55 protein-coding genes, 16 tRNA genes, 1 rRNA gene and 1 other annotated feature (2 of these 73 only partly in view) are annotated in these 56526 nt (G+C 54.9%); of the genes, 54 read left to right on the forward strand and 18 right to left on the reverse strand.

What is annotated here, in order from left to right; all coding sequences use genetic code 11:
• The 17 genes from NNL35_RS08855 to NNL35_RS08935 form a co-directional block, all read left to right on the forward strand.
• Window positions 1-2567: ribosomal RNA gene (locus NNL35_RS08855) — 23S ribosomal RNA — on the forward strand; it begins 361 nt to the left of the window's first position.
• 67 nt (window positions 2568-2634) lie between these two features.
• Window positions 2635-2710: transfer RNA gene (locus tag NNL35_RS08860), tRNA-Asn, on the forward strand.
• A gap of 1 nt (window position 2711) precedes the next feature.
• A tRNA-Ser gene (locus NNL35_RS08865) sits at window positions 2712-2804 on the forward strand.
• Window positions 2805-2809: 5 nt separating this feature from the next.
• Window positions 2810-2884, forward strand: a tRNA-Glu gene (locus NNL35_RS08870).
• A gap of 80 nt (window positions 2885-2964) precedes the next feature.
• A tRNA-Val gene (locus NNL35_RS08875) sits at window positions 2965-3040 on the forward strand.
• Window positions 3041-3045: 5 nt separating this feature from the next.
• Window positions 3046-3122 (forward strand) — tRNA-Met (locus NNL35_RS08880).
• Between the two features lie 4 nt (window positions 3123-3126).
• A tRNA-Asp gene (locus NNL35_RS08885) sits at window positions 3127-3203 on the forward strand.
• 17 nt (window positions 3204-3220) lie between these two features.
• A tRNA-Phe gene (locus NNL35_RS08890) sits at window positions 3221-3296 on the forward strand.
• A gap of 12 nt (window positions 3297-3308) precedes the next feature.
• Window positions 3309-3384, forward strand: a tRNA-Thr gene (locus NNL35_RS08895).
• A gap of 4 nt (window positions 3385-3388) precedes the next feature.
• Window positions 3389-3474, forward strand: a tRNA-Tyr gene (locus tag NNL35_RS08900).
• Between the two features lie 5 nt (window positions 3475-3479).
• Window positions 3480-3553: transfer RNA gene (locus NNL35_RS08905), tRNA-Trp, on the forward strand.
• Window positions 3554-3574: 21 nt separating this feature from the next.
• Window positions 3575-3650: transfer RNA gene (locus NNL35_RS08910), tRNA-His, on the forward strand.
• A 6-nt stretch (window positions 3651-3656) separates the two neighbouring features.
• A tRNA-Gln gene (locus NNL35_RS08915) sits at window positions 3657-3731 on the forward strand.
• A 5-nt stretch (window positions 3732-3736) separates the two neighbouring features.
• Window positions 3737-3811 (forward strand) — tRNA-Gly (locus tag NNL35_RS08920).
• Window positions 3812-3814: 3 nt separating this feature from the next.
• Window positions 3815-3889, forward strand: a tRNA-Cys gene (locus NNL35_RS08925).
• 23 nt (window positions 3890-3912) lie between these two features.
• Window positions 3913-3989 (forward strand) — tRNA-Arg (locus NNL35_RS08930).
• A 14-nt stretch (window positions 3990-4003) separates the two neighbouring features.
• Window positions 4004-4085, forward strand: a tRNA-Leu gene (locus NNL35_RS08935).
• Window positions 4086-4397: 312 nt separating this feature from the next.
• Here NNL35_RS08935 and NNL35_RS08940 read toward each other — a convergent pair.
• Both NNL35_RS08940 and NNL35_RS08945 read right to left on the reverse strand, forming a co-directional pair.
• Window positions 4398-5936 carry a flotillin lipid rafts scaffold protein FloT gene (locus tag NNL35_RS08940; RefSeq protein ID WP_006675758.1) on the reverse strand — a complete coding sequence of 513 codons (1539 nt, stop codon included), beginning with the start codon at window positions 5934-5936 and terminating at the stop codon, window positions 4398-4400.
• Window positions 5937-5997: 61 nt separating this feature from the next.
• Window positions 5998-6537 (reverse strand): NfeD family membrane protein, encoded by a 540-nt coding sequence (locus tag NNL35_RS08945; protein ID WP_006675757.1) that lies wholly within the window; start codon window positions 6535-6537, stop codon window positions 5998-6000.
• Window positions 6538-6788: 251 nt separating this feature from the next.
• Between NNL35_RS08945 and NNL35_RS08950 the strand changes: the two genes are divergently transcribed.
• From NNL35_RS08950 to NNL35_RS08980, 7 genes are all read left to right on the forward strand, one after another.
• The gene (locus NNL35_RS08950; protein ID WP_006675756.1) at window positions 6789-7094 is read left to right on the forward strand and encodes a LiaF transmembrane domain-containing protein; all 306 of its coding nucleotides are present in this window, start codon (window positions 6789-6791) and stop codon (window positions 7092-7094) included.
• A 44-nt stretch (window positions 7095-7138) separates the two neighbouring features.
• Complete coding sequence (locus tag NNL35_RS08955; RefSeq protein ID WP_006675755.1) at window positions 7139-7813, forward strand: PspA/IM30 family protein; 675 nt, start codon at window positions 7139-7141, stop codon at window positions 7811-7813.
• 8 nt (window positions 7814-7821) lie between these two features.
• Window positions 7822-8313: a PspC domain-containing protein gene (locus NNL35_RS08960; RefSeq protein ID WP_006675754.1), complete on the forward strand. Its 492-nt coding sequence runs from the start codon at window positions 7822-7824 to the stop codon at window positions 8311-8313.
• Between the two features lies 1 nt (window position 8314).
• Entirely contained in the window at window positions 8315-8995 is a 681-nt protein-coding gene (locus NNL35_RS08965; RefSeq protein WP_006675753.1) for a PspA/IM30 family protein, read from the forward strand.
• A gap of 133 nt (window positions 8996-9128) precedes the next feature.
• On the forward strand, window positions 9129-9782 hold the full coding sequence (gene liaF, locus NNL35_RS08970; RefSeq protein ID WP_006675752.1) for a cell wall-active antibiotics response protein LiaF: 654 nt from the start codon (window positions 9129-9131) through the stop codon (window positions 9780-9782).
• A 39-nt stretch (window positions 9783-9821) separates the two neighbouring features.
• On the forward strand, window positions 9822-10916 hold the full coding sequence (locus NNL35_RS08975) for a HAMP domain-containing sensor histidine kinase (RefSeq protein WP_006675751.1): 1095 nt from the start codon (window positions 9822-9824) through the stop codon (window positions 10914-10916).
• 1 nt (window position 10917) lies between these two features.
• Window positions 10918-11562 carry a response regulator transcription factor gene (locus NNL35_RS08980; protein WP_040730384.1) on the forward strand — a complete coding sequence of 215 codons (645 nt, stop codon included), beginning with the start codon at window positions 10918-10920 and terminating at the stop codon, window positions 11560-11562.
• Between the two features lie 225 nt (window positions 11563-11787).
• Here the strand turns inward: NNL35_RS08980 and NNL35_RS08985 are convergent, their stop codons facing one another.
• Entirely contained in the window at window positions 11788-12198 is a 411-nt protein-coding gene (locus NNL35_RS08985; RefSeq protein ID WP_006675749.1) for a hypothetical protein, read from the reverse strand.
• 161 nt (window positions 12199-12359) lie between these two features.
• Between NNL35_RS08985 and NNL35_RS08990 the strand changes: the two genes are divergently transcribed.
• From NNL35_RS08990 to NNL35_RS09025, 8 genes are all read left to right on the forward strand, one after another.
• Window positions 12360-13133 (forward strand): YwmB family TATA-box binding protein, encoded by a 774-nt coding sequence (locus NNL35_RS08990; protein WP_006675748.1) that lies wholly within the window; start codon window positions 12360-12362, stop codon window positions 13131-13133.
• 113 nt (window positions 13134-13246) lie between these two features.
• Window positions 13247-14791, forward strand: coding sequence for a glucose-6-phosphate dehydrogenase (gene zwf, locus NNL35_RS08995; protein WP_006675747.1), 1545 nt, complete (start codon window positions 13247-13249; stop codon window positions 14789-14791).
• A 205-nt stretch (window positions 14792-14996) separates the two neighbouring features.
• Window positions 14997-16589, forward strand: a complete 1593-nt coding sequence (locus NNL35_RS09000; RefSeq protein WP_006675746.1) for an ABC transporter substrate-binding protein — start codon at window positions 14997-14999, stop codon at window positions 16587-16589.
• Window positions 16590-16689: 100 nt separating this feature from the next.
• Complete coding sequence (locus NNL35_RS09005; protein ID WP_006675745.1) at window positions 16690-17640, forward strand: ABC transporter permease; 951 nt, start codon at window positions 16690-16692, stop codon at window positions 17638-17640.
• Between the two features lie 5 nt (window positions 17641-17645).
• Window positions 17646-18491, forward strand: a complete 846-nt coding sequence (locus NNL35_RS09010) for an ABC transporter permease (RefSeq protein ID WP_006675744.1) — start codon at window positions 17646-17648, stop codon at window positions 18489-18491.
• Window positions 18492-18548: 57 nt separating this feature from the next.
• Window positions 18549-19568, forward strand: a complete 1020-nt coding sequence (locus tag NNL35_RS09015) for an ABC transporter ATP-binding protein (protein ID WP_006675743.1) — start codon at window positions 18549-18551, stop codon at window positions 19566-19568.
• Complete coding sequence (locus NNL35_RS09020) at window positions 19561-20547, forward strand: ABC transporter ATP-binding protein (RefSeq protein ID WP_006675742.1); 987 nt, start codon at window positions 19561-19563, stop codon at window positions 20545-20547. Before NNL35_RS09015 ends, NNL35_RS09020 begins: the two co-directional genes overlap by 8 nt.
• Window positions 20548-20645: 98 nt before the next feature.
• The gene (locus NNL35_RS09025) at window positions 20646-21104 is read left to right on the forward strand and encodes a hypothetical protein (RefSeq protein ID WP_006675741.1); all 459 of its coding nucleotides are present in this window, start codon (window positions 20646-20648) and stop codon (window positions 21102-21104) included.
• A gap of 144 nt (window positions 21105-21248) precedes the next feature.
• Here NNL35_RS09025 and NNL35_RS09030 read toward each other — a convergent pair whose 3' ends face one another.
• Window positions 21249-22349, reverse strand: coding sequence for a flavin-containing monooxygenase (locus NNL35_RS09030; protein WP_006675740.1), 1101 nt, complete (start codon window positions 22347-22349; stop codon window positions 21249-21251).
• A 217-nt stretch (window positions 22350-22566) separates the two neighbouring features.
• Here NNL35_RS09030 and NNL35_RS09035 point away from each other — a divergent pair, with 217 nt between their 5' ends.
• Window positions 22567-24153: a peptide chain release factor 3 gene (locus NNL35_RS09035; RefSeq protein ID WP_006675739.1), complete on the forward strand. Its 1587-nt coding sequence runs from the start codon at window positions 22567-22569 to the stop codon at window positions 24151-24153.
• A gap of 96 nt (window positions 24154-24249) precedes the next feature.
• Here NNL35_RS09035 and NNL35_RS09040 read toward each other — a convergent pair whose 3' ends face one another.
• Window positions 24250-25308 carry a MerR family transcriptional regulator gene (locus NNL35_RS09040; protein ID WP_006675738.1) on the reverse strand — a complete coding sequence of 353 codons (1059 nt, stop codon included), beginning with the start codon at window positions 25306-25308 and terminating at the stop codon, window positions 24250-24252.
• A gap of 171 nt (window positions 25309-25479) precedes the next feature.
• Entirely contained in the window at window positions 25480-25710 is a 231-nt protein-coding gene (gene sspI / locus NNL35_RS09045) for a small acid-soluble spore protein SspI (protein WP_006675737.1), read from the reverse strand.
• A 266-nt stretch (window positions 25711-25976) separates the two neighbouring features.
• Between sspI and NNL35_RS09050 the strand changes: the two genes are divergently transcribed.
• The 5 genes from NNL35_RS09050 (at window position 25977) to yunB (ending at window position 30819) form a co-directional block, all read left to right on the forward strand.
• Window positions 25977-26645 carry a potassium channel family protein gene (locus NNL35_RS09050; protein ID WP_006675736.1) on the forward strand — a complete coding sequence of 223 codons (669 nt, stop codon included), beginning with the start codon at window positions 25977-25979 and terminating at the stop codon, window positions 26643-26645.
• Window positions 26642-27499 carry a TrmH family RNA methyltransferase gene (locus NNL35_RS09055; protein WP_006675735.1) on the forward strand — a complete coding sequence of 286 codons (858 nt, stop codon included), beginning with the start codon at window positions 26642-26644 and terminating at the stop codon, window positions 27497-27499. The genes NNL35_RS09050 and NNL35_RS09055 overlap by 4 nt, the downstream gene beginning before the upstream one ends.
• A gap of 237 nt (window positions 27500-27736) precedes the next feature.
• On the forward strand, window positions 27737-28162 hold the full coding sequence (locus NNL35_RS09060; RefSeq protein ID WP_040730363.1) for a hypothetical protein: 426 nt from the start codon (window positions 27737-27739) through the stop codon (window positions 28160-28162).
• Window positions 28163-28692: 530 nt separating this feature from the next.
• Window positions 28693-29691 (forward strand): globin-coupled sensor protein, encoded by a 999-nt coding sequence (locus NNL35_RS30340; protein ID WP_006675733.1) that lies wholly within the window; start codon window positions 28693-28695, stop codon window positions 29689-29691.
• A 153-nt stretch (window positions 29692-29844) separates the two neighbouring features.
• Window positions 29845-30819 (forward strand): sporulation protein YunB, encoded by a 975-nt coding sequence (gene yunB, locus NNL35_RS09075; protein ID WP_006675732.1) that lies wholly within the window; start codon window positions 29845-29847, stop codon window positions 30817-30819.
• A gap of 586 nt (window positions 30820-31405) precedes the next feature.
• Here the strand turns inward: yunB and NNL35_RS09080 are convergent.
• Complete coding sequence (locus tag NNL35_RS09080; RefSeq protein WP_006675731.1) at window positions 31406-32545, reverse strand: M23 family metallopeptidase; 1140 nt, start codon at window positions 32543-32545, stop codon at window positions 31406-31408.
• Window positions 32546-32671: 126 nt separating this feature from the next.
• Between NNL35_RS09080 and lipA the strand changes: the two genes are divergently transcribed.
• Together lipA and NNL35_RS09090 are read left to right on the forward strand one after the other, a co-directional pair.
• A complete protein-coding gene (gene lipA / locus NNL35_RS09085) occupies window positions 32672-33613 on the forward strand; it encodes a lipoyl synthase (RefSeq protein WP_085982244.1) in 942 nt (313 codons plus the stop codon).
• 69 nt (window positions 33614-33682) lie between these two features.
• Complete coding sequence (locus NNL35_RS09090; protein WP_006675729.1) at window positions 33683-34249, forward strand: YutD family protein; 567 nt, start codon at window positions 33683-33685, stop codon at window positions 34247-34249.
• Between the two features lie 74 nt (window positions 34250-34323).
• Here NNL35_RS09090 and NNL35_RS09095 read toward each other — a convergent pair whose 3' ends face one another.
• Entirely contained in the window at window positions 34324-35160 is an 837-nt protein-coding gene (locus NNL35_RS09095; RefSeq protein ID WP_006675728.1) for an NAD kinase, read from the reverse strand.
• Window positions 35161-35265: 105 nt separating this feature from the next.
• Window positions 35266-36504: a sporulation integral membrane protein YlbJ gene (gene ylbJ, locus NNL35_RS09100; RefSeq protein ID WP_006675727.1), complete on the reverse strand. Its 1239-nt coding sequence runs from the start codon at window positions 36502-36504 to the stop codon at window positions 35266-35268.
• A 518-nt stretch (window positions 36505-37022) separates the two neighbouring features.
• Between ylbJ and NNL35_RS09105 the strand changes: the two genes are divergently transcribed.
• Both NNL35_RS09105 and NNL35_RS09110 read left to right on the forward strand, forming a co-directional pair.
• Window positions 37023-37427 carry a globin domain-containing protein gene (locus tag NNL35_RS09105; protein WP_006675726.1) on the forward strand — a complete coding sequence of 135 codons (405 nt, stop codon included), beginning with the start codon at window positions 37023-37025 and terminating at the stop codon, window positions 37425-37427.
• A gap of 64 nt (window positions 37428-37491) precedes the next feature.
• Entirely contained in the window at window positions 37492-38196 is a 705-nt protein-coding gene (locus NNL35_RS09110) for a DUF2225 domain-containing protein (protein WP_006675725.1), read from the forward strand.
• Window positions 38197-38217: 21 nt separating this feature from the next.
• Here NNL35_RS09110 and NNL35_RS09115 read toward each other — a convergent pair whose 3' ends face one another.
• Window positions 38218-38448 (reverse strand): hypothetical protein, encoded by a 231-nt coding sequence (locus NNL35_RS09115; protein ID WP_006675724.1) that lies wholly within the window; start codon window positions 38446-38448, stop codon window positions 38218-38220.
• A complete protein-coding gene (locus tag NNL35_RS09120) occupies window positions 38445-38633 on the reverse strand; it encodes a YycC family protein (RefSeq protein ID WP_006675723.1) in 189 nt (62 codons plus the stop codon). The genes NNL35_RS09115 and NNL35_RS09120 overlap by 4 nt, the downstream gene beginning before the upstream one ends.
• 130 nt (window positions 38634-38763) lie before the next feature.
• Between NNL35_RS09120 and NNL35_RS09125 the strand changes: the two genes are divergently transcribed.
• Together NNL35_RS09125 and NNL35_RS09130 are read left to right on the forward strand one after the other, a co-directional pair.
• Complete coding sequence (locus NNL35_RS09125) at window positions 38764-40554, forward strand: M3 family oligoendopeptidase (protein ID WP_006675722.1); 1791 nt, start codon at window positions 38764-38766, stop codon at window positions 40552-40554.
• Window positions 40555-40582: 28 nt separating this feature from the next.
• Window positions 40583-41776 carry an MFS transporter gene (locus tag NNL35_RS09130; RefSeq protein WP_006675721.1) on the forward strand — a complete coding sequence of 398 codons (1194 nt, stop codon included), beginning with the start codon at window positions 40583-40585 and terminating at the stop codon, window positions 41774-41776.
• Between the two features lie 122 nt (window positions 41777-41898).
• Here the strand turns inward: NNL35_RS09130 and NNL35_RS09135 are convergent, their stop codons facing one another.
• The gene (locus NNL35_RS09135; protein ID WP_006675720.1) at window positions 41899-43155 is read right to left on the reverse strand and encodes a methyl-accepting chemotaxis protein; all 1257 of its coding nucleotides are present in this window, start codon (window positions 43153-43155) and stop codon (window positions 41899-41901) included.
• 247 nt (window positions 43156-43402) lie between these two features.
• On the opposite strand from NNL35_RS09135, the gene NNL35_RS09140 reads away from it, so the two are divergent.
• Entirely contained in the window at window positions 43403-43795 is a 393-nt protein-coding gene (locus NNL35_RS09140; RefSeq protein WP_006675719.1) for a hypothetical protein, read from the forward strand.
• A gap of 135 nt (window positions 43796-43930) precedes the next feature.
• On the opposite strand, the gene NNL35_RS09145 is transcribed toward NNL35_RS09140, so the two are convergent.
• The gene (locus NNL35_RS09145; RefSeq protein WP_006675718.1) at window positions 43931-44158 is read right to left on the reverse strand and encodes an alpha/beta-type small acid-soluble spore protein; all 228 of its coding nucleotides are present in this window, start codon (window positions 44156-44158) and stop codon (window positions 43931-43933) included.
• Between the two features lie 114 nt (window positions 44159-44272).
• A complete protein-coding gene (locus tag NNL35_RS09150) occupies window positions 44273-45238 on the reverse strand; it encodes an aldose 1-epimerase (RefSeq protein WP_006675717.1) in 966 nt (321 codons plus the stop codon).
• 235 nt (window positions 45239-45473) lie between these two features.
• Window positions 45474-45747 (forward strand) — a binding site (T-box leader).
• 81 nt (window positions 45748-45828) lie between these two features.
• Here NNL35_RS09150 and trpS point away from each other — a divergent pair.
• Window positions 45829-46809 carry a tryptophan--tRNA ligase gene (gene trpS, locus NNL35_RS09155; protein ID WP_006675716.1) on the forward strand — a complete coding sequence of 327 codons (981 nt, stop codon included), beginning with the start codon at window positions 45829-45831 and terminating at the stop codon, window positions 46807-46809.
• Window positions 46810-46890: 81 nt separating this feature from the next.
• Here trpS and NNL35_RS09160 read toward each other — a convergent pair whose 3' ends face one another.
• Entirely contained in the window at window positions 46891-47064 is a 174-nt protein-coding gene (locus NNL35_RS09160; RefSeq protein WP_158000429.1) for a DUF5325 family protein, read from the reverse strand.
• Window positions 47065-47186: 122 nt separating this feature from the next.
• On the opposite strand from NNL35_RS09160, the gene NNL35_RS09165 reads away from it, so the two are divergent.
• Together NNL35_RS09165 and NNL35_RS09170 are read left to right on the forward strand one after the other, a co-directional pair.
• The gene (locus NNL35_RS09165) at window positions 47187-47408 is read left to right on the forward strand and encodes an alpha/beta-type small acid-soluble spore protein (RefSeq protein WP_006675714.1); all 222 of its coding nucleotides are present in this window, start codon (window positions 47187-47189) and stop codon (window positions 47406-47408) included.
• A 164-nt stretch (window positions 47409-47572) separates the two neighbouring features.
• The gene (locus NNL35_RS09170; protein WP_254553316.1) at window positions 47573-48064 is read left to right on the forward strand and encodes a YhfM domain-containing protein; all 492 of its coding nucleotides are present in this window, start codon (window positions 47573-47575) and stop codon (window positions 48062-48064) included.
• 11 nt (window positions 48065-48075) lie between these two features.
• Here NNL35_RS09170 and NNL35_RS09175 read toward each other — a convergent pair whose 3' ends face one another.
• Window positions 48076-49065 carry a metal-dependent hydrolase gene (locus NNL35_RS09175; RefSeq protein ID WP_040730352.1) on the reverse strand — a complete coding sequence of 330 codons (990 nt, stop codon included), beginning with the start codon at window positions 49063-49065 and terminating at the stop codon, window positions 48076-48078.
• A gap of 139 nt (window positions 49066-49204) precedes the next feature.
• On the opposite strand from NNL35_RS09175, the gene NNL35_RS09180 reads away from it, so the two are divergent.
• From NNL35_RS09180 to NNL35_RS09190, 3 genes are all read left to right on the forward strand, one after another.
• Complete coding sequence (locus NNL35_RS09180; protein WP_006675711.1) at window positions 49205-49513, forward strand: hypothetical protein; 309 nt, start codon at window positions 49205-49207, stop codon at window positions 49511-49513.
• 139 nt (window positions 49514-49652) lie between these two features.
• Window positions 49653-50585: a heme o synthase gene (gene cyoE, locus NNL35_RS09185; protein WP_006675710.1), complete on the forward strand. Its 933-nt coding sequence runs from the start codon at window positions 49653-49655 to the stop codon at window positions 50583-50585.
• 50 nt (window positions 50586-50635) lie between these two features.
• Window positions 50636-51250 carry an SCO family protein gene (locus tag NNL35_RS09190; protein WP_006675709.1) on the forward strand — a complete coding sequence of 205 codons (615 nt, stop codon included), beginning with the start codon at window positions 50636-50638 and terminating at the stop codon, window positions 51248-51250.
• A 15-nt stretch (window positions 51251-51265) separates the two neighbouring features.
• Here NNL35_RS09190 and NNL35_RS09195 read toward each other — a convergent pair whose 3' ends face one another.
• Window positions 51266-51616 carry a toprim domain-containing protein gene (locus NNL35_RS09195; RefSeq protein ID WP_006675708.1) on the reverse strand — a complete coding sequence of 117 codons (351 nt, stop codon included), beginning with the start codon at window positions 51614-51616 and terminating at the stop codon, window positions 51266-51268.
• 437 nt (window positions 51617-52053) lie between these two features.
• Entirely contained in the window at window positions 52054-53232 is a 1179-nt protein-coding gene (locus tag NNL35_RS09200; protein ID WP_006675707.1) for an MFS transporter, read from the reverse strand.
• A 152-nt stretch (window positions 53233-53384) separates the two neighbouring features.
• On the opposite strand from NNL35_RS09200, the gene NNL35_RS09205 reads away from it, so the two are divergent.
• The 3 genes from NNL35_RS09205 to NNL35_RS09215 all read left to right on the forward strand — a co-directional run.
• The gene (locus NNL35_RS09205; protein WP_006675706.1) at window positions 53385-53825 is read left to right on the forward strand and encodes a hypothetical protein; all 441 of its coding nucleotides are present in this window, start codon (window positions 53385-53387) and stop codon (window positions 53823-53825) included.
• Window positions 53822-54988 carry a transglutaminase domain-containing protein gene (locus NNL35_RS09210; RefSeq protein WP_006675705.1) on the forward strand — a complete coding sequence of 389 codons (1167 nt, stop codon included), beginning with the start codon at window positions 53822-53824 and terminating at the stop codon, window positions 54986-54988. The genes NNL35_RS09205 and NNL35_RS09210 overlap by 4 nt, the downstream gene beginning before the upstream one ends.
• 88 nt (window positions 54989-55076) lie before the next feature.
• Window positions 55077-56526, forward strand: the 5' portion of a protein-coding gene (locus NNL35_RS09215) for a peptidoglycan D,D-transpeptidase FtsI family protein (RefSeq protein WP_006675704.1). It continues 659 nt past the right edge of the window; only the first 1450 of its 2109 coding nucleotides appear in the window; it begins with the start codon at window positions 55077-55079; its stop codon lies off the right edge, out of view.

A 56526-nucleotide genomic window follows, 5' to 3' on the forward strand; every position in this document is an offset into this window, starting at 1 on the left:
GCCGTAGAAGGTAAAAGCCCTGTATTCGAAAGTAAAAGCCCTCCGAGACGGATCCCGAGTACCGCGGGACACGTGAAACCCCGTGGGAATCCGGCAGGACCATCTGCTAAGGCTAAATACTCCCTGGCGACCGATAGTGAAGCAGTACCGTGAGGGAAAGGTGAAAAGCACCCCGGAAGGGGAGTGAAATAGAACCTGAAACCGTGTGCTTACAAGAAGTCAGAGCCCGTTTAATGGGTGATGGCGTGCCTTTTGTAGAATGAACCGGCGAGTTACGTTTACGTGCAAGGTTAAGGTGAAAAGCCGTAGCCGCAGCGAAAGCGAGTCTGAATAGGGCGAATGAGTACGTAGGCGTAGACCCGAAACCGTGTGATCTACCCCTGTCCAGGGTGAAGGTGCGGTAACACGCACTGGAGGCCCGAACCCACGAATGTTGAAAAATTCGGGGATGAGGTGGGGGTAGCGGAGAAATTCCAATCGAACTCGGAGATAGCTGGTTCTCCCCGAAATAGCTTTAGGGCTAGCCTCGGAGGAAGAGTCGTGGAGGTAGAGCACTGATTGGGTGCGGGGCCCGCCAAGGGTTACCAAGCTCAGTCAAACTCCGAATGCCATGGACTTATTATCCGGGAGTCAGACAATGGGTGCTAAGGTCCGTTGTCAAGAGGGAAACAGCCCAGACCATCAGCTAAGGCCCCTAAGTGTACGTTAAGTGGGAAAGGATGTGGAGTTGCCCAGACAACCAGGATGTTGGCTTAGAAGCAGCCATCATTTAAAGAGTGCGTAATAGCTCACTGGTCGAGTGACTCTGCGCCGAAAATGTAACGGGGCTAAACGTACCGCCGAAGCTATGGATTGATGCTTGCATCAGTGGTAGGGGAGCGTTGTGTACCGGGTTGAAGGCAGACCGGAAGGACTGCTGGACTGTACACAAGTGAGAATGCCGGTATGAGTAACGAAAAGACATGTGAGAATCATGTCCGCCGAAAGCCTAAGGGTTCCTGGGGAAGGCTCGTCCGCCCAGGGTAAGTCGGGACCTAAGGCGAGGCCGAAAGGCGTAGTCGAAGGACAACAGGTTGAAATTCCTGTACCACCGTAGCCGTTATGAGCAATGGGGGGACGCAGAAGGATAGGGACGCGAGCTGATGGATGCTCGTCCAAGCAGTGAGGCTGGTCAGTAGGCAAATCCGCTGACCGTAAGGCTGGGCTGTGACGGGGAGGGAAAATTACAGTACCGAAGGTCTTGATTTCATGCTGCCAAGAAAAGCCTCTAGCCAGGTGAAGGTGCCCGTACCGCAAACCGACACAGGTAGGCGAGAAGAGAATTCTAAGGCGCGCGGAAGAACTCTCGTTAAGGAACTCGGCAAAATGACCCCGTAACTTTGGGAGAAGGGGTGCCCCGGTAGGGTTTATAGCCCGAGGGGGCCGCAGTGAATAGGCCCGAGCGACTGTTTAGCAAAAACACAGGTCTGTGCGAAGCCGTAAGGCGAAGTATACGGGCTGACGCCTGCCCGGTGCTGGAAGGTTAAGGGGAGTGGTTAGCCGCAAGGCGAAGCTATGAACCGAAGCCCCAGTAAACGGCGGCCGTAACTATAACGGTCCTAAGGTAGCGAAATTCCTTGTCAGGTAAATTCTGACCCGCACGAATGGCGTAACGACTTGGGCGCTGTCTCAACGAGAGATCCGGTGAAATTTTAATACCTGTGAAGATGCAGGTTACCCGCGACAAGACGGAAAGACCCCATGGAGCTTTACTGCAGCTTGATATTGGACTTTGGTACGGTCTGTACAGGATAGGTGGGAGCCTGGGAAGCCGGAGCGCCAGCTTCGGTGGAGGCGCCGTTGGGATACCACCCTGATCGTATCGGAGTTCTAACCTGGGACCGTGGAACCGGTTCGGGGACAGTGTCAGGCGGGCAGTTTGACTGGGGCGGTCGCCTCCTAAAGAGTAACGGAGGCGCCCCAAGGTTCCCTCAGAATGGTTGGAAATCATTCGAAGAGTGCAAAGGCAGAAGGGAGCTTGACTGCGAGACCTACAAGTCGAGCAGGGACGAAAGTCGGGCTTAGTGATCCGGTGGTACCGCATGGAAGGGCCATCGCTCAACGGATAAAAGCTACCCTGGGGATAACAGGCTTATCTCCCCCAAGAGTCCACATCGACGGGGAGGTTTGGCACCTCGATGTCGGCTCATCGCATCCTGGGGCTGAAGTAGGTCCCAAGGGTTGGGCTGTTCGCCCATTAAAGCGGTACGCGAGCTGGGTTCAGAACGTCGTGAGACAGTTCGGTCCCTATCTGTCGCGGGCGTAGGAAATTTGAGAGGAGCTGTCCTTAGTACGAGAGGACCGGGATGGACGTACCGCTGGTGTACCAGTTGTCTCGCCAGAGGCATAGCTGGGTAGCCAAGTACGGAAGGGATAAGCGCTGAAAGCATCTAAGCGTGAAGCCCCCCTCAAGATGAGATTTCCCGCATTGGTAAGACCCCTTGAAGACGACGAGGTAGATAGGTTGGAGGTGGAAGTGCAGCAATGCATGGAGCTGACCAATACTAATCGGTCGAGGGCTTATCCTAAGTAAGATGATTTGATGATTTGCTTTCGCATTCAGTTTTTAAGGTACAAACCTTATCTATTATATATTCCCTGATAGCTCAGTCGGTAGAGCACTCGGCTGTTAACCGAGTTGTCACAGGTTCGAGTCCTGTTCGGGGAGCCATGGAGAGATGTCCGAGTTTGGCCGAAGGAGCACGATTGGAAATCGTGTAGGCGTCACAAGCGTCTCGAGGGTTCGAATCCCTCTCTCTCCGCCAGTTATGGCCCGTTGGTCAAGCGGTTAAGACACCGCCCTTTCACGGCGGTAACACGGGTTCGAATCCCGTACGGGTCACCAATTATGTCTTGCGGCTGGTAAAAATTGAGGGTTGAAATTAACCCTAACAATCTGTTAAGATATATTAGTCGCTACATTATGGACGCTTAGCTCAGCTGGGAGAGCATCTGCCTTACAAGCAGAGGGTCGGCGGTTCGATCCCGTCAGCGTCCACCATATATCGCGGGGTGGAGCAGTTCGGTAGCTCGTCGGGCTCATAACCCGAAGGTCGCAGGTTCAAATCCTGTCCCCGCAACCAATCTGGAGCTGTGGTGTAGAGGCCTAACATGCCTGCCTGTCACGCAGGAGAACGCGGGTTCGAATCCCGTCAGCTCCGCCATTATACTTATATTATTAGGCTCGGTAGCTCAGTCGGTAGAGCAGAGGACTGAAAATCCTCGTGTCGGCGGTTCGATTCCGTCCCGAGCCACCATAGTAGGCTTATGCCGGTGTAGCTCAGTTGGTAGAGCGGCTGACTTGTAATCAGTAGGTCGTGGGTTCGACTCCTATCGCCGGCACCATCATGGAGGATTAGCGAAGTGGCCAAACGCAGCAGACTGTAAATCTGTTCCCGTACGGGTTCGGTGGTTCGAATCCATCATCCTCCACCATACATAGGGGCATAGTTTAAAGGTAGAACAGCGGTCTCCAAAACCGTTAGTGTGGGTTCAATTCCTGCTGCCCCTGCCAATGCAACAATTTCATAATGTGGCGGTCGTGGCGAAGTGGTTAACGCATCGGATTGTGGCTCCGACACTCGGGGGTTCGATTCCCCTCGATCGCCCCATAATTTTGGGGATTAGCCAAGCGGTAAGGCAACGGACTTTGACTCCGTCATGCATAGGTTCGAATCCTATATCCCCAGCCATTTACGCGGACATAGCTCAGTGGTAGAGTATCGCCTTGCCAAGGCGAGGGTCGCGGGTTCGAATCCCGTTGTCCGCTCCAGATGGCGCCATAGCCAAGTGGTAAGGCAAAGCTCTGCAAAAGCTTTATTCCCCAGTTCGAATCTGGGTGGCGCCTCCAACTCATTTCTTTCTGAATGATATGTGCCCTTAGCTCAGCCGGATAGAGCGTTTGACTACGAATCAAAAGGTCAGGAGTTCGAATCTCTTAGGGCACGCCAGATTAACTTCATATGCCGGTGTGGCGGAATGGCAGACGCGCGCGACTCAAAATCGTGAGGGAAACCGTGGAGGTTCGAGTCCTCTCACCGGCACCAGTTTTTACACCAAGACACCTGAAGGGTGTTTTTTTTGTATATCTTGAAAACCTGACTGTGCGTTTGTTACGGTAGGGGTGAAATTCCACGCATATAACTTCCTCCTCCCGTTCGTACAGGCGGTGAAGCATACTTCGGCGAATTACAGCCTCTCTTCTCTGGAGATATCACGGACTGTTAACAGCGCTGAAGGCGGTAGCATCGCTGTCCATGCACTGGGTAGCGCCTTCGGGTAGAGAGACAGCCTTTAGAAGAAGCCTTGCCTGAATTGTTCTGGCAAGGCTTCTTTATTATGCTGGATTTGAAACGGATTTATTCTGCCTTGGGACTCTCGGTGCCGCCGGATACTGCGGATGGAGATTCGGCCGGGACAGGAGAGCGCTTCGGCTGTGCAGAGCCTGGTCCATTCGTCAGGCGCTGAATCATTTTTTCGACATCAAGTCCGGATACATCCTTCAACATTTGCGGAGCCGTCGCCATCAGTTGGGTTACATAGTTGCTGACGCGGGCCGCTCCTTCTCCGTTGCCGGTATCCACGACCGTCAGCTTATCGATTTGCTGCAGCGGCTCGGCAATCTTGCCGGCCAACTCCGGCAGCATCTTCATAACGATATCGAGAACCGCGGCTTCGCCGAACTTCTCGAACGCTTCGGCGAGCTTCTGCTTCGCTTCGGCTTCCGCCAGACCGCGCAGCCGGATGACTTCGGCTTCCGCGGTTCCTCGTGCCCGTTCGGCGTCCGCTTCCGCCATACCGGCCAGGCGCTTTTGCTCCGCCATTGCCTTCGCTTCCGCCTCGATCCGATATTGCATCGCATCGGCTTCAAGCACTTTCTTGGATTTATCGGCTTCCGCGGACTGCACGACGGCGTAACGCTCGGCGTCTGCTTTCTTCTTCACTTCGGCGTCATACTGCTTCTCGCGGCGCAAAATTTCTTTGGCTTCGAGGTCGATTTCCCGTTCTTTCCGAACGAGCTCGACCCGCATTTGCTCCTCGACGACGCTTTGCTTGGAACGGGCTTCCTGCACGTAATACGCTTGGTCGGCTTCCGCCCGGGCCATATCCTGCTCCTTCTTAAAGGAAGCTACCTTCAATTCCTTTTCCTTGGACGCTTCGGCGATATTGGTATCGCGCAGCAGCTCGGCCTTCATTCCTTGCTCCTCGGCATTGGCCTTCTGAATCCGCGAGTCTCTCACCGCTTCGGCTTCCGCGATTTCAGCGTCGCGCTTCACGGCCGCTATCCGCGGCTTCCCGAGCGCATCCAAGTATCCGTGCTTGTCGCGCACGTCTTTGATGGTGAAGGAGACGATCTGAAGCCCCATTTTCTTCAGGTCTTTGGCGGCGACAGCCTGCACTTCCTGCGCGAAACGATCGCGGTTCCGGTATACTTCCTCGACGGTCATCGATCCGAGGATGGCCCGGAGATGGCCTTCCAATACTTCCTGCGCTTCGCTCTTGAGCGCATCCGTCGGCTTGCCGAGGAATTGCTCGGCTGCCGTGGCGATATCTTCTACCGAACCGCCGATCTTAATGATGGCGACCGCGTCGGTCATCACCGGAACGCCTTGCTCGGTATATACTTCCGGTGTCATCACATCGAGTTTATGAGATAATAAGGACAAGAATTGCGACTGTTGAAACACCGGCAAAATAAATGCGCCGCCACCGCGGACAATTTTCATCTTGCGCCCCGTTTCATCGGCGCTGACATTTTTGGAACCGAGATACGTCCCGGTCACGATCATCGCCTCATCCGGGCTGACCGTCTTGTAGCGGGCCCAGAATGCGAGGCCCAGCACGAGGATGACGCCGATTACAATAACCGGCACCATGATCGCTTCATTGAATTCCATGGCATACAGCTCCCTTTTCTATGTAAATTTGTAGTGAAACCGTGATTAGCGTATTCCTGAATCAGTTTTCTTGAAGGCTGAGCATTTCTTTGGTAAGAGGGGATACATACAGCGTGTCTTCGACGACGTTGATGACGACAACCGTCGTTCCGGCAGGAATGTTGTCTTTATCGAAAGAGGCGGCAATTTGATTCGTCAAGCCGGCTCCGATCCGCAAGGTCACTTCCCCGTATCCGACGGAAGGAATCGAAATGCTGACTTCTCCGACTTTGCCAATCAGGTCCTGAATGGAGAAGCCGGTAGAGCTCTCTGTGTTGTGCATCGGGCGAATATAGAGGAAATACATAAGAAGGCAGACAACAAGCGCGCCGGCGATAGCGACCACCAGGATGAGCGTGGACTGCCAAGCCGTATAACGGTTCAGCAGAATGCCAATGGCGCCAAAGGCCGTCAGCCCGCTCACGAGCACCGTCGGCTGCAGAAAAGGCAGCCCGTCTCCGAAAATGGAATCAAACGCATGGCTCAATATTTCCCCGAATATCAAGGTAACAACGGAATATAAAATACCGAAGATGAACAGACCCCAAAATAACGTTTCCATGGCATTGCTCCTCTCGCCTGCCGGATTCAGGCCCGATAGTTCGGAAAGCTTCTTATGATATATATACGCCGAATCACGCAGGGAGTTTCAATTTACCTTCCCTCCAGTCCAGTCCCGGTTGACCTTGGGACGGTCTGTCCCCCCGACCTGAGTCCAGTACGAAAAACCGCCCCCAGCCTGTTTTGAATAGAAGTGGAATCCCCTAAAATAAAGACATAAGCAAGGGACAATGAAAGGTGGTGACAAACCGAATGCAAATGAAAAAAGGCAACTCGTTCGCTATTATCTTGATAGCATTGGGAGCGTTCATCCTGCTCAGCAAGTTTGGAGTTCACTTGGGAAGCTGGTTTGGCTACTTGTTCCCGATTCTGCTGATTGTACTCGGTTATTATGGAGTCAAGGCAGGGAATTCGTTCTTCGGATGGATCTTCATCATATTGGGCTCCATCACATTAATCGGGAAGCTATCCTGGCTCATCGGGATTTTCATCGCCATCGGAATGATTGTGTTCGGTATCTCAATGCTGAATAACAAACGAAGTGGCCATCATTACTGAACAGGAGACAGCAACGTATTTGGATGAAGGAGGGACAGAGAGGCATGAGCAATATTTTGAAAAGGGTTCGCGACATTACACTGGCAACGCTCAATGAGCGGCTTGACAAAGCGGAAGACCCTGTCCGGTTAATCGACCAATTCCTTATGCGCACTCGGCAGGACATCGCGGAAGCGGACCGCTTGTATCAACAGTATGTCGTGCACGCCAATCAGATGAGACATCAGATGAATCAGGCCAATGAAATGAGAGAGCGCCGCGAGCAACAAGCGATGCTGGCCTTGAAGGCGGGAGAGGAATTCGCCGCTAAGATTGCACTTCAAGAAAAGATGATGCATGACGAGAAAGCGCGGCAGTACGAGGATCTCTACAATCGAAGCAAGGAAGCCATCCTGGAGCTGGAAGAACAGCTGAACATACTGAAGAGCGAATATCAGACCGTCTACGACAAGCGGCAGTATTACTTCGCTCGCATGCAGAACATACGGCTTCAGCAGCAAATGAATCAACGCTTCGGCCAATATGGCTATGGACAGGTGGACGGCATGTTCCGCCGGCTGGAGGATCGCGTATCCGACATGGAGTGGGAAAATACAAGCCTTCAAGAGGTGCGCCGCTCCAACGGAACATCGCCTTACGGCGGCAATCCCGAAAGAGACATTGCACTGCAGCGTGAGATGGAACGTCTGCGCAAGAAACTGGACACTGCGAAGGAGTGACATGAACCATGAACAAAAAATTGTACCGTTCGGTTCGTGACCGGAAGTTCTGCGGTGTACTCGGCGGAATCGCTGAATGGTTGAATATGGATGCGACGCTGCTGCGCGTACTGTTCGTCCTGGGCGTGTTCTTCACGGCATTCTCCCTGATACCCGTCTATTTCATCGTAGCGCTTGTGGTTCCGAAAGAGCCATTCACGACATACGGACCATATAATTACGGTGGAGGGCCGTATCAGAATTCGAACGGATATTATGGAAATGACGGCGGCTATTCCGGCGGTGGGTACAACGGCAACAACAGCTACAACAGCGGCTACAATAGCGGCCGGAACGATTACAGCAGCTGTGGATCCTACGGAACGAAGCCGAACGGAAGCAAGACTCAATATGATTCCTCCATCGATTCGATGATGGATGATATTGAAAGAAAAGCAATGCGCAAAGAACTTCAAGAACTTCGCGAGAAAATCGCGAAATACGAGAAAGGGGATAAGTAAAATGGGAGTATTCAAACGAATTAAAGATATGACGAAAGCGTCGCTTCATGAAATGTTGGACAAGGTGGAAGATCCGGTAGTTATGCTTAACCAATACCTGCGTGACATGGAGCAGGAGATTCGGGAAGCCGAAGTAACGGTAGCGAAGCAAATGGCAAGCGAGCGCCGCATCAAGCATCGATACGACGAAGCGATTCGGATGGTGGCTGACCGCGAAGCCCAGGCTGAGCGCGCTCTTGTATCGGGTCATGAAGAAGCAGCCCGCAAATACTTGGAAGAAAAATTGTACTTCGATCAAAAAGTTACGGAATATGCAGAATTGCATGCCCAAGCAAAAGCGCAAGCCGATGAGCTCATGCAGCAGCTGCATTCGATGAAGGATGAGTTCTACAAGCTGCGCAACAAGCGGAACGAACTGGCTGCTCGTGCTCAAATGGCTAAAGCCCGCAAGCAAATGGCTTCCATTACAAGCGTCCACAGCATCGAATCGGGCGAAGCTTCCCGCGGATTCCAGCGCATGGAAGAGAAGATTATGCAGCTTGAAGCGGAAGCGGAAGTCATCCGTGTACCGTACGGCGGATATGCCGCCACAACCTATCAACCGCCGGTAGATGTAGAAAAGCAAATGAAAGTCGATGAGCAATTGGAAGCATTGAAACAAAAATTAAACCGCAGCGAATAACCCCTTGGGACTTGGACGCGGTTATGATATGCTAACTAAGGAGCTTACGGCGATGCCCCCGCATCGCCGTTAAGTTTCGTTGTAAGGTTATTTGGCACAACGTCTATTAATTCTGAGCGACAGGAGGTGCGTCATGATAAAGGGGAACAATCGTTTACTTGCATATTTGCTCATAATCGCGGGACTGTTCATTCTGATAGGCAAATGGATTAGCTTCGGAACTTTTGTCGCCCTGTTCATGCTGTACCTCGGCATTAGCAAAGTAAGATCCGAGGAGCTTCGTCTCGGCTATACTTTGCTTGGTATCGGGGGAGCTATCCTGTTGTTGGAGCATCTGATGCTGTTTGTCGGCATCATTCTCATATCGCTCGGTATTTTTTATTCTCGGACCCGCCATGAACAAAAGCACGAGTGGATGCAAAAGCGTCCCGATCTGACAGCGAATCTCAAATGGGATCGGGAGCCGTTCCATTTGCACAGCCAGAGCTTGTGGCATGTCATCGGAGAAAGCGATATCGACTTGTCGCTCGCAATGATGGAGGAGCCGGAGACGATGCTCTTGTTCCAAGGCGTGCTCGGAGATATGGACATTTCGATTCCTGACGATATCGGAGTCAAAGTGGAGGCGACTGTCTTGTTCGGACAGATCAATGCGGGCCAGCACCGGGAGACCGGCTTGCTCAACAAATGGACCTATACTTCGCCGAATTATGAACGATCGGAGCAGCGGGTGAAACTCCGCATCTCTTACATCGTAGGAGATATTGATATCCGATTGCACGCGTAATACGGAGAAGATGCTGCAGAAAGGAGATGCAAGCCGGCAATGGAACCAAAGAAACAGACGAAAAATATGGTTGTGCGCTTGATGGGCGAGACGCTTCTCCTTTCCTTTGTCCTGTTTTTCGTCATTGTTTATTTAATGCAATCATATGGATATGTCAAACCGTTCGAAACCTGGCTGGCCGGCGTGAAATCGACGCTGTCTGTCTTAATCGTCGTAGCCATTATTGCGGCGATTTTCGGTTTTTTCCAAGGCTTTCGCATGAAACGGCGGATTGAGCTGCTGCGCGAATCGATGCTGCTCTTGGAGAAGGGCAATCTGTCCCGGCCGATGCCGGACCTGGGAGACGACGAGATCGGCCAACTGGCCGATCAATTGGGCAGGGTAAGCAAGCGCTGGGAGGAACAGGTGACCTCCTTGCAGCGGTTGTCCACGAATAACGCCCAATTAGCCGAACAGGCCCGGATATCGGCCATTATGGAAGAGCGTCAACGCTTGGCGCGGGAGCTGCATGACGCCGTGAGCCAACAATTATTCGCGATCTCGATGACGGCGACGGCGGTGAGGCGGACGCTGGACAAAGATTTTGAACGAGCGGAGAGACAGGTGGAGCTCATCGAGGAAATGGCCTCGGTAGCCCAATCGGAAATGAGAGCGCTGCTGCTCCATCTCCGTCCGGTACACCTGGAAGGCAAGGGCCTTACGCAAGGTGTCGCTGAACTGATTCGGGAGCTCGAAGCGAAGGTGCCCATTCAGATTCAATATGAGATGGACGAGCATATTACGCTGGTGAAGGGCGTCGAGAATCATTTATTCCGCATCGTGCAGGAAGCATTATCGAATACGCTCCGCCATTCCAAGGCGACCCGCATGGAAATCAAGCTCCAGGACCGGGGCGATTACGTGCGCTTATTCATTCGCGATAATGGCGTCGGCTTCGAATGGGATGACAAAAAGCAAGCGAGCTACGGCTTGCGTACAATGCAGGAGCGAATCAATGAGATCGGGGGCTCGGTGCAATTCATTACGGCGCCGAACAAAGGCACCCGCATTGAAATACGCGTCCCCGTTGTCAATGAAGAGAGCGGGCTGAAGGACGAAGAGGGCAGCGATGGCCCAGGAGGTGAAGATGCCTGATATGGAGACAGATATCAAAGTATTGCTCGTAGATGACCATGAGATGGTGCGCATCGGATTGGCAGCCGTATTGAGCACCGAGGATGGCATCGAAGTCGTTGGCGAGGCGAGCAACGGCGAGGAAGGAATCCGCTTGGCACAAGAGTACAAGCCGGATGTCGTGCTGATGGATCTGGTCATGGAGGGAATGGACGGCATTGAGACGACGCGCAAGCTGTTGAGCTTGTATCCCGACTGCAAGGTCATTGTGCTGACCAGTTACTTGGATGACGAGAAAATGTACCCTGTCATTGAGGCGGGTGCGTTCAGTTACTTGCTCAAGACGTCACGCGCATCGGAAATTGCCGAAGCTATCCGTGCGGCAGCGCGGGGACAGTCGGTTCTCGAATCGCAAGTCGCATCGAAAATGATGAACCGCTTCCGCCAGCCGAAGCCGACGCAGGCCGCCCATGAACAGCTGACCGACCGGGAAATGGATGTGCTGCGATTGCTTGCCCAAGGCAAGTCCAACCAAGATATCGCCGATGACCTGTTCATCGGAATCAAGACCGTGAAGTTCCACGTCACGAATATCCTTGCCAAGCTGGGCGTGGAGGATCGGACGCAAGCCGCCATTTACGCCTACAAGAACGGCCTGGCTGAATAACGGATGACCCGACCTTAGAGGCCGGGTTTTTTTGTGCGGTCCAGGGGCACGGGAGGACGACAATAAGGAAACGCCAATGTAGCGTGATAAGTAAACAGAACCGGGTGATGATACCCGGTTCTGTCCGCATGAGGGGCGTGCAAGGAAGCAGCGGTTAAACCGCTTTGTCTGGCAACAACTCGATGGAGAGCGGCAGGAATTCGGGGAGGAAAAGCAGAATGAGTGTTAGACGAGCAAAAGAAACAAGAACGCGACAAGCGCTAGGTCGAGTTCTATCCGGCCGCGCCCATGCAGGCCCGGGTGGGGGGCAGGATATGGAGCTGGAAAGGCTCCGTATTCCTGCAACGAAGTTACCCTGCCCTTCTTCCCGCTGCATGGCTTGCAAGGGCGCTTGACGGGCTTGCAAGGCCGCTTCACCCGTTTGACCGGCCGCTTGTGCGGCTTTTTCTTGGGTTCGCATTCTTCCTCAAAAATCGGATGCACCTCTTCGGGAATTTCTTCTTCGTTCAGTATGATTTTGCCGTCCCGGCATACGCTGAGACGCCCAATGAACCGGCGGCCATCATGGGTAACGGCGCACACGATTCGCCCGCGATGCGATCGGATGACTTCTTCATCCAATGGAATAGGAATCACGTTACATACCTCCTTCTATAGGGGAATGTTCTGTCATCAGTCTATTCATTGGAGGACATTGGCGCATGGACATTGACCTAGGAGAGAAGCGCCTAAATTTTGCAGCATGGAGTGTGCTCCCTATCGGTGAATCAATTATCCATACGAATAAGGAGGCGGATATGGTGAGACTGGTTCGCAGAACGAAGACTCCGGCCATTGGATTGCTTCTGTTGGCGCTATGCGGCGCTGTCGCTGTCGCCTGGAGCAGCGATGCCTGGAAGCCGGCGCCATCCGCGATTGCCCCGTCAGAGGTGGCGAAGCGGCTGCAAATGCTGTGGGTGCTGGCAGAGTTGAGCGGAGAGCGGAAGTTCAGCTCCACGATAACGGTTCAGGGCAGCTTTCCCGCGGAAAGCGGGCTGCCGGCCGAGGTAGAGCGCTGGCGGAGGGAAGCGGGCATCGCGAACATTCCCGAGCCAAGGCAGGAGCGGGGAAGGGAAGTGTATCGCGGGACGTATAATACGGCACCCTATCAAGGAGATGTGCTGTTGTTCCAGGAGAATGACGGGCGGATTTATTACACGGTCAAATTGTCTGCGGAGGCCAAAGGAGGCATGGCTCGCTCGGCGGAAGAAGCGGAGCGGCTGCTGCGCCAGCTTGAACAGGCGAAGATCGGGGCGGATTGGAACGCGACCGTCCGTACGGCAACAGGGGCTTCCTTGACCGACGGCTTCGCCGCAGCGGAGAAGGCGCTGGCGGAATGGGGGACAGCCGTGCCGCTCGACCGGTATGAAGACGACCGCACGATCAGCGTAACGTATGAGACGGACTATATGGGGGCCGGCGTCGCCATGAAGGGGCGGCAGGCCAATCTGCAGGTAGCGGCGCATGAGGATCGGGAACGCGGAGAGACGCGGCTGTCCTTTGGCACGCCGCTTATCGCGGGGGAATATTGATTCGACCTTTTTCGCTAACCCGTGGCGTCAATCTGACAAGTATGCTAAAATGTCATCACATTCGAAATGTGTGATGTCAAGTCTATAACAGAGTGTAAGGATGATGGAGAGAGATGACTGTGATGCATAACCAAGAATCCCAACTGGCTGAAGGCGCCGTCTTTTTTATATTCGGCGCGACCGGTGATTTGGCACGCCGCAAATTGTTTCCTGCCATTTACAGCTTATATCACGAAGGCAAATTAGGTGAGCGGTTTGCTGTCATCGGCTTGGCCCGCCGTGGACGTACGAATGATGAGTTTCGCCATGATGTGCGCGCGTCCATTGAAGAATTTTGTCGTTACCCGATTCCGAATGATGAAGATTGGAGCCGCTTTGCGAAGCATTTCGAATATAAACCGCTTGACATCAACAATGTGGACGGCTTCAAGGAATTACGGGTACAGACCGAGCATATTGAACGGGAATTCAATATCCCGGGCAACCGTCTGTTCTACCTGGCGCTGGCGCCCGAACTGTTCGGCAGCGTCTCGATGAATCTGCGCGACGGCGGAATGCTCGACAGCGAAGGCTGGCATCGACTGGTCATCGAGAAGCCGTTCGGCTATGATTTGCCGTCGGCTCAGAAATTGAATGAAGAATTGAGTCATGTGTTCAAGGAAGAAGAGATCTACCGTATCGATCACTATTTGGGCAAAGAGATGGTCCAGAACATTGAGGTGATTCGATTCGCGAATGCCTTCTTTGAGCCATTGTGGAACAATAAGCACATCGCCAATATTCAGATTACCCTGGCCGAGACGGTCGGCGTCGAAGAGCGCGGCGGCTATTACGATCATGCCGGAGCGCTGCGTGATATGGCCCAGAACCATATGCTGCAGATGCTGACGATGATCGCGATGGAAGCGCCAAGCCGGCTGCATCCGGAAGATATTCGCGACGAGAAGGTGAAGGTGCTTCGCTCCCTGCGCCAATTCGAGAATGCCGACGAAGTGAAGCGCAATGTCGTGCGAGGCCAATATGCGGCAGGCGCGTTGAACGGCAAGCCGCTGCCGGCTTACCGGGAAGAAGAGAAAGTGAACCCGGCTTCCGTTACGGAAACGTACTTCGCGGCCCGTCTCTATGTGGACAACTTCCGCTGGGCAGGCGTTCCCTTCTATATTCGCACCGGCAAGCGGCTTCCGGTCAAAACGACCGAGGTCGTCGTTGAGTTCAAAAACATGCCGACGAACGTCTATCTGTCGCAAAAGCATAAGCTGGAACCGAATCTGCTCGTCATTCGGGTGAACCCGATGGAAGGCATCTATGTCAAAATCAATGGCAAGAAGCCGGGAGCCGACGCCAGCGTGCAGCCGCTCGCGATGGATTTCTGCCAGAGCTGCATGGTCGGCATCAATACGCCGGAAGCGTATGAACGGCTTATCTTCGACGCGGCACGCGGCGACTCCACTTATTTCACCCGGTGGGATGAAGTGGCATCCGCCTGGTCGTTCGTCGACAAGATCGCCGGAGCCTGGAAGGCATCCAGCGAAGACCTGCACCTGTATCCGGCAGGGTCTTGGGGACCGGAGCAAGCGGACAAGCTGTTGGCTGAGGACGGCTTCCAGTGGTGGCCGGTGAACGGACAAGAGGAAAGCCAGGTTGTATGGAATAAGTAATTCAACAATAGGAGAAGGCTGTGCTCCCGGCGGGAGCACAGTTTTTTTAGGTGAAGATGGGCTGCGGCCGCTGATAGCTTTTCCCGATTACAAGATTAAAATATCATATTCCTATAAATTCACTCGGAAAAAAAGATTGTGTTCTCTCAAAAGATAGTTATACTATAAAATATAAAGTGTGTTACAATTTTCGGGGGGAATCGACATGAAACGCAACAAGTTATGGCTCGCACTCTTATTAACTCTAGTCGTTGCGGTGGTCAGCGCCTGCGGTGGCAGCCAGACGCCGGCTCCAGATACGGCTTCCGGTACCGATACGGGAGGAGAGCCGAAGAACGGCGGCAGCATTATTATCGCGGTTCAGGAAGATCCGCGGGTGATGAATCCTGTCTATGCCGGAGACCGGGTAACATTGACTATTAACCAATCGTTATTCGCTCCTTTATATCATATCGACAATGGCGAGAAGAAATTCGTCCTGGCGGAAAGCCTGACTCCTTCGGAGGACTCGCTGACGTATACGCTGAAGCTGCGTCAAGGCCTGAAATGGCATGACGGGCAGCCGTTGACGGCGGACGATGTCGTGTTTACGATGAACAGCATTCTGGATGAGAAGCAGCACAGCTCGGATCGGGCTACCTATGTATTCAACGGCAAGCCGCTGACGGCGAAAAAAGTGGATGATCTGACGGTTGAGTTCGTGCTTCCGCAGCAATCGGCTTCGTTCGAAGGCGTATTGGCCAATTTCAAGCCGATTCCGAAGCATGTGTTCGAGGGTGAAGCGGATCTGGAGAAGAGCGCCAAGAACGACCATCCTATCGGATCAGGTCCGTTCAAATTCAAGGAATACCGCGCAGGTGAATATGTGACGCTGGAGCGGTTCGACGATTATTTTGCGGGCAAGGCGTATCTGGATTCGGTAACCTACCGCGTGGCGAAGGATTCGAACTCCGCCAACCTGGCTCTGCAGAACGGCGAGCTGCAAATGCGCATGATCGACTCCGTTGACTATGCCAAGCTCGACAACACCGGCAAATTCAATCTGGTGACATATCCGGAAGGACGCCTTATCTACATGGTATTCAACCAGAACGTCGATGTGATGAAGAAGAAGGAAGTGCGCCAAGCCATCGCGTACGCCTTGAATAAGGAAGAAATGATTACGGCGGCCTTCGGCTCGACCGAATTCGCAGAACCGGCCGCTTCGATCTTAACGCCGGACACGCTGTATCAGACGACGGATGTCGCCACCTATGATTACAATGTGGAGAAAGCGAAGGAACTGCTCCAGCAAGCCGGCGTCAGCAATCTGAAGCTGCGTCTCGCGTATGTGAACTCGAACAAGCCGCAGACCAGCAAAGCGCTGTATATTCAGCAGCAATTGAAGGAAGTCGGCATCGACGTGGAACTGATGGCGCTTGATATCGCGGCCTTCGGCAATATGTCGCTCGATATGAACAATACGAGCTATGACATCTCGTTCGGCGGCTATATTATGGGCTACGAGCCGGACGCGTACAAATCGCTCTATATGAGCGATGCGGCTTACAACTACGCGCATTATAAAAATCCGGACTTCGATGCGCTGTGGAACCAGGCAGCCGTCGAAATGGACAAAACGAAGCGCGGCGAGCTGTACAAGAAGATTCAGCAGACCGTTGCAGACGAGATGACCGTGTACCCTATCGCGTACGGCAAAGCGATCGTGGCGGTAGACAAGCGCTACGGCGGGTTGGAAGAAGCTGTTCCGAAGCCGGTTGTCATGTTCGAGGATTTGTCCAAAATTTATATGAAGTAACCTCTCGGAACCGATCATCATTAGGTAGCGGGAATTGAATCGAGAAATCGCGGGCGCTTGAAACGTTATCGTTTCAAGCGCTCTTTCGGAGGGAACCTTTGTGCAGAAATATATCGTGCGACGCGTTCTTCAAGCCATACCGCTATTATTCTTTATTTCTATCGTGTCGTTCGCGCTGATTAAGCTGGCTCCGGGAGATCCGGTCAATTCATTCGTGACGCCCGATATGAACAAGGAGGATGTGGAACGGATACGGGAAAGCCTCGGCTTGAATCTTCCGGTCTACATGCAGTATTGGATCTGGCTGAAAAATGTGTTCATGGGCAACCTGGGCTTCTCCCTGTCCAATCACCGGCCTGTGCTGACGCTTATCGTGGAGCGTCTTCCGGCCACGATTGGCTTAATGGGGGCGGCTCTCTTGTTGTCTTTGCTTATCTCGGTGCCGCTTAGCATGTACGCGGCTTCCCGGAAAAACCGCCCGGTCGATCGCGCGCTCGGGCTTGTATCGTATATCGGAATCTCGATCCCGAGCTTCTGGTTCGGAATTATGCTGATCTATCTGTTCGCCGTCAAGCTCAATTGGCTGCCGAGCATGGGCATGCGGACCATCGGCGTCGACTCGGTGTGGGATGTGCTGAAGCATGGCATTCTGCCGTGCACGGTGCTGTGCTTCATGAACGTCTCCGTCTATATGCGCTATATCCGATCGAATACGATCTCGCAGCTGGAAGAGGATTATGTGCAGATTCAATATGCGTACGGCTCGACGCAAGGCACGGTGCTGCGACGCCATGTGCTCAAAAATGTGCTGCTCCCGATTATTACGATCCTCGGGATGTCCTTCCCGGAATTGATCGCCGGGGCGTTCATCACCGAGTCGGTATTCTCCTGGCCCGGCATGGGTTCGCTCGGGATTACCGCCGTGTTCGCCTTGGACTATCCCGTCATTATGGGGATAACGATGTTCTCGTCGGTCATGCTCGTGATCGGGAATCTGGCCGCGGACGTTCTGTATGGCGTAGTCGATCCGCGCATTAAGACGATGAGGTGATTGTGATGAACCGAATGAAATGGCGTAACGTACTTACCCAAGTGAAAGAGCAAAAGGCCGCCATTGCCGCGATCATTCTCCTTGCCGTCTTTGCGCTCGCCGCGATCTTCGCCTTCCTCGTGCCTTACGATCCGAACAAGATCGTCGTGACGGAGCGGCTGCTGCCGCCTAGCGCCGCGCACTGGTTCGGCACGGATGATTACGGCCGCGATTACTTGGCGCGGGCGCTGTACGGCGGGCGCGTCTCGCTCAGCGTCGGCTTCCTGGCCATGGCGATCGCCGTTATCGTCGGCACCGCCGTCGGTACGGTGAGCGGCTATTTTGGCGGCTGGATCGATAATGTGCTGATGCGGATCGTCGATATTTTGATGTCGATTCCGTCTTTTTTCTTAATGCTGATTCTGAATGCGTATCTGAAGCCGGGCATTACGACGATTATTCTCATTATCGGAATGCTCAGCTGGATGAATATCGCCCGGATCGTGCGGGCGGAGACGCTGTCGGTCAAGGAGCGGGAATATGTGCTCTATGCCCGGGTCTCGGGTCAGAACACACTGGCTATCATTTTGAAGCATATTGTGCCCAATATTATGTCAACGATTATCGTGGCCGCGACGATCAACATCGCCTCGGCGATCTTGATGGAATCTTCGCTCAGCTTCCTCGGCCTGGGCATCCAGCAGCCGAATTCGTCCTGGGGCAGCATGCTGAACAATGCGCAGGGATTTATCGGAGAAGCGGCTTATCTGGCCTTGTTCCCGGGCTTGTTCATCTTGCTGACGGTCCTCTCCTTCAACGTGCTGGGCGACGTGTTCCGGGTTGCCTTCGAGCCGAAGGCGAACAAGAGATAATGATGGGAGACAGATGGGGAAGGGCTATGGAATTCACAGAGAACGGGAGTGGGACCAATGACTGAATTGCTGTCCGTCCGACAATTGAGAACATCGTTCATGACCCGGGACGGCGAAGTGCAGTCCGTCCGCGGCGTCAGCTTCGATGTGCGCGAGGGCGAGGTCATCGGCATCGTCGGTGAATCGGGAAGCGGCAAAAGCGTGACAGCCAAGTCGCTTATCGGCCTGATTCCGCCTCCGGGCGTCATCCGCGGCGGCGAAGTCCTGTACCGGGGCGAGAATCTGCTCGAGCTGCCGGAGAAGCGGCTGCGGCAGATTCGCGGCAACCGCATTGCGATGATTTTCCAGGACCCGATGACGTCCTTGAACCCGGTCGTCAAGGTCGGGGCTCAGATCATCGAGGTGCTGCAGCGGCATAAGAAGCTGAGCAAGCAGGCGGCCCGCGCCGAGGCGATCGAGCTGCTCCGCAAGGTCGGCATTCCTTCGCCGGAGGAGCGGATCGATCAGTATCCGCATGAATTCAGCGGCGGGATGCGCCAGCGGGCGATGATCGCGATGGCGCTCTCCTGCCAGCCGGAGCTGCTGATTGCCGACGAGCCGACGACGGCGCTGGACGTAACTATCCAGGCTCAGATTCTCGGCCTGATGAAGCAGCTCCGGTATACGACGAACACGGCGATCCTGCTGATCACCCATGACCTTGGCGTCGTGGCCCAAGTATGCACCCGTGTCGTCGTCATGTACGGCGGCCTTATTATGGAAGAGGGCACGGTCCATGACATTTTCGAGCGGCCGATGCATCCGTACACGCAAGGGCTTCTGCGATCGATTCCGAAGGTGACGGATGGCGAGCGGGAACGGCTCTACAGCATTGAAGGCACGCCGCCGAATCTGCTGCATCCGCCCGAGGGCTGTCCGTTCCAGGACCGCTGCCCGCATGCGATGGAGCAATGCCGGCAGCTTCCGCCTTATGCGGTGACGGAGACGGGCCATCGCTCGCTCTGCTGGCTTCAGCATGATGCTCCGGGCGTTACGCTGGAGGCGGTCAATCCGGAGGAGGTGGAACAGCATGAGTAAGCCGGACCAGGCGCTGCTGGATGTGAGGGGCTTGAAAAAGTATTTTTATACCTCGAAAGGGCTGTTCGGAAAAAACAAGCAGACGCTGAAGGCGGTCGATGACGTCAGCTTCCAGATTCGGCGCGGAGAGACGTTCGGGCTCGTGGGCGAATCCGGCTGCGGCAAGTCGACGACTGGCCGCTCCATCGTCCGCCTGTATGATGTGGCCGCGGGCGAGATTCGATTCGACGGCACCGATCTGGCTCATCTGAGCGAGCGGGAGCTGAAGCCGTTCCGTAAGCGGATGCAGACGATCTTCCAGGATCCGTATTCATCGTTGAATCCGGGCATGAACGTGACGCAGCTCATTAGCGAGCCGATGGAGATTCACGGCTTCGGCACGAAGGCCGAGCATCGGGAGACGGTGCTGGAGCTGCTGAACAAGGTCGGGCTGAAGCCCGAGCATGCGGAACGGTATCCGCATGAATTCAGCGGCGGCCAGCGGCAGCGGATCAGCATCGCGCGCGCCTTGTCCGTCAAACCGGAGTTCATCCTGTGCGACGAGCCGATCTCGGCCTTGGACGTGTCCGTGCAGGCGCAGGTGGTCAATATGCTTGAGGATCTGCAGGCGGAGTTCGGATTGACCTATCTGTTCATTGCCCATGATTTGTCGATGGTGCGCCATATTTCGGACCGTATCGGCGTCATGTACCTCGGCAAGCTCGTCGAGCTGGCGCCGAGCGATGAATTGTACAATCATCCGGCCCATCCGTATACGCAAGCGCTGTTGGCGGCTATCCCGGTGCCGGATCCGAATGCGGCCAGCGGCGCCGCAGCGATGCTGGAGGGCGATCTGCCGAGTCCGCTGGCTGGGTCGGCCGGCTGCCGCTTCGCTTCGCGTTGTCCGTTCGCAACGGATCGGTGCCGTCAACAGGAGCCGGAGTGGAAGGAGATTTCACCGGGACATTTTGCGGCATGTCATTTATATGAAGAGAAATAACCGGTTCCGCTCTGCATGGAGCGGAGCAATGTGATATAAAGGGAGTAGGTAAGGGAAAGGGCCGATTCATGCGGCCGCATCGAAAAGGAGGCAGGACAATGGGGAACGAGGCACGGTTATCGCAAAATACGGCGATTCTGCTGGAACGCGCCCGGCGCAAAGGATTTACGGACGAGCAGCTGCTGGGCATCATTCGATCCGGCGACATCAGCGGGCTGACGAAGGTGAACGAGGAATGGTATACGTACGATGATTTTCTTACGTATGCCGCCGAGCATGGCGAACCGTTGGAACAAGCGGTCGCGGAAGGTTACCGCATCACGTTCAATACGATGAACGGATTGAAAATATGGCTGGAAACACGCTTCGGCATCGAGGAAGGCGTCGATTTCACCCGGGGTGAAGGGAAATATACCGGGCTGACGCTGTCTGAAGCTGACCTGGAGGCGGTCCGCTCCGCACTGGCCGCGAACTGGGTCATCCTTGAAGAGGAAGGGGCTTCCGGGCCGAAGCGGACGGTTACGCTGGCCGTGCGCGCCTTGAGCGATCAGCAGTAAGGAATAAGTGGAAGGGATAGTATTGCTATCGCCTTGTTATAGAAGAGAAGCATGAGAGAATGGAACAAGCCGCCCGTGTCTCCGCAGAGGGAGATGCAGGCGGCTTGTGCTGTGTCAGGCGGGCCGGGCGAGCGCATGGGAAGGTCAGTAGTCCCGGAGAAGCTCGTCGGCGAGCCGCCGTGCATCCCGTCCGGCTCCGCAGAGGAGGGCCGAGCTGCGCGCCTGCTGCCACGGCATGCCGATCACATACAGCCCGCCGACCGGCGTGCGATGCCCTTGATAGATGAGCTGTCCGCGCGCGTCCAGCGCCCCGGGCAGCAGGAGCCAGCGATAATCCGGCCGGAAGCCGGTCGCCCAGACGATGGCCGCGGGCCGGAAGTCGGCATGATCCTGGAACAGCACGGCGGCGCCTTCTTCCCCGCTGCCGACCGCTTCCGGGAACAGCCGAATCCGTCCGGAACGGATCGCGTCCCGCAGCTCGCATCCGAAGATCGGATTCCCCTTCCTCCGCAGCCATTCTGCCCGCTGGCCGTCCGCCGGCGCATGCAGCAGGGTGAGCCGGTCCATCCATTCGAAGGTGCTTCGGTTCAACAGCCGCAGCGGTATGTGGCGGGCCGGTCCGCGCGCAGACAATACCGTCGGGCGGCTCTGCGATAGTTCAACTGCAATCTGGGCTCCGGAATTGCCGCCGCCGACGACGAGAGCGGGCCCGTCCGGCAATTGCGAGGGCCGCTGATATTGGCTGGAATGGAGCTGGACGATGCCGGTGCTGAGCGTTGACGCCCATTCCGGTATATATGGATTGCGGAAGGGGCCGCAGGCGAGAACCAGCTTCCGGCAGCGCAGCGGCTGCTCCTGTCCCCGGAGCGTGACAAGGAAGGAGGGCGAGCCAGAGACGCCGTCCGCAGCGGCCGCGACCTGTTCGACGGCGCTGTCCACCCGTACCGGGAGCTTCCAATGCTGCGCATAGCGCTCTAAATAATCGGCAATCTCATCCCGCCCCGGGAAGCCTTCCGGATCGCCCGGCAGCGGAAGTCCCGGCAATTCGCTATATTTCCGCGGCGTGAACAGGACGAGAGAATCATAGCGTTCGCGCCAATTGTCGCCAAGACGGGAATGCCGCTCCAGCAGCAGCAGCGAGAGGCGGGGCTGGCGCCGGATCAATTCGGCCCCGAGCGCCAATCCGGCTTGTCCAGCTCCGATGATGAGGACATCTATATACTCTTGCGGGTGTTTCGCTTCCATGGCCATCCCCCTTGGGTTATCAAATTAAGTAGGGTGATATCATTGTGACATTCAAAATAATATTTGAATATAGAAGGCGTGAAAATGTCATCTTTGGCGCTCCCATGAAAATATTTTTGCCGAGATCGCAAGAGATGTGTGCATTGTCCATTTATGGGCATCCCTGTTTTGTGATACAATAACGAATACGTGATTTTAGATGAGAGGGCTATGTCTAATGAGCAAATCATTATCCGAAGAATTGAAGCAAGAAGTGGAGAAGCGGCGCACCTTCGCGATCATCTCCCACCCGGACGCCGGGAAGACGACCTTGACCGAGAAGCTGCTCCTGTTCGGGGGAGCGATCCGCCTCGCGGGAACCGTCAAAGCCCGCAAAGCGAGCAAGCATGCGACGAGCGACTGGATGGAAATCGAGAAGCAGCGCGGCATCTCGGTTACGTCGTCCGTGATGCAGTTCGACTACGACGGCCATCGGGTGAATATCCTCGATACGCCGGGCCACCAAGATTTCAGTGAGGACACGTACCGGACGTTGACTGCGGCCGACAGCGCGGTCATGCTGATCGACGTGGCGAAGGGCGTGGAGAACCAGACAATCAAGCTGTTCCAGGTCTGCGCCAAGCGGGGCATCCCGATCTTCACGTTCATCAACAAGTTGGACCGCGAAGGACGGAATCCGTTCGAGCTGATGGAAGAGATCGAGCAAGTGCTGGGTATCCGATCGGTACCGATGAACTGGCCGATCGGCATGGGACGCCAGCTATGCGGCGTCTACGACCGCATGAAGAAGCAGGTGGAGCTGTTCCAGGGCGACGACCATTCCGTCATCAAGGTGCAGAAGGTGGACGATTACCGTGATCCGGTCATCCGGGACATCGCGGGAGAGCATCTGCATGACCAGCTGTGCGAGGAACTGGAGCTGCTGGACGTAGCCGGAGACGAATTCGATTATGAGAAAGTGAAGCGGGGCGAGCTGACGCCGGTCTTTTTCGGCAGCGCGATCAATAACTTCGGCGTGCAGACCTTCCTCGAGAACTTCCTGCAATTGGCGCCGAAGCCGGCTTCGCGTCAATCGACGGAAGGCCCGATCGAGCCGACGAATGAGAAGTTCACGGGCTACGTGTTCAAAATTCAGGCCAATATGAACCCGGCCCACCGCGACCGGATTGCGTTCCTGCGCATTTGTTCCGGGAAGTTCGAGCGGGGGATGAGCGTCAAGCATGTGCGTGTCGGCAAAGACATCAAGCTGTCGCAGCCGCAGCAATTCCTCGCCCAGGACCGGGACATCGTAACGGAAGCCTATCCGGGCGATATTATCGGGCTGTTCGATCCGGGCATCTTCCGCATCGGGGACAGCTTGAGTCAGGGAGGGGTCGTCACGTTCGACGAGCTTCCGATCTTCTCCCCGGAAATCTTCGCTCGCGTCACGGTCAAAAACGCACTCAAGCATAAGCAGTACCAGAAGGGCGTCGACCAGCTGACCGAGGAAGGAACGATTCAGGTATTCCATTCCGCGAGCGTCTTCGAGGAGACGATACTGGGCGTCGTTGGCCAGCTTCAGTTCGAGGTCTTCGAATACCGGATGAAGGCGGAGTACGGGGTCGACGTCCAGCTGATGAAGCTGCCGTACCAGTTCGCGAGATGGGTGACGGGGCCGAATATCGATCCGTCCAAATTCCGCATCAATTCGCAGCTCGTCAAAGACAAGTCCGGCAACTTCGTCGCCTTGTTCGAAAATGAATATGCGATGCGAACCGCCATGGACAAAATGCCGGAATTGAATTTCCTGGAGACTGCGCCATAACGGACTGGTACTCAACGCGATCATAATAAGCGAACCCCCTCATTCAAGATGATGAGGGGGTTCTGTTGATAAGCGGATGATTGCTGAATCCCCTTGTCACGGCTTGCGGATGACGAGCAGATGCATCAGATGGTTCAGCTGCTCGGCTCTCACCTCATAGCGGTGGCGCTCCAGCCAGCGGATGAGCCGGGAACGGTCGGCGAAGTACTCATCGAGGACCGCCTCGACGGAGGCCTTGTCACCGCGCGCGTTCAACTCGTCAAGGAATGCGGTACGGTGCTCGTTATCTATGAACATCAGATCGGCGATGACGATCCGTCCGCCGGGGCGGAGCAGCCGGCCCATCTCCTCGAAGGCAATCTCCTTCTGATCATCGGTGAGATGATGAAGCGCATAGGTCGATACGATGAAATCAAAGGCGACGTCCGCCAGCGGAATGGCCATCAGATTGCCCTTCAGCAGACGAATGGCCGGATATTTCCCGCGGCATTGCTCCAGCATGGCGTCGGATTGGTCGATGCCTGTCATGGCCGCTCCTTCGCGGAGGAAGCGTCCGGCCAGATTGCCCGTGCCGACGCCGAGCTCCAGTCCGCTCTCTCCCGGCCGGGGCGCAGCCTCCCGCGTCACCCGGTCCAATATGCTGTCGTAATCGGCATGAACCCGCAAGGAATCCGTATTGTTCGACACGGCTTCATCGTAGCGGCTCGCCTGCGCATCGAAATTCCACCGATCGCGCCACTCCGTGCGCAACTTCTCATAGCGCTGCGACTGTTCCCCGATATGATGTAATTGACTCACAATCTTTTCCCCCTCCTGTTCGGTGTCATCCCTGTCCAATAGACGGCGCAGCATGCCCAGCAGACGCTGCAGCTCCGTATACTGCAGCGCTAACTGCTGCATTTGCTGATTGAGATAAGGGCGCAGCGCCGCCAGACGCCCTTCCAGCGCCTCGTCAAGACATTCTCGAATCTGGTCGAGCGGCAGGTTCAGCTCGCGCAGCGCGGCAATCATGCGCAGACGCTCGATATCCTCCTCCCGGAAGACGCGGTACCCGTTGTCCTCCTGCTTGGCTGGGGACAGTAAGCCCTTTTGCTCATAAAAACGGATCGCGCGCGTCGTCAAGCCGAGCCGATCGGCCGCTTCCTGAATTTTCATAGGCCAGCTCCTTTCAGATGTATTGTAACGCTTGACGCCGCGTTAAAGTAAAGTCTCTATTTTTATTTCCTCTCTTAAAAAGCTGGAAGCGTGGTCTGACATGATCAGAAAGCAGCACAAAAACACGAATCCGTTCCGGGTAATCCGGCAGATTCGCGTTTTTGCCTTCCATCAGGCGCGGGGCTGATCGTCTTGATGCAGCTTGTGCTGCAGCGTATCCACCATCTGCTGACGCAGCTCGCTGTCGCTTTCCTTCCAGATTAATTCGAACAGAACGCCAAGTCCGGGAAGCGCCCGCTCATCATAATCGATAGAGCCTTCGATCATGTCAATGACATCCTTATCCGGCTTATTGGACACTTTCTGCACAATCGCCTGGCGTAAGTTAAGTGTGACGGCCATCGGCTGCTCCCTCCTTCCTTACAGTGCCGGTTACGTATCTATCCCCATCGCAGCGTCACCCTGAGGGATGATTTGGCACACAAGCCAGACATCCAGCGGGATACACTATCGACTGACAGACGGCGAACCGGCACCTCGCGTATAACGTTCCCCAATTGAGTGACCCTCATACAGGCGAGGACGGGGGCATCCCTTCATCTCGCTGGATGGGCGTGGTATAATTGAGAAAGAATAAGCAGTGTCGGATGAATGGGGAAGGTGATAGTATGACGGCTAAAAAGCAATTTGCCATTATCGGCATGGGACGATTCGGCTCCAGCGTGGCGCAAAATTTAAGCAACATGAATTTCGAGGTGCTCGCCATCGACTCCAGTGAGCAGAAGATACAGGAGGTCGTGAACATCGTAACGCATGCCGTATCGGCGGACTCGACGGATGAAGATGCGCTCCGCGCCCTCGGAATCCGCAACTTCGATGTCGTGGTCGTGGCGATCGGACAAGATATTCAGTCCAGCATTCTGACGACGCTGATTTTGAAGGACCTGGGCGTGCCGATGATTGTCGTCAAGGCACAGAACGAGCTGCACGGTAAAGTATTGAGCAAAATCGGCGCCGATAAAGTGGTGTTCCCGGAGCGGGATATGGGAGCAAGGGTCGCGCATCATTTGATTTCGCCGAATATTTTGGACTATATCGAGCTGTCGGAGGACCATTCGATTGTGGAGATGCGGGCTTCCTCGCTTATGATAGGCAAGAACCTGAAGGAATTGGATATCCGCGCCCGCTACGGCTGCAACGTCATGGCGATCAAGAACAATGGCACGACCAATATATCGCCGTATGCGGAAGACCGGATTAAGGATGGGGATATTTTGGTTATCGTGGGGCAGAATAATCATCTGAAAAACCTGGAACTGGCGTATGCCGAGTCATGATGAATCGAACTGAAACGATTACTTCCGTTCATAATCCCCGCGTCAAGCGATGGGCGTCGCTGCGGGAACGCAAAGGCCGCAAGCAGGAAGGATGCTTCCTCGTGGAAGGCATCCATCTCGTGCAGGAAGCGCTTGCCTCCGGTGCCCCGGTAGAGGCCGTCCTGTGCGATGAAGCGCGCGATATTCCCACGGAGCTGATGCCGTATGCGGATGCGCCGCGACCCGCAGCAGCGGGCGGAGGGCAGCCGGAATGGATCGGCGTCACGGATGCCATTATTCGCAAGCTGAGCGAGACAGAGACCCCACAGCCGGTCATCGCAGTCGTGCGCAAGCCGGCTCTCGAGCCAGGGACTCTCTTTGGCGCGGACATGCCGCTCGTGGTGGCGGTAGACGGGGTGCAGGACCCCGGCAATCTGGGCACGATCATCCGCTCGGCCGACGCTGTCGGGGCGACGGGAGTCGTCCTGGGCCGAGGCACGGTGGACGTGTACAACGCCAAGACGGTACGCTCGACGATGGGATCGATCTTCCATCTCCCCGTAGTCGAAGCCGATCTGCTGTCCCTGCTCCCCGAAGCGAAGGCGCACGGGGTGCGGCTGGCCAGCACGAGTCTGCAGGCTTCGCATTCCTGCTACGGCTACGATTACCGGCAGCCGCTCTGGCTGGTCGTCGGCAATGAGGGTCAAGGTGTATCCCCGGCCGTACAAGCTCTCGTCGACGACACCTTGATTATCCCGATGCGCGGCCAGGCCGAATCGCTGAATGTCGCCATGGCGACGACCGTACTGCTCTACGAGGCGATGCGGCAGCGGCATTATACAATACAGAATGACGGCTGTGAATGTGAGTTGTAACGTAAATTGAGACTATATATCATAATTATTAGACACCAAATGGCAGCAAACTCCTTGGCATTCAAGGAATTGCTGCCATTTGGTTTATTTTTGACATATAAATTGTAAAGTTGATTAGAAAAAGTGTATTTTTAGATGCTGAATTCCTGTTTTTTTAAACGATAGAGGATTTATTCACTTTTCTATTATTTCCTCCGAATATTAGGTATGGAGGTGATAAAAATTGAGAATTGCATATTGTTGGTGCTAGTTAGTATTGGTCTCGGAGTGATTAGCTGTGGTCTAGGCGTAAGTATTTTGATGACTTTGGGTGAGCCCGGATTTATTGTCTTTGATTCAGGCTCCAGAGGGATACAAATTTTTTTACTATCGATGATTATCATTGGATATAGTATTTTGTTGTTTCTTATATACCGGAACAAGAAGAACTCAGAGCTAGCAATGATTGCTCTCTATACTTTTATTATTTCTATTATTGTAACTCCAGTAATTATTATTTACTCAGCAGACATTAGTCGTTTTTTTAGAACACCGCCCTCTCATAAAACACAGATGTCTTTACAAAAAGAAATTCAAAAAATTATACAAGAAAATGATTTACCTTATACATTAGATTCGAAAGAAAGTGAAAAAAAACAAAAAATGAGTATACCAGGACTGTAATTCTTTTAAGAAAGAAAACTAGCGATAACATTCAACAAAAGGAGGTTGATTTAGTTATTAAAAACAGCCCGAGTTCTGCACTTAGACTGACTTTTTACGACAAAAATCAACAAGAGCATGTTACGGTAATCCTTAACAAAGATAGCAGTATTGATTTCTGTGATCCTGTAGAGTTTTGTAAGTGAAAATATCTCCGACAGGCGCTGCGCAGAACAGGACGTGTATTTGCAGCGGCCTGAACGAAACGACATAGACCTCGTCCAGATGTCACTTTCATCTCAAATGATCTTATAACCAAGAAGGTGGCAGAAGATCCTGTCTGCCATCTTTTTTTGTTGCCCAAGAAAATGAACCGATAGTCGCCTTGCTTCGCCTATATTACATTGCAGACTGAAGTTGATCCTGCAAATTCGAGATGCCGCGGATTTCATTGCTGTTATGATTTTCTCCGTGATGTCCGATATATATATTCTGATATCCAATAATAGGCAAAGGATTGAATTCAGAGTAAGGAAAAGGCGGTCTGCGGTATGATTCATCTTGGAACGAAGCGAAGAGAACAGATAAATTACATCGGGATAACCGACTTCGATGTCGATCTATTGCATAGCAAGGAAACCCAATTTCGTGCGGTCGTCGATATGTTGGTGGATGAGCTCTATGAACAAATTACGGCTCAGCCCGAGCTTCATCGCATCATTCTCCAGCACAGCACGGTTGAACGGCTGAAGGAGACCCAGCGCTGGTACTTTTTGTCCATGGCGTCGGGAGTCATTAATGAGCCATTTATCGAAAAGCGCTTACATATCGGGAAAGTCCATTCCCGCATCGGACTGACGACGAATTGGTATTTGGGAACGTATATCCTGTATCTCGATCTGGCGACAGCACATTTCCAGCGGATGATGCCGGAGGAATGGACGACCATCATTCACTCGCTTAGCAAAATGTTCAATCTCGATTCGCAATTGGTTCTCGAGGCGTATGAAGGCGACGAGAAAGGAAAGATTCAAGAGTTGGTCGAGAAACAGAATGCTGTGCTGACGGTTGTCAGCGCGGCGATTCAAGACTTGGCTGCCATGCTGGCGCAGTTGAGCGGCAGCAGCGAAGCGGTCGCTGCAGCGGCCTGCCAGACGGCCGATTTCCAGGAGCAGACGCATCACAACGTCGAGTATTTGGCCCAGGAAGTCACAGCGATTCATCATATCGGCTCGGTGATGAAGGAGGTTACCGATCAGACGCATTTGCTCGGATTGAATGCTGCCGTCGAAGCGGCAAGGGCAGGAGAACACGGCAGAGGCTTCCAGGTGGTCGCGGAGGAAGTGCGGAAGCTGGCCCGCCGCACGAAGGAATCGCTGGATACGATTGAGGACAAGTTGGAGCATATTCAAGCGAGATTGTCGGCTGTCCGGCACAATTCGGAGCAATCGGCTGCCCATGCGAGAGCGCAAGTGGCTTCTTCCCGGGAACTGGCTTCTTTTGTGAAAATGATTGAAAAGGTGACAGCGCAGTTGGAAAGCATAAAATAATTCGTACAGCTGGAGCTCCTATAGGCGGAGTCAGCACCGCTTCTTCCTGCGAAGTCGCTGAGGGTGTCCTTCTTTTTTGGATGATGGCCGCATACACTGGAATCGTACAGGCCAACCATGGTATCCGAGGCCGGAAAGGGGGAGCGGAGAGGTATGGCCAGATGGCGTTCCCGCGGCTTCCGAGCGACACGCTGGCGTCTGCCGCGCATCTCGATTCAACCGCGCAAGCCTTCGGGATGGCGTCCTCGCAGAGTCTGGGGCCGAAGCATGAGCAGCAAGAAGGCCCCCCAAGGCCCCGCTTGGCAAGGGGTGAGGCCGTCCAAGCCGCGCCGCAAGCGTAAATATGTGTTCATCGCGCTCGTTATTATGACGCTGCTGACGGTACAGCTGTTCGTGTATGTAGATAAGCATGTGCGCGGGCCGCTCATGCATCTCGCCAAAATCCGGGTCAAGCAAATTGCTACGCAAGCCATTAACAAAGCGATTACCGATCAGGTGATGCGGGGCCGGGAGCTGGATAAGCTGATCGAATGGAAGACGGATTCACGCGGCAAAGTGACGAGCTTCGTCTTGAACTATAACGAACATATGCGGATAACGTCCGAGACGGTTGAGATCGTGCAGCGGACGCTGCAGCAGACCCAGGAATTGAAGGAACATATTCCGCTCGGGCAAGCGTTGGGCAGTCCGCTCATCGCCTCCTTCGGTCCAAGGGTCCCTTTCCGGATGGAGCCGCAGGGCGCAGCGAAGGTCGAGTTAAGCACCCGGCCGATGGATGTCGGCATCAATATGGTGCTGGTGGAGGTTTATATCAGAGTCATTGAAGAAGTAGCGATTGTAATCCCGTTCGATCTGGAGCCTGAAGTGGTGGAAACGGAAATCCCCATCTCGTATCTGCTCGTCGTCGGCGATGTGCCCATGTACTACTACGATGGCAAGGGGCAACCCGTCGGAAGCAACCGTGAGAAAGCACCTGCCCTGTCCTTGCCGGTCCTGCCGCCATCCGGTGCCGTCAATTCCTCGGACAACGACAATCTTAGCGTGCCGGCGCACACCGAGACGGTGCCGCCGTCAGGCGAGCCATCCGGCGGAAGCGAGCCGCCGCCGCCATCAGCGGCAGAACCATAAAAAGAATGGAGAACCGGGGCAGGTCGGCCCCGGTTCTTGCTTTGCAGGGGGAGAGGACTTGGGCTGGCTTACCTTGAGCGAGCAGGTGGGGCGGGGCGCTTCTGGCCGCTCTTCCCGTCGTTCAGGAGATGCAGGTGTAGAGTGCGGTATAGCCACTCTCCCCATCGGTCAGGAGGATGCAGGTGTAGAGTACATTATGGCCAGTCTCCCGTCCGTCAGGGAATGGGCGGGAACGAAGCGGGTGTACAATATGCAGTGCTAGAACATTCCCGGGTTTGCATATATTTCTGAACGAATGGGAGAGTGGATATAAGGACTGAAAAATAGGTAAGGGGGGGCGTTATCGGGAAAAAGTGGTTAAGGCATTGGCGGGTTACGGTCAGAAAGTTCAATTTAAAAAGTAAAGCGGTTGCCGGCCGCCCCTAGCGCATACACACGAAAAAAAGCGATCCGGAAGCGGAATCGCTTTTCTCGCGGGAACGCAACGGCGGACATCCCCTGCGGTATTATCGGTAAGCCGTCCAGGGATGAAGCTTCGCGTCCCACTGACTATAGATGACCGGCAACGGCAAGCGCACAGGACAATTTAGCGCTGCTGCTTTTTCCCGCTATTCGCCGGGACTGTGGCCGGAGTCATCGGGGGGAGCGAAGTGGTTTTGCGCCGCTCCTTCAGCTTGCGCAGGTCGGACAGCTCCCACTGCCGCAGCAGCGGGTATGGGTCATAGGCATATTCCACCAGTCCGCGATCCCGGTAAATGCCGAAGTGCAGATGCGGCGGGAATTTGCCGGCGGTGCCGGGGGGGCCGTAGCCGGAGCTGCCGACCCAGCCAATCGTTTGTCCGGGGGTGACGATGTCGCCGATTTTTATTTTTTTCTGGTATCCGGACAGGTGGGCGTAGTAATGGTAATTGTTGTTGATGTCGCGGATGCCGATCCGCCAGCCGCCGTAACGGTTCCAGCCTTTGACCTCGATGATTCCGTAGCAGGTGCTGCGGACGGGAACGCCGTAACCGGCGAATATGTCGGTTCCTTCATGGATGCGGAATCCTCCGTAATGCCGCCCCATCCCCCAGGTGCTGCGGTAGGAATAGTCGGCGGTCACGGGAAGCGGGAAGGCCGTGTCGAACAATTGAAGCTGATCGAAATGTTCATAGAGACGGGCGAACTGCTTCACGCGCTGCACGGCACGCGGATTGGCGTAATAATTCCACAGACCGGAGCCGAAGTCGTCCTCGCTCAAGCCATAGGAGCCGATAAAGCCGGCGACGCTGTACAGCAAGTCGGTGTCATTGTTCATATCGGCCCGCCCGTCTCCGGAGCCGTCGCGGCCCATCCCCTTGAACATCGAGATGGAGACCGGGTTCTGATCTTCCCAATCCGGATTCAGCATGCCGACCCACTTCGGCGGATCGATAAAGACGCCGGTTAACCGCTCCGGATGTTGGCGCTGCTTCGGCTTGGCTTTCGTCAATGTCCGTTCGTATTGATCGATAGCCGCAAGCCGGTACCAGGGAATGCCGGTTAAGGTTCCCATCTTTTCGTATAAATCCCGCCGTTCCCGCCATATATTCACCGTGTCGGGCTTAGGCGAGGTCGAGGCGGATTCGGACACTGAAGATGCAATCGGATGGAATTCATCCTTCTTCCCTGCCGACGAGGCGTCCATCGGCGAGCAGATGACGACCCATAGCGCCAAGCCGGCCCATAATATGGCAGCTTGCTTCATGCGTGATTTCCCTCCTTATGCCTGTCCCAAATACAGATCTAATGTTAGAATGTGCACGAACGGGCTTTTTATCCGAACCTGGGACATGTAGGTATGGAATTTGGAGGGTTCATGGTATAATACTGAATTGAGGTCAAGGTAAAGCGAACGGAGAAAGAAGGTAATGACTCGATGAAAACGAAAGAGCAGAAACCAGACTGGATACGCATCAAACTGACCACAGGAGAAAATTATTCCGAAATCAAAGACATGATGCGCTCAAAAACGCTTCATACCGTATGCGAGGAAGCGCGGTGTCCGAACATTTACGAGTGTTGGGCCAACCGCACCGCAACATTTATGATTTTGGGTGATATCTGCACGCGTGCTTGCCGCTTCTGTGCGGTCAACACCGGCATGCCGACCGAATTGGATCTGCAGGAGCCGGAACGTGTAGCGGAAGCGGCTGAGCGCATGGGCTTGCGCCATTGCGTCGTCACTTCCGTAGCAAGGGACGACCTGCAGGACGGAGGCGCCTCCATCTTCGCGGAGACGATTCGAGCGATCCGCCGTCGTATGCCATTGTGCAGTGTAGAAGTGCTTATTCCCGATTTCATGGGGAATTGGGATGCGCTGCGTGTTGTGATGGACGCGAAGCCGGATATATTGAATCATAATATCGAGACGGTAGAGCGGATGTCCGACCGCGTACGGGCCAAGGCGAAATATTCCCGTTCCCTGGAACTGCTGCGACGGGCGAAGGAGATGCAGCCGGGGATTCCAACCAAGTCGAGCATTATGCTCGGCGTTGGCGAGGAATGGGACGAAATTTTGCAGGCCATGGATGACTTGCGGGCAGTCGATTGCGATATTTTGACGTTGGGACAATATTTGCAGCCGTCGCCGAAGCATTTGGATGTCGCCAAATACTATCATCCGGATCAATTCGCCGAGCTGAAGCAGGAAGGAATGAAGCGGGGCTTCAGCCACGTCGAATCGGGGCCGCTTGTTCGGAGCTCGTATCATGCGCATGAACAAGTGAAGTCGGCCCATCAGGCCATGTCCACATCGCAAGCAACCGGAAGCTAACGGGATAGCTGCCGAAGCGGGGCATGGCTCTGACGCAATCCGGGGTTACGGGAAGGAGGAATAACGGGCATGTTCCATATTAGCGGCCAGACATATGAAGTGATTCAGGAGCATAAGAACGCGTGGAATCCGGAGGCATTCCGCGACCGGTACAGCGAAGTGCTGGAACGGTATGATTATATCGTAGGCGACTGGGGATACAATCAGCTGCGGCTGAAAGGCTTCTTCCGGGATAACCATCCGAAGTCGACGAAGGACACGACTTCCTCCGGCATTGTTGATTATATTAACGAATACTGCAATTTCGGATGTGCTTATTTCATCGTGGAGAAGTTGAGCAGCAAAGATCCGCGCCACCGCCAATCCCAGGATAACGGGGATGAGGAGGAGACGCAGGGGGCCGCACCGGACAATAGGGAGGATGCCGCGACGAAGCAAGGCATCTCGCTCCAGCCGAAAGTCCCGACCCCGGAATCCGATGCCGAGCCTCAGGCGAAGCCGGCCATGCAGGAGCGCAAGCCGCGTCCGCGCCATCGCCACAAGAACCGAGGCCATCATTCCAATGAAGCCAAGCGATCGGATATCGCGAAGGTATCCGCGAAGGAACCGCGTCCCCCAAAGGACAACCGCTCTTGATCGCGGCTATGAACATGAACACCTCCCTTATCGCATCATGCGAAGCGGGAGGTGTTGTTGTATTAACTGATAATCTAATTCGTTGGGTAGCAGCCGTTCTCATCGTATCCGAGGAAGGCTTCACGGACGCGCTTCCAGAAGGGGAACGGCCGATAGCGGACGAAGGTGACCCGCTGATCCGCCACCCGGCAGCGAATCGAGCGCAGATGAGACAGCCGGATATTGATATGATCGATAGAGAGCAGCAGGTTCTGCCCTTGCCGCGGCCGAATGTCGAAATGGTGATGCTTCGGCAGGATCAAGGATGACCCGAGTGTCCGGTAGACCCGGTTGTTAATCGATGCAATCTCAGCCAGCTGGATGGCCGGAATCGAAGGGTGAACCATGGCGCCGCCCAAGCTCTTATTGTAGGCGGTGCTTCCCGATGGCGTCGATACGCAGATTCCGTCACCGCGGAACATTTCAAATAATTCATCATTGATGTCGATCTGGGCGACCAATGTATTGTCCGTGCATTTCAGCGTAAATTCATTCAAGGCGATATAGGTCTTCTTCCCCGTATCCTCCCTGTCAAGCTCAAGCTCGATGAGCGGGTATCTGACGATCCGAGGGTTAATCTGATCCTTGGAACGGTTCTCCGCCATCATGTGGACGAGCAGTTCGATCTCATCCGGCTTCCAGTCGGCATAAAAGCCAAGATGCCCCGTATGAATCCCGACGAAGGCGGTATGGTCAATCCGGTTGATGTAGCGGTGAAAGGCTTGCAGCATCGTGCCGTCCCCGCCGATGGACAGAACGATCTCCGGTTCTTCGTCATCTCGCACCAGTCCACGCGCCTCAGCCAAACGATGAAACGTCTCCGTCAAAGAGACGGACAATTCGTCTCCCCGGTTCAATACTGCATATTTCAAGGCCTTGACTCCTTTGTCGAACGGTATTGTGGAACATATCAACTCCATCTTATACGTTCCGCGCCCGGATTACAATCGTGTTTTCGACAAGAATCTCTCCGTCTGCTATCTCCGCATCCGCTGCCAGGCCACGATCAGAAGGGAGGCGGCACACAGCAGGCAGCATACCATCAGCAATGTCCATAATCCGCCGCGCAAGGAATGCCAGGCGGTCTCCCAGGGGGTGTAGGCTTGGTCCCACACCTGCGAAGGGATCCAGATCGCTGCTTCCTCGGCGTATGGCGCCAGCAGCGGGAAGAGGAAGTAGGCCGCTGCCGCTGCCAACAGGCTATGAAGCATCCGAGCTGTCAGGAAAGGCAGGTACCTCATATCGCATTCGTTCATGATGCTCGCGATCTGAGCGTGAACCGATAGTCCCGCCCAGGACAGGATCCAGGCCGCTGCCACTACCTGCGAGCGAAGTCCGGCCGCGACGGCCGCCCCGGCTCCCTTGGCGCCGAGGGTGACCTCGAACAAGCCGCCGGAGAAGGCCGGTGCCAGCGTAGGCGACAAATGGAACAATGCCAGGGCGGATTGGAGCAGGCGGTCGATCATATGCATGACGCCAATGCAGGCGAGCATTTCCATCAATACGGAGAAAAAGACGACGAGCCCGCCGACGACGGTCATCAGCCGAAGCGAGGAGCCGATGGCCTCCCGCAGCAGCGTTCCGAGCGAGCGTCCGTCTTGCTGTCTCGCGTGATGCATCGCCCGGAACGCGCGCCGGAACAAAGAGCCTTCAAACCCGCTAATGGCGCCTTGCGAAGGGGTCATCGGCGATGCGTCCGCATGGTAGCGCATGAGGATGCCGATGATAAGCCCGGCGCCATAATGGGCGACCGCGAGGATGAGGGCAAGGCCGGCATTGCCGAAAAAGCCGACGGCTACCGCCCCGATCAGGAATATCGGATCGGAGGTGGAGGTGAAGGCGATGAGACGTTCCCCCTCCTCGCGGGTGACGAGCCGATCGGTGCGCAGCCTCGTCGTCAGCTTCGCCCCGACTGGGTAGCCGGACGCGTAGCCCATGGCGACGACGAAGCCGCCGATGCCCGGCACGCGGAACAGCGGCCGCATGACAGGATCGAGCAGCGCACCGATAAAATGGACGATGCCGAAGCCGAGCAGCGCTTCGGAGATGATGAAAAATGGGAGCAGGGAAGGGAACAGGACGTCCCACCATATCGATAGGCCGCGAACCGCCGAGCTGAGTGCGGCAGACGGGTAAATGGCCATCAGGGCCGCAAAAGCGCTCAACACCCCCGCGATAAGGAGCATGAGAAGGATGCGGCTTGTCCTGCGGTTCATACAAAGCACTCTCCTTTCCTGTCAAGCCGATGAGCACTCCATACTTTCAAGTTTATGAGAGGAAAGGGACAATCATGACAGGCGTGAAGCCTTGCACTGCCTTCGTTCCGCAATATTTCTGTAATCAAAATGTAAAGAAAACGGTTGCATGTTTTCGTATTATTTTGAAAATAATTATGATAAAATACAAGTATAGAGAGATGGAACGCGTTCGTTAGGGGTGATACGGATGAGCATTATTGCTGGCATCCTGGTTTGCGCTTTCGTCTACGTCATTCGAGAGTCGTTAATGGGACCACCGGAAGAAGATTGGGAAAGTTAATCATTTTACGCAAGCGCTGAAGGATTCAGCGTTTTTTTGTTTTTTACCGGGAACGTGAAGCATCACATTGAAAAGGCCCTCTTTTTATACTAAAGTGAGGGGGAGCAAGCAACCATTCAAATTAACCGGAGGCCGGAAATGCAGCGCCGCAACGGCAAGGATGCTGCGTCTGGCCCCGTAAGACAGGAGCTGTGCTATGGAACGCATGCAACGCTACAATACGCTGTATGATGCGATTGGCGGAGCGGATACGATTCGCCGCATCGTGGAGTCCTTTTATCCCAAAGTCCAGGCTCACCCGCTGTTGGGCCCTTTGTTTCCTGAAGATATTGACCCGGTTATGGAAAAGCAGTTTATGTTTTTGTCGCAGTTTTTCGGCGGCCCTTCGCTCTTTTCCGATGCTTACGGCCATCCGATGATGCGGGCGCGGCATTTGCCGTTCCCGGTGACGCCTGCCCGGGCCGAGGCCTGGCTCGGCTGCATGCGCGAAGCGCTGACGGAGATCGGCTTGGAACCGGAGCTTCGGGACATGGTGATTACCCGGCTGTCCGGCCCGGCGCACCACTTCGTGAACACGCCGGATGAAGAGGGACAAGCATAGAACGCAGTCCTGCCGGCAGGATGCCGGTATCCCCGACAGAGAACGTGTAAGGAGAGGGAGAATTTTGGTAGAAATAGAACCGCTGTTTACAACAAGAATGGAATGCCCGTTTTGCGCGGAATCATTCGACATCTCGCGTGTACGTTCACGCTTCAAAAAGCCTTCCCAGATCGACAGTGATTTTTGTCCCCATTATGCAGAGCACCGGCTGAATCCGGATTATTATGTCGTGCGGGTATGCCCGAACTGCGGCTGCGCATCGACCGAGAACTCGATAAAGAACTGGAATCATGCCCAGCGCCAGGCGTTCCGGGAGCGTATCGCTTCCCAATGGACACGCAAAGAGTACGGAGGCGAAAGGACATGGGAGCAGGCAATGGAGACGTATCAGCTGGCCTTGCTGACGGCTCAGACTATTGGCGAGCATAAGCGCGTCGTGGCCGGCTTGCTGCACCATATCGCCTGGCTGTTCCGCTACCGCGGGATGGAGGCCGAGGAGCAGCGCTATTTGCGCTTCGCGCTGGAGGCTTATATATCGGTATATGAGTATGAATGGCAGGATCAGAACGATGCGCGGCTCATGTATATGATAGGCGAGATGCACCGCCGGCTTGGCGAGTATAATGAAGCGGGCAAATACTTCACTCGGATCATACAGGACAAACGGATTATGGATGCGGCGATGATTCGGGCCGCGCGCGAACAGTGGCAGCAGATGCGGGAGGAGATGCAGGAAGGGAAGGAGAACCCGGAGGGCACGCCGATCTAACGGGTTGCGGAGAACCGGGAGCTAGCGAATCTTCCGATCCGCCAGCAAATAGTCGCGATCGGCATCGAGGACGACGATCCGGTTATGGCAGCAGGGCATGATGAGCAGCCGTTTCTTTCCGTCGCGAATGTCGGGCAGTTCCTTCGGCTTCAGCGATACAAGCACATTATCCTCATGGCAAAAAGGGCACTGCGGAATATACATATCCCCCATAATGATGTCATAAGGAACCGTATTCTCGAACGGAATCATTGTGAACGCTCCCCCTCGGAATCGGCCGCCGGTTCGGCCGGTTCCTTCTCCGCTTCTGCGGCAGCCAGTTCGGCCAGCTTCTTCATCAGAATATGCTGCGGCATATGCATGAGCTGTTCAATCGGAACGCCCAGCGCCTGGGACAGCTTGACGGCGGTATCCGCAGATATTTGCAAAGGTCTCATCGAGTCGCCATCCTTTCTATGCGGGTTGCTCAATTTTTTGATATAGTTTAGTTATACACGCTCAACATGCAAAACTCAAATTGCTGCAGTTGTTTTTTTATTCCAAGAAAAGAAAGGTGTGTCCGCAATTATGCAACATCCGTTAAATCCGACATGGGATCTGGAATCGATATTTCCGGGAGGGTCTGATTCGGAAGCGCTTCAGCAATCCTTCGCCGCGATCGAACAGGACTTGGCTCTGTTGAAAGGGGAACTGAAAGAGATGTCTTCTCCGCTCAGCAAGGACAGCATCCCGGCGCTGGCGAAGCTAACCACCCGGCTGCAGGATCTGAATCGCCGGATGCAGGAGGCGGGCGCCTTTATCAGCTGTCTGACCGCTCAGAACCTTCAGGATAAGAAGGCGGTGCAATTAACGGGGCGCAAGTCGGCGCTGTCGGCGCAGCTGGTTGCCATCGACGCATTGTACGATGAGCTGCTCCGCGGAATGCCGGATGAGCTATGGTCCCGGTTCCTGGCGCTGCCGGAGATCGAAGGGGTCGGCTTTAATTTGAACGAACGGCGCGAGACGGCCAAGGAGAAGCTGGGGCCGGCGCTGGAAGCGCTCGCCGGAGATCTTGCGGTGGACGGATATCACGGCTGGGCGGAAATGTACAATACCATCGTCTCCCATGTGCGCATCAATTACGAAGAGAACGGCGTGAACCAGCAATTATCGGCAGGACAGGCTCATAACAAGCTGTCACATCCGGACCGCCGCGTTCGCGAAGAGATGTTCAAGCTGTGGGAGCAGGAATGGAGCGACAAGGCCGATTTCTGCGCTGACGCGCTGAATCATATTGCCGGCTTCCGTCTGAAGCTGTACGAACGCCGCGGCTGGGACGATGTTCTGAAGGAGCCGCTCGCCAGAAACCGGATGTCGCAAGCGACCCTAGGTGCGATGTGGGATACGATTGTCCGCAATAAGCCGAAGTTCGTTCAATATTTGGAGCGGAAGGCGAAGCTTCTCGGCGTAGAGAAGCTGAGCTGGTGCGATGTGGACGCTCCGATCGGCGGAAGCCAGACCACCATCAGCTATGATGATGGCGCGGACGCCATCGTCGAGCAATTCCGCAAGTTCAGCCCGCGGATGGCGGACTTCGCGGTACGCGCGTTCGAGAACCGCTGGATCGAGGCAGAGGACCGCCCTGGGAAGCGGCCTGGCGGCTTCTGTACTTCATTGCCGGTCAGCAACCAGACGCGCATCTTCATGACGTATGCGGGCACGCCTTCCAACGTATCGACGCTGGCGCATGAACTGGGGCACGGTTATCATCAGCACGTGATGGAAGGACTGCCGGCCTTCGCCCAGCGCTATGCGATGAATGTCGCGGAGACGGCCTCCACCTTCGCCGAAATGATCGTAGCCGATTCGGCCGTGAAGGGAGCGAAGGATGAGCAGGAGAAGCTGGGGCTCCTGGAAGACAAGATTCAGCGTTCGATTGCTTTCTACATGAACATCCATGCGCGCTTCCTGTTCGAGACTCGCTTCTACGAGAAGCGCAAGGCGGGGCTGGTGTCGAGCGAACAAATCTGTGCATTGATGGAGGAAGCGCAGCAAGAAGCATACTGCGGGGCACTGGGTTCGCTGCATCCGCATTTCTGGGCTTCCAAAATGCACTTCTATTTCACGCATGTGCCGTTCTACAACTTCCCGTATACGTTCGGCTACTTGTTCAGCACCGGCTTGTATGCGCGCGCGCTGGAAGAAGGCGAATCGTTCGCTGCGAAATATGACGCGCTGCTGCGAGATACGGCGGTCATGACGGTGGAAGACTTGGCCAGCAAGCATCTTGGCGTCGATCTGACGAAGCCGGACTTCTGGCAGTCGGCCATTAATGTAACACTCAAGGATGTGGAGCTCTTCTTGCAGATGACGGAATAAGCGGATCCGGGAAAGGAACGACACATTCGTGACATCCAATCGCCTTTTGAAGGGATTCCATGCGGTGTTCTATTCGACGAATGCCCTGCTGATTCCCTATCTGCCCCTCTTGCTGACAGAGCGGGGATTTCACGCATGGGAAGCGGGGACGCTTCTCATGCTCGGGCCATTTCTGGCGATGTTCGTGCAGCCATTGGCCGGCGTGCTCAGCGATCGATTGAAAGCGGTCCGGCCGCTGCTGTTCGGATGCTGGATTGCGCAAGGCACGGCCGCTGCCTGCTTGTTCCTGTCTTCGGGAAGAATAGCGGCGGCGGCCAGCCTGCTGGCGCTGTACATTTTCTTCCTGCCTGCCGTGTCTCTGCTCGATTCCTTAACGGTCAAGACGGCGGTTGCGGCAGGGCAGTCATACAGCAGCATCCGCCTGTGGGGATCGGTAGGGTTCACCGTGACCGGCCTTGTCCTCGGACAAATGTTCGATGCCTGGGGCGGCGTCGATTCGCTCATGTGGATGTATGCGCCGATATGGGGAAGTCTGCTTATCGGCATCGGGTTCCTGCGGGAGGCGCCGGCCGATGCGAAGGAGGCCGAGAGCGTGGTCAATCTCACGGTCTTGCGCAAGGCGCTGTCGGTGCCTGCCTTGCTGTTGTTCTTGCTGCTCGTCTTCATCGTGGCGATGCCGCATCGAATGAACGATGCGCTGCTCTCGCTTCATCTGAGTGACCTGGGAGCGACCTCTGCCCAGATGTCTTGGGCCTGGTCGGTCGCCGGAGTAAGCGAAGTCATTGGCTTCGCGGTGATGGCGAAATGGGTGTCCCGGAAGCGGATGCTGCGGTTGTTCGCGATCGTCTGCGCACTGTATGCGATCCGATGGCTGCTGTACGCCTTTGTGAAGGATCCTTGGGTCGTCATCGCTCTGCAAGGAGGGCAGGCCGTTACGTATGCTGCGCTCTGGGTGCTGTCCATCGAATTCGTGGCATCGCTCCTTCCCCGCCAGCTTGCGGCGACCGCCCAGGCGCTGCTCGGCATGGTGTTCCTCGGCCTGGCCGGCCTCGCGGGCGGGATGAGCGGCGGAGCGCTGCAGGAGGCGTATGGCGGGACCGGAATGTATCTGTATGGATTCGTCTGCGCGGCCGTAAGCATGATCGGCTTCGGCATCTGGGCCTTCCGGCGCGAGCGCGCTGAGCGTATGCAGGCCGCGTCGCCGAAGGCAACAACCTATTAGAGGTAGTTCAAAAAGTCCGCTTTTGATCACAAAGCTCCAAACTCGTATTATCCTTATAAAATGAACCAGGCGGCCGAAGATTCGGCCGCCTGTCTGTATGTCTATAAGAAGTCCCGCAAGACTTACATTTTGAATACTTGAATCGTGCGCTGCAATTGGGTCACCTTCTGCTGTAATTGCGCGGTCGACTCGACGGTAGCCTGAACGGAAGCAATTTGCTCGCTCATCGATGCTGACATCTGCTCGGTCCCCGCGGCGGCCTCCTGCGTAATCGCGGAGATGTTCACGATGGAGCCGGTAATCGTCTTCGCGCTCTCCAGCATGAGATCGCTCTCCTGCGCGAAGGCGGCGATCTCTTCCGTAATGAACTGAATGGAATCGACAATCTCGTTGAAGACTCGTTCCGTCTCGCGGATCAACTCGGTCTGACTATGTACGACGGCTTCATTGGCATGGATATTCGTAATCGCTTGCTTAATCCCTGATTCGATGCCCTTCACGAGCGAAAAGACTTCCTTCGTAGACGAGGAGGCTTCCTCGGCCAGATTGCGGACTTCCTGCGCGACGACGGCGAAGCCGCGGCCATGCTCTCCGGCTCGTGCCGCTTCAATGGACGCGTTCAGCGAGAGCAGATTCGTCTGCTCGGCAATCTCGGAAATGGTGCGGGTAATCTTGGAGATGCCCTCGGCTTGCCGGGCCAGCTGCTCGATCGTCGCGGCTACATGCTCCGTCGCCTCGATATTGCGCTCCATGCCGGCGGACTGGCTCTCCACGGCCGTGCGGCCCTTGGCAACCAGTTCCAGTGTCGTGGCGGAGCGGTTGTTCATCTCGCGGGTGGAATGCGCATAGGCTTCTACCTTCTGTTCGATTTCTTTGATAGATTCGGACATCTGGGAGATATCCTCGGAGATCTCGGCGGATCCGACGGCCAATTCATTGGCGGATGCGGCGACCTGTTCCATCGCGATTTTCATGTTCTGGTTCTTATGGTACATATCCCGTCCTGAATCGGACACATGGCGGGTAATATCGGTCGTCTGCTGCAATATTTCGCGAAGCTTGAGCAGCATGGAGTTGAAGGAATGTCCCAATTCGCCAAGCGCGTCGTTGCTCGTCACCTGCACGGTCTGCGAGAAATCGCCTCTGGCAATCTGCAATGCGGAATTCGACATGTCCTTGATCGGTTCGTTAAGTGAGCGTTCCAGCATATTGATGATGGGATAGCTGATTCCAACCAGGATGACGAGGGTGATAAGGCCTGGAATCAATGTGGCGTGAGTCGTCAATAGGACTATCGTAGTAAGAGCGAACAAGCCGACAATGCCATAACAGCCAAAGAGCAGCTTTTGCTTAAAACTCAAGGAATTGAACCAATTCATATGACCGTCCCTTCTTTCATCCCAATACGTCCATAATATAACAACATTATAGCATCGCCCTTATGGCCGGTCTATGTAATTGTTAGCAATCCGCCATAGTTTTACATTTGCAGGATCGAGGTTGCAGAAGAAGGAAAATGCTGTGGCTATTTGTTGAATAAAGGTAATATATCCTATATAATGTGTCTAATGGACTATTTTTATGTCGATAAAATGGTTCTGTATTCTTAAGGAGGTGTGATTCGTCATGGGCTCTTATGAAATATCATTGGCCAGACAATTCAGCATGGTATTTGATAAGCTGGAATCCGAGCTGCTTGGACTGACGGGAGGCACGGTCATTGTATGCATTCGCAACGATGTCATAGGCAAATTCGGCGTCAAGCATGATGCGCTTGAAAGTCAGAATGGGGTCATCAAGCCGCTGCGCCAAGGATTAATGAAGCGGCACGTCGCGGAATTCCGCCAGACGGCGATGGAGGTTCTGAAGCACAAGAAGCAGTGGACTCACGGAGAGATTGTGTTTGATTTTGTCATGAAGCAGGACAACTTGCACATCAGCACATGGTTTGAATCGAACTATAATCTGGTACATATGTTAGAGAAGCCTGAAGCGCGCACATATAGACGCGTCTCCTGATGCCGGCTGTAACCTCGGGGGAATGCCTTGAATATAATCAGCAAAAGAAGCTCTCTGCCTGCCGGCGAGAGCTTCTGTGGTGTTATCAGGCAATTAGACGTAAGTATGGTATACGATGCTCGAGATCGTCTGAGCTTATCGAGTCGTACGGCCTGCCAGTTGCTGCTCGGCCATTTGAACGAGACGCTTCGTGATGAAGCCCCCGATAGAACCTGTGTCGCGAGTCGTATAGTTGCCATAGTATCCGTCTTGAGGAATCGGAATACCCAGCTCTTGAGCGATCTCGTACTTCATTTGCTGCAGAGCTGCAGTCGCTTGAGGCACTACGAGATTGTTGGTGCGGCTTCCACCTTGATTCGGCATGCTGTTTCACCTCCCTGTGATTGTTAGTATGGAGAACGAGAGTAGAAATATGCAGTCAGGGAGGGGAACGGAGAATGTAAATAATGCCAGGCCGAAGGAAGACCTGGCATTCTGTTATGGATGGATAATCTCGAGATTCAGGGTCAAGGTGACCGGGGCTTGCGGCTTCAGATCGATAAGTCCCGTCGTCTCGCTGTCGAACGGCAGGTTCGGCGCATCGGTCAGCCAAGTATAAGGCTCGACGCAAATGATCTCGTCGGCGGTACCGCGGGTATACAGCACCCAGTGCTTGAAGTGAGGCTGGCTGCCGGCATAGCGAATGCGGTAACCGTCCTCCCGGGTCAACCACGCCTCCGGCTTGCCTTCGCCCGCACTGAATACGGTATCGAAGTCGGCGCCTTCGAGATTCATGCCTTCAAGCAGCGCCCTATTGTCGCCCAGCGGCAGCGTTTTGCCTGTCGTAATCAATTCCTCGTCCAGCTCATATATTCCCGCCACCGGCACCTGCATCGTCCAACGGTTCGGTTCTCCGTCGATCAGGAACCAGGTATGGGTTCCGAACCCGAACGGAGCCGATTGTTCGCCCTGATTGATGACCGTCAGCTGCTGGGTCAGCGTACCTCCCTGAAGTCGGAAGGCGACCTCCAGTTCCAGCGGGGCAGGATATTGCCGCATCCAGTTGTCATCGTCGGCGGTGCGCAATTGCGCGGTAACTTCGGCAGCATCGCCCGCAGCAACGGCCCGGGTGACCGTCCACGACTGAAGGCGGTGCAGCCCGTGAATATGGTTGTCATTCGCCGTATTCTGATCGAATTGGTAGCTTACGCCTTCATATGTGAATGAACCGCGGCGGATTCGTCCCGGAGGCATCAGCATCGGAATGCCGAAGTGGTAAGGCTTGGTCATATAATAATCCAGGTCGCTCTCGGCAGGCGTACGCAAAATGTCCCGCTGTGCCTTCTTGTCCCACAGCCGGATGACATTGCAGCCGAGCTCAGGGAGCAGCGTAGCTGCCAAAGTGTCATTTTCTAGGATAACGGTCTCATACCCGTTCCATTGCCCTTTGTTCACTTGAACCATGTTCATTGCTCCTTTTCCCATGCAGCTTCCAGTTCACGTTGTTCAACAAGCCTGCTTCGCGTTCAAGCGGCCGTACCGGTGCTTAGAACCGGCCTGTTTGTACACGCATGATATGGTTCTAATCATAACAAATCAGCCGGACAAAGTCATATGATGAATGATATCCCATTGACAAGCGGGGCGATCTTCGATATCCTAATGGCTAATTCAATCTGGATGGCATTCATCCGGCTGGAACAAAGCGATGATAAGGACAAGTAAGCTTCGCGGCGGGCTTCAGAGAACCGGTGGCTGGTGAGAACCGGTGCTTCCTGCGATGACTGAATGGACCTTGGAGTGCGGAGCCGAACCGAGGAGTAGGCTTTGCCGTAAGTCCTGCGTTAAAGGAAGAGAGGTTCGCAAACGGCCCCATTGCATGTAGGGGCTAGACAGCTACAGTCTGTCCTGCTACGACAGAGCAGGCCAAGCGCGAACGAATAAGGGTGGCACCACGGTCTTTCGTCCCTTTCCGGGATGGAAGGCCTTTTTTGCGTGTAAATCAAGGCTTATTCAACACAATGAGGGAAAATGACAAGGAGTGTGAATGACCAATGGCACGGGTATTATCCGGCATTCAGCCCAGCGGACAGTTGACGATGGGCAACTACATCGGGGCTATTCAAAATTTCGTAAAATTGCAGCATGAGCATGAGTGCTTCTTCATGGTGGTCGACCTGCATGCGATTACGGTGCCGCAAGATCCGGAAGCGCTGCGGGAGCAGACCGAGGCGGTAGCCGCGATCTATTTGGCGGCAGGCATTGATCCGGACAAGTCGGCCATCTTTCTCCAATCGCAGGTGCCTCAGCATGCCGAGCTGGGCTGGTTGTTAACGACGCTCACCTACATGGGAGAGCTGGAGCGGATGACTCAGTTCAAGGATAAATCGGCCGGCAAAGAATCGGTCGGCACCGGCTTGTTCGTCTATCCGGCCCTGATGGCCGCCGATATTTTGTTATATAATGCAGACCTTGTTCCGGTCGGCGATGATCAGAAGCAGCATCTGGAGCTGACGCGTGACGTAGCGAACCGCTTCAATCATCGTTTCGGCGAATTTTTTACGATGCCAGATCCGTATATTCCGGAGGTCGGGGCGAGAATTATGTCGCTGGATGATGCCTCCAAAAAAATGAGCAAAAGCAATCCGAATCCGGGAAGCTACATTTCCCTGCTGGATCCGCCGAATGTCATCCGCAAAAAAATTAGCCGGGCCAAGACGGATTCCGAAGCGCTCGTCAAGTATGATCCGGTCAACAAGCCCGAGATCAGCAATCTGCTCAGCATCTATTCGTACGCATCCGGCCAGTCTGTAGCAGCAATCGAGGCGGAGTACGAAGGGCAAATGTACGGCTCCTTCAAGAAGGAACTGGGCGAGCGCGTAGTCGCGCTGCTGGAGCCGCTTCAGAACCGGTATGAAGAGGTGCGCCGGAACGGCGAGCATCTGGAGGCGCTGCGCCGCGGCGCGGAGAAAGCCAAGGAAGTGGCCCAGAAGCAGTTGGACGAAGTGAAGCGCCGGATGGGATTCGTTGTATAAGCCGCATCCGCGGCAATGAGAGCAGGGCAGGAGCCCCGTGGAGAGCACCTTGTGCCTGCCGGGCTCCTGCCCTGCTGCGCATCAGGCCGACTTGCGGCGCTGCCGGGCCTTGACGATAAAGCCGAAGCCGATATTGAATACCGCCAGGATGGCGAAGAGGATGCTGAGCCATATGTTATGGCTGAGCGTGATGGCTGTCCCCGTCAACAGCACAATGGAAGAAACCGCGAACCATAATGCCAATCCTTTACTCACGCTTACCGCTCCTTTTCAAAGAAAAATCGCTTCAGAATGAAGTATAACATTTCGTAGATCGGACAAAATAGGGTTGCAAGCTTGCGACAACAAGAACCACCGATGTGAAAGGAGATATACTCATGGCTAATAATCAATCTCGCACGAATAACTTGGTCGTTCCTCAAGCCACTGCAGCCCTGCAGCAAATGAAATATGAAATTGCACAGGAATTGGGAATTCCGATTCCCCAAGACGGGTACTACGGAAACTACACGACCCGTGACACCGGTTCCATCGGGGGCTTCATGACGAAGCGCCTGGTTCAAATCGCCGAGCAATCCCTGTCCGGCGGCAACCGTTAATCGACGCACTGATTTTGGCTACTCCTGCGCGCGGAGTAGCCTTTTATATATCGACAAAATGGTGCGGAAACACAACTTTTCCGCTATTTTGTCGTCTAACAATTAGATTCATAATCATGAACATTTACTCAAAAAGGGGATAGTGCATGCGGTTAAGACTAACTATGAGTGCAGTGAAACGGCTGAGCATATGGGTCTTGGGCGCACTTATTGTAGGCTGCTCTGTATTGTGGTACATACATGAAACGTCCGGCCAGTCGTGGACTGCGCTAACGAGCATTAGCAAGCCCGAGCCGGATGAGATCGAAATCTACAACGTCAACTCCATGTCGATGAACTCGGGGGAGGAGGACCGCCTGCTCGTCGTCTTGACGGAGCCCACTCATCTTCGGACCATTGATGAAGCCATATCGTCAGCCCGCCCGATCGAGGGAGTGGCGAAGGTGGCACAGCCCCATTTCCGCATTCATTACAATAATACCAACTATTATGTATGGTTGTCGAAAGATGAGCAATATGGCGCATTTATGAATGCGGACCAGTCCCATACCCTATACAGTCTCAGCGACCGATCCATCAACCAGCTGCAGGAGCTTTTCAATGATCTGCATCTGTGGTACGAGCCCAAAGGACCGAAGACAGGGGGCGGATTCTAGGATTCGCCCCTTCAGCTTCGCTCCCATTCCAGGCCATACCGCTTGGCCCTGCCCGGCCTGTTCAGCCAGCCGACGAAATAATCGAGAACATCGCCCTCCTTATTCATCATGACAAGCGCAACGAGCGGGAATTGCTTCCGATGGCGGTAACGGACGTCTGCCCAGCGCACGGCGTAGCCGTAGCGTGTCGATTCCAGGGTGGCGCAGACGAAGCGGGAAGTGTCCAATAGCGCCTGCACGGCAGGATGAGATTGGGAGGCTTCGACCAGCGGATGGTCGCTGCATCGGGCCGTATCGGTCCATGTTACCGTCCCGCGCTTCCAGTGCCCGAGCCGGAAAGTGCCGTCCCTTCTTTGCTTGACGACATTCCACCGGGATAGGGCGACGGTGGGCATGACGGTATATGATTCCCCTTCTGCATATTCAGGGTCCCGGTTGGGCAACCCTTGCTCAACTTGGCGATGAGCGCGGATCCGCCATATGTAATACAGAACGAGCGCGCCGTACAGAATCGGAAAGACGATCCGGGGAGAGACGAGCCCGGTCACCCACAATGCAATCGCGGCAAGATGGGTGGAGAAAATAAACGGATCGAACAGGGCGATAATATTCCAGCATATCCACCGGTTCACGAACGGCCATGCAGCCAATGTCCCGTAAGGGTTGAACAGGTCGGCGATGATGTGGATGACGACGGACAGCGCCGACCATGCCAGCACGTGCCGGAAGGAGGCGCCTGGCATAACGCCTGCCAACAAGGCCGCAATAAGGACGGACCATACGACCGCCATGGGCGGGGAATGGGAGATTCCCCGATGCTGCTGAATGTATAAAATATTGCTTTTCCACTTGAAAAAGGTATCCGCATCCGGTGCTTGCGATCCAAGCATCACCCCCAAAAACACGGCTGCCGCGGTAGCCGGCTCGGAAGCGACGACCGGGTCGCATTGCGACAATCCCGCCAGACCTAACCCCATGACGACATGTGTGCTTGTATCCACTTCGATCACCTCGCTTGTATTGTGAGCAGGATTGTACCAAAATATGACGTGGAGGCAAAAACTTCCCGCTTGAAATAATAGGGAAATTCCCGTGTTCGCTAAAGTGCATCAATGATATAGGAAAGGATGAAGAACCAGCATGAAGCAGATGGATCGCATTATATTTGTGGAATACCGTATCCTGCCGGAGGCGAAAGAGAGGTACTTGACCGTGATCCGGCGCCAGCTGAAGCATCGGCCTGACGTCGTGCTGTATGAAGGAACCGACCAGCCGAATGTATTTGTCGAGCAATGGCTCGGAACGACTGCGGATGACTATGCCGCGCTGAAAAAGCTCCGAAGAGAGGGGACGGACGGCTGGGATGAGGTCACCGCATGCATTGCCGGGGGCGTGGACAAATTGCATATATGGGAGTTCCAGCGTTCTCCAATCGTACCGGAGGAATAACTGGCTTAAGACGGTGTCAAATTGATGAACGATTCCTCGAAACGTTGTCATTGTTCGGATATATTTGCTATGATAAAAATTACAGCAGAAAGAAAAAGATTCTGCTTTTCTCTGAACACAACAAGGAGGAACGGGTCGCGTGGATAAACAAATGACTTATCGGGGGCCTTCCGATTCCGTTACATTAACGCCAGGGCCGATACGGGTCGGATTATGGAAAGAGTTTATTCAATTAACGAAGCCGGGCATTATCCGCTCGAACCTGATGGCGGCGTTCGCCGGCTTTTGGGTAGCGGCCAAATGGGACATTCCTTGGCTTACGCTGCTGTGGATGCTTGTCGGAACGACGCTGGTCCTCGCATCCTCATGCGTATTCAACAATTATTTCGATCGGGATTTCGATATGAAGATGGAGCGGACGAAGAAGCGTGCGCTGCCGGAAGGACGATTGAAGCCGAACACGGTGCTTAGCTATGCCATCATCCTGGGCGCAGCCGGGCTTGCTGTGCTGTTCGGCCTCGTGAATGTACTATCCGGAGTCGTGGGCATCGCCGGCATGTTCTTCTATGTTGTCATATATACGCTGTGGCTCAAGCGCACCTCCACCTGGAGCACGTCTGTCGGCGGCATTTCCGGAGCGATGCCTCCCGTCATCGGCTATGTTGCCGTCACGGGTCAGATTGATGTCGGGGCAGTATTGCTGTTCGCGCTGCTATTCCTGTGGCAGCCGCCGCATTTCTGGGCGCTCGGCATCCGGCGCGTGGAGGAATACCGCGCAGCCGGCTATCCGCTTCTGCCTGTCGTTAAGGGCATTACCCGCACGAAGTGGCAGATGATTCCGTACGTCGTGTTGCTGCTGCCGGTATCCTGGTTGTTCTATTCGTACGGCTATACCGGCATTATTTACGGCATCCTCGGCACCATCATCAATGCGATCTGGCTGTTCATCTGCATTGCGGGCTTCCGCGCGAAGGACACCGACGCCTGGGCGAAGAAGAACTTCATTTGGTCCATTAACGTCCTGATGCTGAATATGCTGGTCATGATTCTGGACACGATGGGGAAAGCGTAAGGACGCATTCTGCAGGTTATAGCATGGGAAGCTAGGGGGAGGAACGTAGCATGTCGTGGGCGAAGAAGTATTCTTTTCAGATTTTCCTTGGGGCGCTGGTCGCGGTCTTTGCGATCGTGGTGGCCATTCTGTATTGGCCGCGGGAACCGGACATTCCGATGCTCGACAAGAAGGCGCCGGATTTCAGCATGCAAAATGTGGACGGCAGCACGGTGACGCTGGCGGATACGAACGGCAAGGTCCGCTTGTTCTATTTCTATTTCACCAACTGCCCGGATGTCTGTCCGCCAACGACATACCGCTTGTCTGAAGTGCAGAAGCTGCTTCAGGACAAGGGGATGTTCGGCACCGACGCGAGCATCGTATCGATTTCTTTTGATCCGGAACGCGATACGTTGGAGGAGATTAAGAAATGGTCGGAGAAATATAATGCCGACTATAGCGGCTGGTACTTCCTGAGGGGGAAGGAAGAGGATGTCGCGAAGATGATGCCGGAGTTCGGATCCAGCGTCTTCAAGGACGAGGACGGAAATTTCACGCATCTGAACGTCATCACCTTGGTCGATCAAGACGGCAATGTTCGCAAGTACTATAACGCGAATGATTTGGAGACGGCTTCCCCTGAAAATATCGCCAAAGATGTAGCTCGTCTCGTAAAAGCGTAACGAAATATAGGGAACTCACAGAGGCGGGGCCGGATCCGGATATAAAATATATTCGTCCAGCCCCGCCTTTTCGAGCTGCTGAATCAAGTACTCATCAGGCGTTCCCTCGACGCCGGCATAGCCGCGGCGCGTGTATATATGTTCGGCTTCCGGGAACGCATCCCGCAATATGCCGCGTATCCGCTTGCCCGATGCGTCATTATCCAGGAACAAGTAGACGTCCTTATCGTGCGCTTCCTTGCGTAGCTGCTCGGTCCGGTGCGTATTTAAGGTGCCGAACGTGCACAAGATGCCCACTTCCTCGCTGAGAAGCCGCCGCAGCCGGCTGCGGTCGTTCTTCCCTTCCACGATGATGATAATATCCAAAAGTGCCACCCCCTGCTGTAGCCATTATCGCCATTCTTCTGTACCGATAGTGTACCACACACACCACAATCCGGGCAGCCGCCTGCAAGGGCTTCTCGTACCATCACAAAGAGGCTTGCCAGGGTTGGCAAGCCGCATGAGGAGAGAGCGTAACCGAAATGACTGCTAGTAGAGAGGCGCCCGCAAAATAATGACGAGCAAGATATAAAGGACGAGGATGGTGCCGGTCGATGTCCAGAATCCGGGACCACAGACAGGAGCCGGCTTCGCTGCCGGAGCCACAGCCGTAGGACCAGGTCCGCAAGGATGGTAACAGTGGCTTATCTCGTTTCACCTCGCTTTCTCGACGGGTCATTTGTTACAATGCTATACTATGTCAGCGCCTGCCGCGGGGCATGTGCATATACCCAGATCCGCCCGAATGGGCGGATGCGGCATTATACCCGCGTTGTCGTGCGCGTTGCGGGGAGAAGAGAAGGCGGCAAAAAAGCTTGCTTCGCCGGCAGCAGCGTGACCGCAATCATAAGCACGACAAATGCGATAAAATAAGGCGAAATCGTATCTCTAATCTGCCCCGCGATCATCGGGCCAAGGAAGGAGCCGATGGAAGAGGCGATCGCCAGAATGGAAAATATTTTGCCAAAACGGGTTCCTCCGCTTAATAAGATCAAATGGGAGGACATCGCAGGCAAAATGATTCCTTTGGTCATTCCGATAAGGAACAGCGTCGCCAGCAGCGGCACCGGCCAATGGATGGCCAGTCCGAAAAAGAGGAGCGCCAAGGCGAATGCGCCCATCCACGTCCTCGTATACGGTTGATAATGGTTCAGGAACAGCAGGCTCAACGTGAACAATGCGCCCAGGCTGACGGCGGAGAACAGGATGCCGGCCCGCATAATCGATTCGAGCGCGTCCGCCATCAGCGGAAGCTCGAAGAACAGGATGCCCTGGGACAGCGAGATGGCAAGCGGCATGAAATAAAAGCGCCATGGGACAGGCGCGGATTCCGGCTCTTTAAGCGGCTGTGAAGGAATGCCTTCTGCCTGCGGCGTCAAAGAAACGGCATCCTGGGCGATATCCCGGATGAAGAACCAGGCCAGCACCCCGACGATGAGCAGCATAATGCCGAGTGCCTGGAAGGCCATGCCGAACCCGATCTTGGCGACGAGATACGCGCCGGCGGCCGGAGAGACGACCGAGGCGAGCGTATGAATGAGGCCGTTGCCGGCCATCAGCTTCCCTTGATGCACATGATCCCGGGCCATGCGTGCGAGGAGGGACAAGCAGGCCGGTGACAGGAAGGCGAGCACGAATCCGCTGATGGAGCGCAGCACGAGCAGCTCCCAAGGATTGACGACATGGGCCTGCAAAATCATGATTATCCCGGCGCCGATCAGACTGAACACAATAAAAATCCGGCTACCGAATCGGTCGATTCCGTAACCGGCCAGCAGGTTGCCCGGCAGATGGGTAAAGGAGTACATACCCATCATCAATCCGATGAAGGAGGGCGCCGCACCTATTGAGATGGCAAACGGGGTTAGAATCGGGTATTGCGCGTGCAAATCAAAGAAAGCAACGAACAAGAATAAATAGAGCCACAGCACTGAGCGCAAAGTTCAGTCACCTCCAAATCGCTATGCTATACTTGTACGTTGGAAGGGACGAACTTAGTACCCCAAGATGCGATACCCTCGCTCAAGGCGGGGCTGATTGCCACAAATAATGGGAATGATGCTATAATACGTGGTGGAAAGGTGGTTGTCAGGTGAATCAGATGGATATGTGGTTTGAATTTATTAAGCAGAACTGGCTCATTTTCCTTATCGCGCTTATCGTCTTATTCGTTATTGTCAGCTTCGTGAAGACGATGGTCAAATGGGCGCTTGTATTGGTGATTATCGCCGCGGTCGCCGTGTACAGCGGCATCACATGGGATAATATCGATCAGGTGGTCACGAACGTGAAGGATGAGACGGTGCAGAAGCTGAAGGAGCAGGCGACCCAGGCGATGCTTGATGAAGCGAAAAAAGCGACGTATACGGCCGAGAAGGACGGAACGTACACCATCAAGACGCCGAGTCTGGTGCTGACAGGGAAGTCGGACAGCGGCAAAGTGAACGTGTCGTTCAGCGGCGTGCCGCTCGGCGAATGGGATATCAACGACACGCTGCGCCAATTCATTGATAAGGCGAAGCAGAAGCAATGAGCTGGCAAATGCTTACAGACGGGAATGTGGTGACGATATTGCTTGGCGTCATCGTGCTTCTCTCGGTGCTGCTAGGGGTGAGGAGAGGGGCTTCCGGCTCCGCTCGTCACCTTTTGTCATTTGTGTTGGATACCGCGGCCGTCGTCGTCTCTGCGCTGGCTTCCTATTGGATAGCGATGACGCTGTCTCCGCTTGTGCAGCGCCAGATGGTCGAATGGAGCATCGCGATTCCGGCGCGGGAGCTGTCGTGGTGGGAGCAGATCGGCTATACGCTGGTGACCGGGATTCGCGACTTCCCGCTGCTTCGCTTCGCCGTGCTGTTCGCGTTGATATATATGATTATCCGCTGGATAGCCGGCTGGGCGCTAAGCGCTCTGGTTCCGGCCGCTGGCAGGGAACGGGCTGAGCTTCCGCAGGGTGCGGCGTCGGCCGGACCGTTGAAGACGCTGGGGAATTGGATCGCCGGCGCGGTGCTGGGCGGCATCATCGGCATGGCGCGGGCGCTGCTCGTCATCCTTGTGCTGTTCGCTTATGTGACGTGGCAGCCGGATACGAAGGCGAGCGCGGTCATCCGCGATTCGGAAGCATACCGGCTGGCAGCCCAACAGTTGATCGAACCGGTCGCCGGCGATTTTATCTCGTCCCAATGGCCGGTATTTACTTCCCAGGTCGCCGAAGAGCTTACATCGCTCATGCAGCGTAAATATGAAGTCGTCGATTCCCATATTCCCGATGACATCGAACAGGCTGCCGTGGACATTACGGCCGGCGCACGCTCGGATGAAGAGAAGGCGCGCAAGCTGTACGACTGGATCGGAAGCCGCGTTCAGTATGACTGGGACAAGGCGAAGCAGTATGAGACGAAGCGGGTGTGGAAAGAGCAGACTCCGCAGGATACGTTCGCATCCAAGCAGGGCGTCTGCATCGATTACGCCCGTCTCTATGCGGTCATGGCCCGGGCGGCAGATTTGAAGGTGAAGGTCGTGACCGGTCTCGGCTATGACGGTCAGGGCGGGTATGGCCCTCATGCCTGGAACGAGGTCTGGCTCTCGGAAGAAGAGCGCTGGATTCCGCTAGATGCCACCTGGGCGAGCTCGGGCGATTGGTTCAATCCGCCGGAATTCGCCAAGACGCATGTGGCGGACAAGATCGCGGGGAGTTAATCCACGATTTAGGCCTTTGAAGGGGGATTCCTATCTATGCTAAAATGGTTGGGAAGCAAGTTACAGCGGGAGAAAGGTTGATAGAGCAGTGAACCACCCTCATCATGATCCGGAAAAGCGTGAAGTCATCAACCGGCGTAATTTTTCGCATCGGCTGAATTTATTCTTTTTTGTTACGTTTGCCGTGTTTTCCGTACTTATCGTCCGGTTAGCGATATTGCAGTTCGTGGAAGGCCCGAGCCTGAAGGAGAAGGAAGCGCAGCTCGGCTATAAGGAGACGCCAATTCCTCCGCTTCGGGGCTCGATTTATGATGCCTCCGGAGAGCAGGTCGCCTATTCGAACTCGACCCAGTCCTTATATTTCAATATTGAGAAAAATTACGGAGATCCGAAGAAGGCGGAGCTGACCGACACACAGAAGAAAAATCGGGAAGAGGCGAAGCTCTTGGCCCAGCGGTTGGCCGACGTGTTCAAGGAGTACGGCGATCCCGAGGACAAGCCGCTGACCGCCGACGCCATCTACAACGATCTGATGGATCTGTCGGCGCGCGTCAATTTTACGTATACGCCGCGCATTATCAAGACCGGCCTGACCCAGAAGGAAGTAGCTTACTTCCTGGAGCATAAGCCGGAGTTCCCGGGCATTGATATCGTCGAGGACAGCGTGCGCCACTACGATCCGATGGCGGTGCAGACGGTCGGGTATTTGAAAAAGTTCAAGGGCGTGCGCGACAATCCGGGGTATTATAACGATATTTATAATAATCGCGCCACGACGCCGTCCGAGAAGCAATATCTCGACTACGAGGATGTCGGCTTCGACGGCATCGAGCTGATGTACCAGGAAGAGCTGCGGGGGTTGAACGGGGTCAAGAAGTTCCCTGTCAATGTGGCGAATCGCATCATCGGACCGATGGAGCTGACGAAGCCGCAGCGCGGCAACGATATCCATCTGACGATTCATCGCCATGTCCAAAAGGCGACCGAGGAAGCGATCATGCAGACGCTGGAGCGGATCAGGAACTCTTCGAACCGCTCGGAGCGGGCGCCGTATGCACGCACCGGCTATGCGGTTGCGATGGAGGTCGATACCGGGAATATCGTCGCGATGGCGAGCATGCCGGATTACAATCCGAACGTATGGCGGAACGGGTCGATCACTCCGGAGGATTATGACCAATACCAATACTATCTGATGAACGGAGCGATCCGCGATGTCCCGGCGCCCTATGAGGACGACAAAGAGCGGATGAAGCATCCGGGCTCCGTCGTCTACCTCGGATCGACGATGAAGCCGTTGTCGGTGCTGATCGGCCTCCAGGAGAAGCTGTTCGCTCTAGGCGAGACCTATTACGACGGCGGATACGCCCAGTTCGGACGGGTCGGCTTCGAGACCAAGGTGTGGAACTCGGGCAATGTCGGCTACGGACGCATCGGAGCTTCGCGCGCATTGGAAGTGTCCTCCAACGCCTTCATGGTCGATATGATCGGGAAGCGGCTCTATTCCATGCCGGCGGTCAACGGGCGCAACGGGCTGA

The organism is Paenibacillus dendritiformis, assembly GCF_945605565.1.
Classification (GTDB): domain Bacteria; phylum Bacillota; class Bacilli; order Paenibacillales; family Paenibacillaceae; genus Paenibacillus_B; species Paenibacillus_B dendritiformis_A.

Bases quoted from the DNA above. Each gene is read 5' to 3' on its own strand.
- NNL35_RS09020 (WP_006675742.1), top strand. From the start codon at position 19,561: ATGAGTAAGCCGGACCAGGCGCTGCTGGATGTGAGGGGCTTGAAAAAG.
- NNL35_RS08975 (WP_006675751.1), top strand. From the start codon at position 9,822: ATGGAACCAAAGAAACAGACGAAAAATATGGTTGTGCGCTTGATGGGC.
- NNL35_RS09010 (WP_006675744.1), top strand. From the start codon at position 17,646: ATGAACCGAATGAAATGGCGTAACGTACTTACCCAAGTGAAAGAGCAA.
- NNL35_RS09210 (WP_006675705.1), top strand. From the start codon at position 53,822: ATGAGCTGGCAAATGCTTACAGACGGGAATGTGGTGACGATATTGCTT.
- yunB (WP_006675732.1), top strand. From the start codon at position 29,845: ATGGCCAGATGGCGTTCCCGCGGCTTCCGAGCGACACGCTGGCGTCTG.
- liaF (WP_006675752.1), top strand. From the start codon at position 9,129: ATGATAAAGGGGAACAATCGTTTACTTGCATATTTGCTCATAATCGCG.
- NNL35_RS09040 (WP_006675738.1), bottom strand. From the start codon at position 25,308: ATGAAAATTCAGGAAGCGGCCGATCGGCTCGGCTTGACGACGCGCGCG.
- NNL35_RS09080 (WP_006675731.1), bottom strand. From the start codon at position 32,545: ATGAAGCAAGCTGCCATATTATGGGCCGGCTTGGCGCTATGGGTCGTC.
- NNL35_RS09025 (WP_006675741.1), top strand. From the start codon at position 20,646: ATGGGGAACGAGGCACGGTTATCGCAAAATACGGCGATTCTGCTGGAA.
- NNL35_RS09030 (WP_006675740.1), bottom strand. From the start codon at position 22,349: ATGGAAGCGAAACACCCGCAAGAGTATATAGATGTCCTCATCATCGGA.
- NNL35_RS30340 (WP_006675733.1), top strand. From the start codon at position 28,693: ATGATTCATCTTGGAACGAAGCGAAGAGAACAGATAAATTACATCGGG.
- NNL35_RS09145 (WP_006675718.1), bottom strand. From the start codon at position 44,158: ATGCCGAATCAAGGTGGAAGCCGCACCAACAATCTCGTAGTGCCTCAA.
- NNL35_RS09170 (WP_254553316.1), top strand. From the start codon at position 47,573: ATGAGTGCAGTGAAACGGCTGAGCATATGGGTCTTGGGCGCACTTATT.
- NNL35_RS09050 (WP_006675736.1), top strand. From the start codon at position 25,977: ATGACGGCTAAAAAGCAATTTGCCATTATCGGCATGGGACGATTCGGC.
- NNL35_RS08940 (WP_006675758.1), bottom strand. From the start codon at position 5,936: ATGGAATTCAATGAAGCGATCATGGTGCCGGTTATTGTAATCGGCGTC.
- NNL35_RS09140 (WP_006675719.1), top strand. From the start codon at position 43,403: ATGGGCTCTTATGAAATATCATTGGCCAGACAATTCAGCATGGTATTT.
- NNL35_RS08980 (WP_040730384.1), top strand. From the start codon at position 10,918: ATGGAGACAGATATCAAAGTATTGCTCGTAGATGACCATGAGATGGTG.
- NNL35_RS09165 (WP_006675714.1), top strand. From the start codon at position 47,187: ATGGCTAATAATCAATCTCGCACGAATAACTTGGTCGTTCCTCAAGCC.
- NNL35_RS09190 (WP_006675709.1), top strand. From the start codon at position 50,636: ATGTCGTGGGCGAAGAAGTATTCTTTTCAGATTTTCCTTGGGGCGCTG.
- NNL35_RS09000 (WP_006675746.1), top strand. From the start codon at position 14,997: ATGAAACGCAACAAGTTATGGCTCGCACTCTTATTAACTCTAGTCGTT.
- NNL35_RS08960 (WP_006675754.1), top strand. From the start codon at position 7,822: ATGAACAAAAAATTGTACCGTTCGGTTCGTGACCGGAAGTTCTGCGGT.
- NNL35_RS08990 (WP_006675748.1), top strand. From the start codon at position 12,360: ATGGTGAGACTGGTTCGCAGAACGAAGACTCCGGCCATTGGATTGCTT.
- NNL35_RS09150 (WP_006675717.1), bottom strand. From the start codon at position 45,238: ATGGTTCAAGTGAACAAAGGGCAATGGAACGGGTATGAGACCGTTATC.
- trpS (WP_006675716.1), top strand. From the start codon at position 45,829: ATGGCACGGGTATTATCCGGCATTCAGCCCAGCGGACAGTTGACGATG.
- NNL35_RS09180 (WP_006675711.1), top strand. From the start codon at position 49,205: ATGAAGCAGATGGATCGCATTATATTTGTGGAATACCGTATCCTGCCG.
- NNL35_RS09015 (WP_006675743.1), top strand. From the start codon at position 18,549: ATGACTGAATTGCTGTCCGTCCGACAATTGAGAACATCGTTCATGACC.
- NNL35_RS08955 (WP_006675755.1), top strand. From the start codon at position 7,139: ATGAGCAATATTTTGAAAAGGGTTCGCGACATTACACTGGCAACGCTC.
- NNL35_RS08945 (WP_006675757.1), bottom strand. From the start codon at position 6,537: ATGGAAACGTTATTTTGGGGTCTGTTCATCTTCGGTATTTTATATTCC.
- NNL35_RS09120 (WP_006675723.1), bottom strand. From the start codon at position 38,633: ATGAGACCTTTGCAAATATCTGCGGATACCGCCGTCAAGCTGTCCCAG.
- NNL35_RS09115 (WP_006675724.1), bottom strand. From the start codon at position 38,448: ATGATTCCGTTCGAGAATACGGTTCCTTATGACATCATTATGGGGGAT.
- zwf (WP_006675747.1), top strand. From the start codon at position 13,247: ATGACTGTGATGCATAACCAAGAATCCCAACTGGCTGAAGGCGCCGTC.
- NNL35_RS09135 (WP_006675720.1), bottom strand. From the start codon at position 43,155: ATGAATTGGTTCAATTCCTTGAGTTTTAAGCAAAAGCTGCTCTTTGGC.
- NNL35_RS08950 (WP_006675756.1), top strand. From the start codon at position 6,789: ATGCAAATGAAAAAAGGCAACTCGTTCGCTATTATCTTGATAGCATTG.
- NNL35_RS09055 (WP_006675735.1), top strand. From the start codon at position 26,642: ATGATGAATCGAACTGAAACGATTACTTCCGTTCATAATCCCCGCGTC.
- NNL35_RS09090 (WP_006675729.1), top strand. From the start codon at position 33,683: ATGTTCCATATTAGCGGCCAGACATATGAAGTGATTCAGGAGCATAAG.
- NNL35_RS09105 (WP_006675726.1), top strand. From the start codon at position 37,023: ATGGAACGCATGCAACGCTACAATACGCTGTATGATGCGATTGGCGGA.
- ylbJ (WP_006675727.1), bottom strand. From the start codon at position 36,504: ATGAACCGCAGGACAAGCCGCATCCTTCTCATGCTCCTTATCGCGGGG.
- sspI (WP_006675737.1), bottom strand. From the start codon at position 25,710: ATGGCCGTCACACTTAACTTACGCCAGGCGATTGTGCAGAAAGTGTCC.
- NNL35_RS08965 (WP_006675753.1), top strand. From the start codon at position 8,315: ATGGGAGTATTCAAACGAATTAAAGATATGACGAAAGCGTCGCTTCAT.
- NNL35_RS09125 (WP_006675722.1), top strand. From the start codon at position 38,764: ATGCAACATCCGTTAAATCCGACATGGGATCTGGAATCGATATTTCCG.
- NNL35_RS09035 (WP_006675739.1), top strand. From the start codon at position 22,567: ATGAGCAAATCATTATCCGAAGAATTGAAGCAAGAAGTGGAGAAGCGG.